Genomic DNA, 55732 nt, shown 5'->3' on the forward strand with positions numbered 1-55732 from the left:
CGGGGTCGCGGAACAGATTGCGGGCAGGGCGGGATCGGGTCAAGCTGAGCTGAGCCGCTAGGTGGAGGGGCTTGTGTCGCGCATCGACTTCGAAGAGGTCGTGACTCTCCTGGCGCTGCGCGGGCGCGCAAGCGTTGGTTGTGAGCACGGAGGGGCCTGCCGCCAATGACCCTCGCTCGCGCTGTACGTACGATGGTCGACTGGGTCGACGATCCGATCCGGCGAATGAGCGCGTCGATCCTCCGAGAGGAGGGGCGGCCCATACTGACCTTTACCCAGATCGAGAAGCTGTACCAACGTCCGGACTTCCCTGACCGGTCAGAGGAGGCGCGGAAGGGGACTTGACGGCCTTGACCCGCCCCGCCCGATGTTCCACTTCCGTTCTCCATGGGACGCCGGCCTGCTCGCCTCAAGGAAGTCCCCCCGGACAGGAGGTCGCGGCGGGGCAGGGGAGCTTCCGCATTGAGGGCCGGCCGATCGCCTGACGCAATATCGTAGCACTGCGGGGGTGAGAGTCTCGTGCTCAAGCGGCATTATGAAAGATGATGCCGAGCGTGTGGCGACGGCCGGAGCGCACTGTGCTCACCCCGTGCCTCAGGTTCACCCGGTAGTTGCCGCGCCCGCCGCTTACCGGGCGCGTGTTTACCGCAAACACCACTCCGTCGCCTTGGCGCAGTGGCACGACGGCGCCTCGCGTCTGCATGCGTGGCCGCTGCTCGGTCAGCATGAACTCGCCCCCCTCGAAGTTCACGCCAGGCTCGGACAGCAAGATGGCCACCTGGAGCGGGAAGACATGCTCTCCGTAGAGATCCTGGTGCAGGCAGTTGTAATCCTCGGCGCCGTATTGCAGCAGGAGAGGGGTCGGCCGGGTCTGGCCGGCTTGGTGGCAGCGGTCGATGAAGGTGGCGTGATCCGGGGGGAATCGGATTTTCATGCCCAAGCGCTCATGCCACTCGTTGGCGACTGATCCCAGCCGGGCATAGAGGTCAGTTCGGAGCGCATGAACCATGTCTGGCAGCGGGTACGAGAAGTAGCGGTACTCGCCGCGACCAAACCCATGCCGGGCCATGTTGATGTGGCTGCGAAAGCCTTCGTCGCTCCCATAGAGCTCGGCAACGGCACGACACTCTTCGCTGGTGAGCAGCGTCGGCAGGATCGCCCAGCCCTTCGCATAGAGGTGGGCGGTAACCGTCGTCCAGTCGATCGTATCCAGCCGCCGAGCGGGCAAGGACATGCGCATAGGAGGCCCTCCATGATGATCTCGCAGGACCTGCACGGCCCCACCGACGAAACACCATTCCGAGCGTCGGAGAGCACTCCGCCCTTTGCTCTCGAGTTGAAGAGCCTGATGAAGCGATCATCTCGCGACGTCGCAGCTCCGGCCCTATGTACCTCTGCGGCAAGCTAAGCGCTTGTCATGGTCGTGCCGCACCTAGCGCTTGATGCGATGGCGCCAGATGCCGAGCACGACGTTGGCGGTCCCGATGGCCAGCAGGACCCACATGGTGCCCGTCGCGCCCGCTGAGACGCCTTCGAGCTTGGACGGGTCGAGGCGGCCAGCAAGGACTTCAGCACTCAGCCGGGCCTCATCCTGGAGCGGGGCCATCGCATGCAGGCCGCCCGCGAAGAGCGGAATGCCAGAAGCCGCCTTGATCAGGGCCCAGCCGGCGCTGCGGTATGCAGGAACGATGGCCATGGACACGAGGCTTGGAACGAGCGTCAGCAAGAATGAGGGGAAAAAGATCCAGTTCGCGATGAGGCCCATCGCGCCACAGATGAGCCCGTAACTTGCCACCGAACTCGGTGGAGGCACGACGCTTTCCAACACGAGAAGGCACGCGAGCGAGCCGATGAAGCCGATCGCGCCCATCGTGTGGAGGAATTTGAGTAGCCGCTGCAAATCGTCCCGGAGAGGTGTGGTGTTCGATCATCTGAGGCTAGAGCAGGCGTCAAACCTTGGGTATCACGAATTCGAACGCCAGCGCGTCGGCGATCCAAGATTCCTGCTAGAGACAAGGACCGTACCTTGGCAGGTGCGGGTCAAGGCGCAGCCTTGGCCCGTTGCGGAGCTTGGCAAGGTCCGCATTACGGCAGCGGCGGCCGCCGCACCTCTGAGCCTTGATGTGAGGTGCTCTGGCGGTCGCCTTTGTCGGATCTGTTTGCCCCGGGGCTGGTCGAGCCTCAGAACGTCGGGAACAGCGCCTGGATCTGGAAACGCAGGGTCCAGTCGGGACCGCTCTCAGGTTTGACGACATTGTAGAAGGCTTGCACCTGCGCGTTGATCGGAAGCTTGCCGACCTTGAACAGGCGCCCGATGCCGCCGCCGACCGGCACCGTCCAGCGGTCGGACGACTTGGCGAGCCAGTTGGCGGTGATCACCGGGACGGAAGTGAGGTACCAGCCGTCGGCCATGTTGTAGTTGAGGAAGGGCTGGATAAGCATCTGGTTGACGCGCTGGTTCTGCGTGCCTGCCCAGATGTTGTTGACCAGCACGCCGTAGACCCAGTGGTCCTGAATTGTGAGAACGACGGCCGAGGGGCCGGCGCCCCACTTGTTCACGCCAAGCGTATTCCCGGTCGCCGTTGGCAACCAGAAGACTGGCCCGACGCCCCAGATGAGCTTGCCCGGCTTGGCGGGCGAGAGGAAGAACGAAGGCTGGATGTTGCCGAGACCCAACTCGGCGCCGTCCGTCAGCGACAAGCGCGGCTGGTAGATCACCGGGGTGACCCAGCGGGTAATGAGATTCCAGTCCTCGGTCAGCTTGAACGGGATGACGGGCTGCACGTTCAGGACGTTCTGCGGCCGGTGAAGCGGGCCATAGTCGAAGTTGGTATTGTTCTGCAGAGGAATGCTGATGAGGTTGGCTACAGGGTTTTGCGCCGCCTCACGCAGCTTGTCGGCCGATTCAGCCGACCCGGCTGCCGGTTGAGCCTCTCTGGGCGACGTGGCAGGAACCGGTGCAGTTGCTGTGGTTGCGACCGGCACTACTGGCTTTGCCTTCTTCGGCGGAGCATTTGCGACCGCGACTGTTGCAGACGCAACGAGCATCAAACTTGCTGCCAAACCGCATCTCATCAAGGTAAGCTCCGCCTAGCTCCTCTTGGACAGATCGACGATAGAGTGCGAGCAGAAGCTCTAGCTTGGCTTTTCGTGACAGCAGTCCAAGCCTTTCACTAAAGTCTCTGTGCTGTTGCACGCGAGAGACGCTTGCGACCGGAATGACCACCTGCAGTGCGTCCTCCTCGCGATGAGGTCCAGCGTGCTGACAGGACGTGACCAGGGCGAAGAGCGACCAGTGCACCGCGGATGGCTCGCTTCGCCGCGACGTCCGCTTGCGGTACGTTCGCGAACTACCGCTGTTGGCGCGAGGCTGACCTGCCCCCGGATGCGAAGAGTTGACCGATTGACGACTTTGGCGATGGGCGCCCTACGGCTCTTGGGGAGTTAGTGCTCCACACAACGCTGCTCATGCTCGGCCACTGCAGGGGGCCGCCGATAATCGCCGCCTGCGACGGAGCGCAGGCGGCGTATGGGGTCATGGCGTCGGCTTCACGACCTTGTCGTAAAAGCCGACGATGTGCTCGGCGATGAAGGGCAGGTTGTCCTCGGTCGCGAAGTGCCCGGCGTTCAGCCGGTGGATCTCGGCCTTTGGCAAGTCCCTGCGATAGGCTTCGCCACCTTCCGGCGAGAAGAAGGGGTCGTTCTCGCCCCAGAAGATCAGCGTCTTTGGCTGCTTCTCCCGCAGGAAAGCCTGCCATTGAGGGTAAAGCGCCACGTTCGTGCGGTAGTCGTAGAACAGGTCGAGGTTGAGCCTCAGCCCATTCGGCTTGCGCATGAAGCCGTCGTCCGACTCCCACGCATCGGGACTGACGAGTTCGGGATGGCCCGCGCCGGCCAGATAGACCCCCTTGATGCCGTCATGGCTATTGAAGGCAGCGAGCGGCGCCTCGGTCTGGGGCGAACGGTTCACCCACAGCGCCTTCCGGAAGGCATCCCACGCCGGCGTGAAGCCCACCTCGTATGCGTTCGTGTTCTGGATGATGATCCAGTCCAACGCCTGCGGGTTGCGGCCCATGATCCGAAAACCGACGGGTCCACCATAGTCCTGCATGAAGAGGCCGTAATGGTCGAAGCCTTTCGCCGCGAGCAGCTTCTCCATTGTCACCGAGATGCCCTCGAAGGTGTAGGCGTAGGTGGCGGGATCCGGGCGGTCGCTGTTGCCGAAGCCCTGGTAGTCCGGCGCGATGATGTGGAAGCGCGGCGCAAGAGCCACGATCAGGTCGCGATACTGGTGCGACGAGGACGGCCAGCCGTGCAGGAGCACAAGGTTCGGGTTCTTCGGGTCGCCCGCTTCGCGATAGGCGATGGTCAGGCCATCGACCTTCACCGTTCCATAGGTGACCTGCGTCGCGGAGACCGTCGTCGTCGTGACGGTAGCAGCGCTCTGCGCCCGAACGGGGGCCAGGCCGGTGAAAGGGCTCGCCGCGAGGGCAAAGCCCAGGGCCGAGGCGAGAAGACGGATCTTGAAACTCATGATCTTTCTCCTGGAAGGAGGGCGCGCGTCGCCGTTCGGTGACGCGCTGCCCCCGGGTTTGTGCCGATGGTGATGGGAAAGGTCAGGCGGCCCTGCGGGCCTCGATGCGGGGGAAGTCGATATCGGTCTTGAAGACCTCGTTGACGTAGTTGGTCCACGTGTTCAGCGCGACGTGCTGGACGATCTCGATGATCTCGGCATCGCTGTAGCCGGCCTGGCGTACGGCAGACACGTCGGCCTCGCCGACATGGCCGCGGGTCCGCACGACCTTGGCCGCGAAGCGGACCGCGGCGTCGGCCTTGGGATCATTGGAGGCGCCGCTCCGGTTGGCGGTGATCTCGGCGTCGTCGAGCTTTGCCAAGGTCCGGCCGAGATAGGTATGAGCCGAAAGGCAATAGTCGCAGCCGTTCACCTCGGCGACGGCGAGCGCGATACGCTCGCGGGTCGGTGCGGAGAGGGCTCCCTTCCCGAGCGCCGCGGACAGGCCAAGATAACCCTCCAGGGCCTGCGGGCTGGTGGAGACGAGGCGGAACAGGTTGGGCACGGTGCCAAGTTGCTTGTTCACGGCCGCGAGCAGGGGCTGCGACGTGGCAGGCGCATCGGCGATGCTTGACGGGGTGGGAATGCGGGACATGGCGATCTCCTGAATGGGGTGCGACGGGCCGTGTTGGCCGTGCCCCAGATCTAGAGAGTTGCGTTCGCCGGTAGCAGCCGGTGATTTCTGGAGGCTGCCTTCCACAGGATGGAAGTTCCAACCTCCATGAAACGGCCCATGGGTTTCAGATGTCCGCCAGCGGGGCGAGCCGCGCCTTGAGGCGCGGGCGTGCAAAATCGAGGAATGCCCGCAGCTTCAACGGGATCATCGCCTGGCCGGGATGCACGAGGTGGATCGGCAAGGGCTCGGGCACGAAGGCACGCAGGATCGGCACGAGCTTGCCCGCGAGCACGGCGCCCGCCGCTTGGTAGGAGGTGAGGCGCGCGATGCCGATGCCGGCCAGGGCAGCCTCGATCAGCGACTCCGCCGTGTTGACGGCAAAACGCGGCTTGAAGCTGACGGACCGATCGGCCCCGCCTCCGAAGCTCCAGGTGCGCACCATCTGCAGACCCTCGAAGGCGATGCAGTCATGGCGGGCCAGGTCCCCGAGCGTGACGGGCGTGCCCGTGCGCGCAAGATAGTCGGGACTGGCGCAGGTCAGCCACCTGATCTCGCCCACCTTGGCCGCCACGAGCGCCGTGTCCGAGAGATGCCCGATGCGGACCGCCGCGTCGACATGATTGTCCAGTAGATCAATGACATGGTCGGCCAGCACGAGCCGGACGTTGACCTCGGGATAGGCGGCCAGGAAATCGAGCACGATCGGCGTGACGTGAAGCTTGCCGAACATGATCGAGGCGGTCACGAGCAGATCGCCTCGCGGCGCCCGGTACTCGCCGGCGGCCGCGCGCTCGGCCTCCTCGAGCCTCTCCAGCACCGCGCGGCCTTCCGAGACGAAGGCGGTGCCGGCCTCGGTCAGGACGAGCTTCCGGCTGGTGCGCACGACCAACTGGGTGCCGAGGTGTTGTTCGAGTTCCGACACTTTGCGGCTGACCGTCGGCAGCGGCATGCCTAGCGAGCGAGACGCGGCCGAGAGACTCCCACCATCCACGGCGGCGAGCAGGGTCCGGATGGCGTCGAAGCGGTCCACGGCAAACCTTCCAAAATCTGGAATAGGGCCTTCAAAGAAAACCGGATACCGGCAAAATCCGGAAGGCCCTACTCCTTGCGCACCGGGCCAGGCCGGCCCGCTGCTCCACAAGGATCAACCCGATGTCCACCCTCAGCAAGACCGTCCTGATCACAGGTGCTTCCAGCGGCTTCGGCCGAGTCACCGCCTTCACCCTGGCCCGCAGCGGGCACCGCGTGTTCGCCTCGATGCGCGACATTGCCGGGCGGAACCGGTCCCAGGCCGAGGCGCTGGCGGCGGCCGGCCTCGATGTCGTGGAACTCGACGTCACCGACGAGGCCTCCGTCGACGCTGCCGTGGCCACTGTGCGTGCGAGGGCCGGCGGGATCGACGTGCTCGTCAACAATGCCGGCATGGCATCCGCCGGCGTCACCGAGGCGTTCACGCCCGACCAGGCCAAGCTGCTGTTCGACACCAACGTCCTCGGCGTCATCCGTGCCACGCGAGCCGTTCTGCCGTCGATGCGGGCCGCGCGCGACGGCCTCATCATCAATGTCGGGTCGGTGCTCGGGCGCGTCACGTTCCCTTTCTTCGGGCTCTATGGCGCCTCCAAGTTCGCCGTCGAGGCCCTCACCGACAGCGTCCGCTACGAGGTCTCGCAGCTGGGCGTCGACGTGGTCCTCGTTCAGCCGAGTGCCTATCCCACCAACATGTATGCCAACATCCAACACCCGGCCGATCAGTCCCGGGGTGAGGCTTACGGCACCGTTGGCGATATTCCCGCCCAGATGTTCGCGACCTTCGGAGCGATGTTCTCGGCCGAGGGCGCACCCGACGCGCACGATGTCGCCGTCGCGATTGACGGGCTCGTTGCGGCACCCAAGGGCACCCGTCCCGCCCGCACCGTCGTCGGTCAGCCCTTCGGCGCCGCCGCGCTGAACGATGCGACGGCCCCCGTCCAGCAGGGGGTCGTGGAAGCACTCGGTCTGGGCGCGCTGGCTTCTCTGGCCGCCTGAACACATCGCACTGGGAGAACCACCATGACCACCCCCATCACAACGGCCCGTGCCTTCTACGCCGCCGTGGCCCGGGGCGACGTCCCCGGCCTGCTCGCCACGCTCCATGCCGAGTTGACATGGACGGAGGCCGAAGGCTTCCCCTACTACAGCGGCACCTGGACCAGCCCCCAGGATGTCGTCGACAAGCTCCTCGTCCCGCTGATGCGGGACTGGGACGGCTTTAGCGCCACGCCAGGCGAGTTCATCGCGGAGGGCGACCGTGTCATCGTGTTCGGCACCTATGCTGGTACCGCGAAAGCAACGGGCCGGTCGATGCGCGCACCGTTCGTCCACACCTGGCATGTCCGTGACGGCCAACTGGATCGATTCGACATGGTCACTGACACCTGGCTGGTGCGACAAGCCCTCGCGAAATCATGATCCAGGCGAGCGCGTCCAGGAACTCGCTCGTGCGTCTCAACGGTGAGATCAACCGCCGCGCCGACGTCGTCGGATCTTCTCCAACGACCGGTCCATCATGCCGAAGGTCGGCGCGCTGATGCCGTAGCAGTGCGGTGTTGCCCTTCACGCGCCGCTGCTTGGCCGGAGTGGCTTGCCGACCTCCGTGATGATCGCAATTGCAGGCGGCCAGTACTGGCCGCCTGATCGCCCTCGCACACCGCCGAGGATCGATGCTTCTGCACCATCAGCCCGCGCCCGTTGGGTGCGCCCCTATCGCTGGGCGCCCGTCGGCGCAATTGCGGCCGGCGCCGCGATAGGCTTCGTCACCGCGGCAGCCGCAACCGCCTACTATTCGTCGCCCCCGCCTCAGCCAGGTCTGTGCTGGTATTACACCGATCCAAGCCGGCGCAGCGGGTTCTGGGACACCTGTCCCTGACGGATGGGCAAGTGAACTTAAAAGGTACACGCCTGGATGCGCTGAATGTCAGCTATTGGCTCACGGTGGAATGGGCGCTTGTGGCGCAAGGCAGAATACCTGCACGACACACGGATTAGGTTTGCATCGCTTTCTCGCATTCAGCAGATTGGCCGACGTCTCGAGGGAGGTAGAAATGGAATTCGGCAGGACGGATGCACTGCTGGGAACGCGGTACGCGATTGCCTCCGTCGATCGCGGCAGTCTGGTCGATGACCTAACCGTCCTCGATACATACCCGTCTGAGCGGGAGGCCTTCCACGCGGCCGAAGACCTATGCTCGAAGATGGCAGGAAGCGAGACGGGACTTCAGCCAGGTGAAGGCTATTGGATCTTCGAGCTGCGTCCCATGCGCTTCGTCGGACGGGCGCCCTAGGGTGCGAGTTCTCTCAGCGATTCAGGCCGTGTCAGGACGATCCGCGGCAGCTTGCGGATTTCGCGGTAGAGAGCGCTGAGCGGCACCTCGCCGTAATCGTCGCCTCGCGTGCGCCCGGCCCGGTGGCCAGTGATAGCCTCGTGGTACTCCCTGCCTATGCCGACCTCGCGGGCGACCGACTTGAAGCGATGGCGGAAGCTGTGCAGCGGTGCCGCCTTCTTGTCGCCGACGCCCAGCTTGCGGATCCATTTCCCGAGATAACCGACAACGGCGAAGCGGTGCAGCGTTCCATCCTCGTCAGCGAATAGGTAGCCCTCCGGACGCGTGCGCACGAAGTCGAGGAAACCGTCTTCCACCAGCTGCGGATGCAGGGGCACTTTGCGCCCGACATAGCCCTTCACGGGGCCTGCCTCCGGGTCGATCACCATGAACGGAATGCCATCAATCTCCTGGACATCCTGCCTTCTCAACTGGACGACCTCGCCGGCCCGAGCTCCCGTGAAGGCGCAGAGCCACGGCACCCAGCGTCTCAGGGCTCGCGTGTAGGGCAACTGCCGGTCGAAGCTCTGAAGCGTCGCAGCCAGGATCGTTCGCGCCTCCGCAGTTGAAAAACCACGGCGCTGGAACGGGCGCGGGTCGTAGCGGAAGATGACGTTCGTAAAGGGGTTCTCGGACACCACGTTTGCATGCACGGCGTACTGGAAGAGCGCGCGGAGGGCCGCCACCCGGCCATAGTGCGCCGTTCGGGCCGTCATGCCAGAGAGGATCAGCTGATCGCGCCAGCGGAAGGCATCGTCGCGTGTAACGAGGCGCGGGCCGCGCTGCCCTACGAAGTCGCAGAAGCCATTGATGTGACTGATCCAGTACTTGCGGTGAGCGGCGCTCGCCGGGGGATCCGAGGGCATCCATACCTTGACGAGATCGTCGACCGTTTTGATTTCGCTAGCCATGGAAGGGCGTACATTTTCAGGGCGTCGGATCTTAGGTGTGAACCGACCAGGCGTAGGTGGGGGCTTGGGTTCGGCAGCGGGCGGGCGCAGCGCCAAAACCTTCAGTCGCCCCTTTGTTCGCAACGCCTTCAGTTCTCGTTCTCGATCCTGGATCGTCGCGATCACGTTTGCGCAGGATTGTACGAAGTCGACCTGCGCTCGGTCTTTGCGATCCACACCCTCCTGCAGCATGCGCCTGATCGCCTTCCATTCAGCCAGATGCGTGTCTATGAGGGCGAGGTCCGAGCGGTCATCCTTACGGAACTCCTGCGCCGACACTTTCGCCTCGGCTGCCATCTTGCGCTGGGGCGGGCGGACCCAAAGCTTCCAGGAGCCCTTCCGTTTCCACCGCTGCAGGGTGGCGTACTGGACGCCGTACTTCTTCGCGATCGCCGCGATCGGCATTCCCTGTTCGAACTCGAGGCGAAACTTCGAGAGTTCATTTTTCGTGAGCCGTCGCATGGCCGATCTCCTCCTGGATGGCAAATGCTAGTGCTTGAGCGTTACCGCGGTCAGCGAAGATCAACCTCCGGTCACAGACGGCTGTCCTGGCTCACTCAGCGAAGGTGCCGGCCAGGGAGTCGTTGGCGGGGCCTATGGGGGCGCGCTCGGCTAGCAATAGGTAGTGGTGCAGCTTGAGATGGCGGCCTCGTCGAGGGTGTCCAGGTACTCCCTGACCGATCGCCTCGTCTCGGCCAGGGCGGGCCAGTCGACGGTCTCGGATGCATCGGCGGAGCGCTGCGTGTTCGCGTCCGCCCTGATCAGGCTGCCGTCGACGGCAAAGCCCTCGCCACCAACCAGGCCCTAGTCCATGCAACGCTGCACGGTGTTCTCAAACAACGCGCGCAGCATGTCGCTGTCGCGAAAGCGGCCGTGCCGGTTCTTCGAAAAATGTCGAATGGTCCGGCACGGCGCCTTCCAGACCCAAGCGGCAGAACCAGCGATTAGCCAGGTTGAGGTGGACTTCCTCGCAGAGCCGGCGCTCGGAGCGGATGCCGAAGCAGTAACCCACCAGCAGCATCCGAATCATCAGTTCCGGGTCGATCGAGGGCCGACCCAGCTTGCTGTAGAACGGGCGCAGCTGCGCGCGACTGCCGGAGAGATCGACAAACCGGTCAATGCCGCGGATGAGGTGATCAGCCGGGATATGTCGCTCCAGGCTCAACTCGTAGAACAGCGTTTCAAGAGCCAACGTCCCTTCGCCCATCATCACGTCGTCTCCAAGCCCGAGGACGAATGCATGAGGACTTCACACCCGCAGCAACGCCGACCTTTTCAACGACATCGGCGCACAGGCAACTCATGGCCGGTGCGATTGCTTTTCAAATTGAAGAGAACGGCTCCGAATGGGTTTCATTCTGCGACGCCCCGGAAGGTTCTGGTATCCATCACGGCCGAGCTGGCCCAGCAGTCAAAGAAGGAGCAGAAGCACCTCATCGAGCCGCTATACTGACAGGACAATCACCTTCGCCCCTTCCGGAGCCCGGCCGTACAGGTAGATTACGTCTTGGTTGACCAACCTGACGCAGCCTGAGGAAACACTCGTTCCGATCGTCTCGGGCTCTGTGGTCCCGTGCAGCCGGTACCCCGTGTCCCCTGCCTCGCCGTAAAGGTACATCGCTCGTGCGCCCAGCGGGCTTTTCGGACCTCCAGGGACTCCGTCGCCGCGCGATGTCTTTACGAGTTGAGCCTTCACGTCAGGATCGCGCTCGACCATTTCCTTTGGCGGCACCCAGTCGGGCCATGCACGCCGCATGTTGATCTGTGCTGTGCCCGACCAGCCGAACCCCTCGCGCCCAACACCAACACCAAATCTCGTCGCCTTTCTGTCGGGCTCCACGAGGTAGAGGAAATGCTCCGACGGGCTCACCACAATCGTCCCCGCAGGCTCGGGCCCCTTGTAAGCGACCACCTGGCGGAGGTAGGCGGGATCGACCGTCTTGTAATCGAAGGCTGTCACCGGGAACTGCTCGCCGGAGTACTTGCCGTACACCTCGGCATAATTCGGACGGCTGACGGTCGCCCCGCTCCGGCTCGCGGGTGTATCGAACAGCCCGCCCTCGAAGATCGAGCCGCACCCGCTCACGACGGAAGCGATACCGATGCTGCCGGTGCGCAGGAACAGACGGCGTGAATAATCTGCCATGTGCGGTATCCGAAACGGTGGAGTGCCCCTCGTCTCGGTTCTCGACCGGAATGGTTAACCGACCCTGAGCGCGTTGCGCTTGCACTAACCATTTGCGTGATGTCTGCGGGTCGTCAGGCGCTTCCGGATCGAGAGTGGAGGTTCACGAGACGGTCTGCCGCCACACATCCGCATGATCTTTCGCGAAAGTCCTGAAGTCGACCGGGGGGCGACCGAGCACGTCCTCGACCGTCGTGGTCGTGTTCGCGGTCCGGCCTGCCCGGACCGCTGCGAAGAGCCCGCTCATCAGCTCGACCAGCGCCGGCGGGGCGCCGGCCATGGCGTTGCGCAGCGCTGCATCATCGACCGGCACGTACTGGACCGGGCGCCCAGCGGCTTCCCCGATCAGGGCTGCGACGCTCGCCCGATCCAGCGGCTCCGGCCCTGTGAGGGCGTAAGCATTGCCGACGTGCCCGGGTTCGATCAACACCTCTGCGACGACCGCCGCAATGTCACGCGTGTCGATGAAGGCGGACTTGCCATCCGCGGCGGGCTCATAGATTGCGCCCTGGTCGCGGATCCCTGCCGCCGAAAGCGTCGCATAGTTTTGCATGAAGAAGGTTGGCCTAACAACGGTCCAGGCCAGCCCCGACCGTGTAAGTTCCGCCTCGACCACGCTGTGGGGATTGGTAGGGTCGGCCTCAACGCCCAGCGCCGACAGTTTGACCACGTGCTTCACGCCGGCGTCCTTGGCCGCTGCGATCAGGTCGATTTCGGCCCCTGGCAGGAGGTCGTAAGGGGCGGACGTGAACACGGCATCGACCCCTTCGAGTGCTGCGGCAAAACCGGCCTTGTCTGCGTAGTCGAACGGAACGACTGTTGCGCCGGGAAACTGGTCTTGCGCCTTTTTCGGCGAGCGAGCGCCGACGCGAACTTCCTGGCCCAGGGCCAGAAGTGCTGCCACAACCTGGCTTCCGACTTTGCCGTTCGCATTGGTGACGAGGATGGTCATGGCGAGCTCCTGATCGAGTGGGTATCAGCTGCTGTGCACACGATCTAGACCGAGCAACACTTTCATGCGACTGAAAACCCGTCATGCAGCGCTTGAGTGACAATCAACTGCGGCGGCTCGACCTGACGCTGCTTCTGGTGTTCGACGAAGCGGTGCGGTCCCGCAAGTTCGGACATGCGGCGGCCCGCCTCGGGCTGACCCAGTCTGCCATCAGTCACGCAATGACACGCTTGCGCGACATCTTCCGGGATCCGCTTTTTATTCGACAGGGCAATTCCGTCGTCCCTACGCCCCGGGCACTGGCCCTCGCTGTTCCCGTGGCACGGGTGCTGGCTGAGCTACGGGCCGTCCTTGATGACACTTTCATCTTCGATCCGGCACGCCTGGAGCGAAGCTTCAAGGTCTCGGCCCTCGACTACGTCATTGCCACCTTCTTGCCAGGCGCCCTCTCGCTCCTTTCATTGCACGCGCCCTCGGCTCGTATGTCGCTGGTGTCGATGGGGCGCGCGGACTCGATCTCGGCGCTGGCTGATGGCCGGCTCGATCTTGCAGTTGGCGTATATCCACACGTCCCTGAAGGCTATCGCAGCACTGTTCTGCGTCAGGAGACCTTTGTCGTGGTCTGCCGACATGGACACCCTGTATCTGAGCGTTCCCTCGACCTTGAGACGTTTCTGCAGCTCGATCACTTGCTGGTATCCGCAGCGGGTGATTTCGAGGGCGCGGTTGACGTCGCGCTGCGAAAGCGTGGCCGCAAGCGGACGGTGGTTGCGGCGATTCCCCAGTTTCTCGCTGCTTTGGCAACGGTGGCGGAATCCGATGCTGTGCTCACCGTCCCCGAAGGTGTGGCCCGAACCTACGCCAAGCGCTTTGACCTCTCCGTGACGATGCCGCCGCTGGATCTCGCTCCGTTCGAGGTTTTAGCCCTAGCAGGACCGATATCCAGCACGGACCTCGCAGTGGACTGGCTTGCTCAGATATTTTTGCAAATATCTGACGGTAGACGGCTTGATCCTATCGAGAGCGGAGACGGCAACGTTGCCCTTACTACCAGGCTAACCGCACCCTGATTCACCTTCGAGGTCGGTACCTCGGGCAATATATGCTCCAGCCAAGATCAGGCAACATCCTGCTACAGCAATTGTGAACCCACCTGTTTTAGTGATTCCAGTCGTTCCCATAATCAAACCGAGAAAAAACATCACTAAACCTCCGAGAACAAGCCTCCGACCAATTGCAGCGCGCCGCTTCTCGGCATCGCCCGGCCATATATCAGGAGCCGGTTCTTCATCGAACTCCCGACGATAAAGATCGAGTGTTCGAGAATAAGCGGATTGCACCGCGCCGATTGATAACCCAGTCATGTGCTCTAACTGCTGACCAAGCAGTATTTCTTTGCAAAAGTGCTCCCAAGCATCATTGTCAGACTCGATATGCAAATGCCAAGCCTGATCGACCCGCTTGGATGGCGCCAAAAGGCCCCCGTCAACAGCCTTGAGGTACAAGAAGCGACGATATTCAAACTCAAGACGTCGGGCAGACTCGTACGTCAAATTTTGACCGCTTCGGAGCCGCTCCAGAAAGCTGACACTCTCATATCTCCCCCGCCACGTTCTCCGAGTCATCGTAGGTAATTCAGCGCTGCAAATCGCAATCCAGAGTTCTGGTCGCGAGAGACGTGTGGCAACGGGGTGCTCCGCCATTTCGAACCCGCCCAACAATCCCGGCTAGCTCTCTGCAATTGATTGCGAATTGCAGCGGCTTGCCAAGCCTAGCGCCCTTGCACACAATGCAGCAACTAAGAGGCTGTGCCCAGATAAATGGGATGGCTCACGACGTCGCCTCGTGCCCATTTTTGAGCTACTTTCCTACACTGCACAATCTATTTACAGGAGTGCGGAACCGAGCGTAAATATTAGCAACGTAGGTCGTTTAAAATCAAATTACGCCATTCCAATTCGTACCAGACGGGCCGTGGGTGAGGGCGCGGTCCGCTAGCACACTAGCGAGCATACCTGCGACACATCCCCTTAGAGCCCCGATTCTGCTCGAACAAGCTGGCCCGAACGATCCAGAGATTAATCCAAGAGGTAGACCGCGACATGGCCAAGGCGACTGCCGAGACAGACGCGTACATCACCTCGCGCCAACAGCAGCAGAATTTGTAGAGGTTGTTCGCGCACTGAAGAGAATCCTGCGGCTCGACCGATTTCGGCTCCGCGGTCCACACGGAGACGGAGAGGAGTTCCACCTGGCAGCGCGGCACATAACTTCAGGAAGCTGGCCAAGCTGCTGCCGCAGTACGCAAAGGAATGCCGGCCTGAGGCGGAAGGCACGCCTCGCCTTGCGGAGACCGGAACCTCTTTCCTGGCCACGAGACATTTTACCAAATCAATTGGCGCGAGGCGGACTTGATCGAACGAGTGCTCTTGACCAGAGGCGGGCAGTCGAAAGTTCGCCTTTGGCGAACCAAAAAATGTATCCGCGAACGTCGTTACGTTCTGCTCGGCGCGGATCGCGTCGACGCTAAAGTCGATGGCGGCGACGACGTTAGGCGACAAACTGGCGGGCAAGTTGTGAAGTGACTTTGCCGGACCTCTAAAGCCGCGGATCGATCGGTTCGCTTTCCAGTGCGAGAATGGCAAAGACGCATTCGTGCACGCGGCGCAGCGGTTCGCCGGCCACGAACCGTCGCAGGGCCTCGTGTCCAAGGGCGAATTCGCGCAGGGCGAGGTTGCGCTTGCCGTTCAGGCTTCGCTCTCTAAGGCGGGCAAGGTGTTCTGGCGCATCGTATTCCGGGCCGTAGATAATGCGCAGGTATTCGCGCCCGCGCACCTTCAGCGCTGGTTGCAGCAGGCCCTTGGGCCCTCTGGCGATGAAGTCACGCGGCTTGACCACCATTCCCTCGCCGCCCGTAGTTGTGAGTGTCTCCCACCACTTTGCGGCGTCTGTGCAGGCGCCAGCGTCTGAGAGATTAAGAAGTCGCCAGCGGGTCAGAGCGACCAAGGATTGTCCCATTGCGGCCAGACGGTCCACGAGGCCCATGTGCCAGGCGTGGTCCTGGTCGAACCAAACGCGGCCCTCGCTGGCCAGCAGATGGAACGGCGCGACGCGCAGATCGTCGACGCCGGACACTGGCCAGACATAGGGCTCCCAAGCGCGCGCATAGAGGGCGGAGCGATACTGGCGATCGACGAAATGCGCGACCAGGGCCTCAGCCGGAACACCGCGCGCGTTGGTGCGGATCAGGGCCGCTGACGCGGCTCCGAGGCCGGCGCGTGCCGAGGCCGCGACCGGCGCGTACTGGGCGTCGATCAGGGCACCTGCCTTGGCGGACCAGGGCATGATCTCTGCGTCCAGCAACAGCCAGTCGCTGGCGAGTTCATCCCATAGGCCGGCTGCGTCCACTGTTGTCCGCAAGCGACCCAGCAGCGCCTCGGTCATCGCCGGGTCGTCGAAGAAGCTCCGACCCGTGCGCGTCCAGATCGCGCCAGTCTCGCCGCCCGCCGCATCGAAGCGAACACGAGCGGCGTCCGCGTTGCGGCAAAGGGCGATGATCGCCCGCGAGCCCATATGCTTTTCCTCGCACACCACCTCGGCCACACCCTGCTTGCGATAGTGGGCGAAGGCCTCCTCCGGCCGCTCCAGCCAGCCATCGGCCGAGGAGGTCTCGGTCGGTGACATGGTCGGCGGCAGATAGGCTAGCCATTGGGGCGCAAGCGCAAAGCGGCTCATTACCTCCAGGGCGGCGGCGGCGTTTTCCTCGGCCACGACCACCCGCCCGCGCAGGGAGGTGTCGATCCAGCGCCGGCCGCTGACATCCTCCATGTTGAGCAGGTCATCGGCTTCGGCTTGAGCCGAGCGCCCGTCGGTGGCAGGGGCGAGCGGCCGCATCGGCTCGCACCAGACGTGGTGCGCCGGGACCTCCACCAGTTCGCGCTCTGGCCAACGAAGAGCGGTCAACTTGCCGCCGAACACACAGCCCGTGTCAATGCAAAGGGTGTTGTTGACCCACTGCGCCTCGGGAACCGGGGTATGCCCATAGACCACGGTCGTCTCGCCGCGATAGCTGGCGGCCCAGTCCGCGCGGACCGGTAGGCCGAACTCGTCGATCTCGCCTGTGGTTTCGCCGTAGAGGGCGAACTCCCGCACGGCGCCGGAGCCGCGCCCGATCATCTCGGCCTTCAGGCCAGCGTGGGCGACAGCGAGTCGGCCGCCGTCGAGCCAAAGGTGACTGCGCAGATCGTCGACAAAGGACTGGACGGCTTCCTTGAAACCGCGATCGGCCACTTCGTACTGGTCGATGGTCTGCTGCAAGCCGTGCGCGATTGTCACCTTGCGTCCTGCCAGCCAGCGGCCGAACTTGCGCTCATGGTTGCCCTGGATGCAGTAGCCGGTCCCTGCTGCACACATGCTCATGGCGATACGTAGACAATCGGGAACGTTGGGTCCGCGATCGACCAAATCTCCCAAGAAGACCGCCTTGCGCCCAGCCGGCGGCGTGACCACAACGGATCGCTCACCAAGGGCTTCGCCCCAGGCAACCACATACCCGAGCAAGGTCAGCAGTTCCTCCAGTTCAGTGGCGCATCCGTGCACGTCGCCGATGATGTCGAACGGCCCGCAATCGGCACGCTTGTCGGTCCATAGCGGCTTGCGCTCCACGATGGCGGCGTCGACCTCAGCCTCGTTGCTCAGCGTCCACACTTGGCGGAAACCTTCCCGCTGCAGGCCTCGAAGGCCGCGGCGGATCTCGGAAGACATCCGCTGAACCACATTGACGCCGAACGGCCGGCCCGCGCGGCCCTTGTTGCGCTCGACGCAGACGCTGATGCCCATGTCGATCACGATCGCCACCGGCAGGGCGTGCCAGCGGCGGGCGATCTCGATCCAGCCCTTGCGATCGGCCGAGCGCACATTGGTGGCGTCGATCACAGTCAGCCGGCGATGCTTGAGTCGCTTCTCGGCGATGGCGCGCACGAGTTCGAAAGCGTCGGCGCTGACCGACTGGTCGGTCTCATCGTCGCTTACCAAGCCGCGGGCGCGGTCGGAGGAAATGACCTCCGTCGGAGCGAAGTGGCGAGCTGCGAAGGTCGACTTGCCGGAGCCGGAGGCGCCAATCAGGACAACGAGGGCGAAGTCGGGGATGTCGACGTTCATGCCGCGCTCCCCTTGGTGAAGATACCCATTTGCGTCGGCGCGCCATGCGTATCGTCGATGGAGCCGATACTACCGAACGTCACTTCGTAGCCATGGGCTTCGGCCACGCCGCTTGCCCAGCCTTCGAACTGCGCTCGCGTCCATTCGAACCGGTGATCTGGGTGACGGAAGGCGCCGGCCGCGAGATTGGAGAACAGGGCGTTGTACTCGGAGTTTGGCGTGGTTACGACGACGGTCGCCGGGCGCGCGGCGCTGAAGACAATCTTCTCAAGGGTCGGCAGGCGTTCGGCGTCCAGGTGCTCGATCACCTCGACCAGGGCGACGGCGTCGACATTCTCCCACCGCTTGTCGCGGTAGGTGATCCCGCCGTGCAGCAGGGTGACGCGGCCATCTGGCGGCGCGCCGGCGACGTCGAGCTTTAGCCGCTTGGACGCCCACTCTAGGTCGCGCGCGGCCGCATCGACGCCGACCAGGCGTTCGACCCAGCGCTCACGCACTAGGCGTTGCAGCAGTTTGCCTTCGCCACAACCGAGGTCGGCGATAGCGCGCGCACCGCTAGCGCGTAGGGTCTCGACAACTGCGTCCAGGCGCCGATCATTCAGGCTCATGGGCGCTTCGATCGCGGCTTCCGGTGTCACGCGCTTCTCGGATTCTGTGGGTTCGTCGCCCGTGTCCGGCGCCAGCCGTTCCAGCGCGTTGCGCGCCAGGGCCCGGCGGTGGCTCAGGTAGCGACGGACGATCAGGTCGCGGGCCGGATGGTTGTCCAGCCAGCCTTCACCGCGCTTGAGTAGCTTTTCGACCTCGTCGTAACCGACCCAGTAGTGCTTGTCGTCGTCCATAACTGGGATCAGCACATAGAGATGATTGAGCAGGGACTGCAGGCGCGCTTTGCCGGCGAGCTTCAGCTTCACATACGTCGGCGTCTTGCCGGTCAGGGCGCCCCCATCCGCCACGGCCTCGGTCTCGACGGACCAGCCCAGGGGCTCGAACAACTCATGGACCAGACGCACGCCACCGCGCGCGGGCAGGGGGGTGACGATCACCTCAAGCGGGATTTCGGTCACGGCGAGGTCGGGGCGCTCGCGCGAAGAGCCGGTCATTGCCGTGCGCAATGCGCGGCCCATAGCGACCGACAGAAAGGACGAGGCCGCATAGGGGCGGTCGTTGACATAGGCGTCGAGCAGACCTTCCGAACGCCCTCTGCCGCGCACCAAACCGATTGGGTCGATGTCCAGCACCAGCGCCGCCTCGCACCGCGCGCCTTCAGCCTGCGGATAGAAGACGATGGCCTTGCCGAACGGCAACTCGGTCTCGTGCACGCGCTCGGGATGCTTGTGCAGTAGGAAGCCGAGGTCGGTGGCCGGGCGATGGGTGGTCGCGATGGACAGGAACATGATGCTGCTAAAGCTACCTTTAATAGGGATAGATGGGCGGCCCGCCCGCCTCGCCGGGCGGCTTGTTTTGATCGAGCCGCCCCCATTTGTCTGGACGAAGACCCGCCAGCTTATAAGGGACAAGCCTGGCCTCGGCAGCGGCGTCGACCGGACCGAGCTCGTCCACGACCGGCCGACGAGCAGCGTTAGACAGCATAATTGCAGCCCGCCAAGCGCAAAAGTTCAAACTTGACCGTAACATCAAGGCCGCTATTTCATTCAGTGACAGGCGGCGCTCCGAAGCGATTTGGTTCGGGCTCGCCCCGGCGACAGTGCCAGACGAGCAGCAGGAACTGCCCGACCAGCGGGACGAGCCAGAGCAACTGCCACCAGCCGGACCTGCCGATGTCGTGTAACCGCCGGGCTCCAATAGCGAGCCAGGGAATGACGAGCGCCCACCAGGTCAGCGATGCCAATAGCCCCACCCCGAGGTTATAAGCCGTGATCTGGCCGGTGTCCGGCGTCCAGCCCCAATCAGACACGGATACGGGATTGAAGTGCTGGCTTCCGGTGAGCCTGAAAAGTACGAAGTCGGCGAGGCTGGCGGCCAGCGGCGCCAGGGTGCAGAATAAAAAGAACCACCAGAATTCGGACCGGCCCGCCCGACTCCTGAAATCGAAATAGCGGGCCAAGCCCGCCTTCACGGCGTCTTTCGCCGACATGACCAGTCTCCTTCCGGACGTCTGAGCGCGGCATGGAATTTCAAGCCGACACGAACCGGTTCATCCGGCCCGCAACTCGTAGAGCACCCGGCTTGCCACCCCATCGCGAACGGTCGGTGCGGGAGAAAAGTCTGCAATTTTAACGACTCTCGACCTGCTCTCGACAGGCCCGGCGGCCAAGTCGCGTCAAATCCTGCTGATCACGGAAAGCGCCTTCGGCAGAAACCCGCACATCTGCGCTTGGCCGGCAATCCAGAGCATGCCCATCGACCCGACCAGCAACTAGCCTGGGCGGGCGGATTTAAGCTCTTGCCAAACGGCGGATCGGCAGAGTGACTCCTGCGAGGAGCCCCTTCGCCTCGGCTGCCAACTTGCGGTGGGGAGGGCGGACCCATGGTTTCCAGGAACCTTTCCGCTTCCACCGATGCAGGATTGCGTACTCGACGCCGTACTTCTTCGCGATAGCTGCGGTCGGCATCCCCTGTTCGAAGTCGAGGCGAAACTTCGAGAGTTCCTCTTTCGTGAGCCGTCGCATGGCTGATCTCCTCCTGAACGGCCGAAGCTAGTGCTGGAGCTTTGCCCCAGTCAGCGAAGATCAACTTCCGGTTACACACGGCAGTCCAGGCTCGCTCAGCGAAGGCGCCGGCAAGGGGGTGTTTGCCGGGCGCCAAAATGGGCGCGCTCGGCAAGCGAAACGCAGTGCTGCAGGTTGAGATTGGATGCGGCGCTCCCAGTAGGAGTTCGCCATGTCGGTCCGAATTGACAGGACAACGTCCCATCGGCCCTCGAACGCGGGTCGCCTTGTCGGGGCGAAGCCGCCGCTCAAACCTCAGCACATCTGGGCCTTGCGGACACGGCTCCAAATGGAAGGGCGCTTTCGTGACCTCGCCCTGTTCAACGTCGCCATCTACAGCAAGCTGCGGGGCTGCGATCTCGTTCGACTGCGCGTTGCCGACGTGGCCGCAGGCGGGTCGGTGAGAGGCAGATCGACGGTCGTCCAGCAGAAGGCAGGCCGCCCCGTTCCTTTCGAGTTGACGAGCTCAGCGCGGTCAGCGATTGCGACTTGGCTTACCATTCGCCAGACCGGATCGGGGGAGTGGCTGTGGCCGAGCAGAAGCAGGGCAGGAGAGCACGTCACCACACGGCAGTACGCTCGCCTGGTCGATCGCTGGATGACTTTGATCGGGCTGGATCCCGCAGCTTACGGCACCCACAGCCTCAGGCGAACGAAGTTGTCCCTGATCTACAAGCGCACCGGTAATCTGCGCGCCTGCCAGCTCCTGCTCGGACATACGAAACTTGAGAGCACCGTCCGTTATCTCGGGATCGAGATCGATGATGCGCTTCAGATGTCGGAGCAGGAAGACATCTGACGGCGATAGCCGGCGGGCGTAAGCGCCCGCCGCTGCATCTGACCCAAAGCAGACCAATGCAATGTCTGCTCTAGGGCATCGCGACGTGGCAGATGTTGCCCTACGGACCTTCTGCGTCCACCCGCAGCGCTTTGCGAGAACAAATCTACCCAGCGCCAATTTGGTCGTCGACCCACGCCCCGACATTCTCAATGGCCCGGTTAGCTTCGGGGAAGGCTCCGGCCCAGATCGGAAAGACATGTTGCATGCCGGCCGTGACCCTGACGGTCGCGCTTCGTCCAGCTACGGCCATCGCGCGGGCAAGCCGGAGACTGTCGTCGAGGAGCACCTCATCACTGCCGACGAGGCACAGCAGAGGCGGCATGTCTGCGAACGAGCCAAAAACCGGTGACGCGAGCGGCTGTGCCGGACCCGCGCCATTGAGGTACCAACCGGCCATCTGAAGTAGGCCCTCACGGCTGCACTCAATGTCGCGGCCGGCGTTGTCCGTCATGCTGGCTCCCGAGCAGGTCAGGTCGGCCCAGGGCGAAACGGCCACGATGCCCGCCGGCGGCGGATGGGAACGATCCCGCAGAGCTAGACCAAGAGCGACGGCGAGACCACCGCCCGCAGAGTCTCCCGCAATGATTGTCCGGCTGGGATCAGCGCCGTTGGCAAGAAGGCCGAGATACGCGGCAAAACCATCGTTGAGGGCGGCAGGATACGGATGCTCAGGCGCAAGCCGGTAGTCGGCGACAAGGACCGCCGCGTTGCAGGCCAGCGCAAGGTGACCCGCTGTTTTGCGGCGAGAGGCCGGGGATCCGAGGACGTAGCCACCCCCGAACAGGTAGAGCATCGTCTTGTCCGGCTCCGTGCCAGCTGGAACGGCGAAAAAGCTCTTGCTGTCGGCAACTGGGTCGTACCTTACACCGGCCGGTTCGGCTGTGGCGTCTTCGGCATGTTCACCGGCCATCCTGCGTGCGGGCAAGGGAAGGTCGATCTGCTTTGGCGCGGCCTGGACGGCGGCCCAGAAACGAAGAGCGGCATCGCTGCAGTGACCGCTCTCGGAGTTCAGCGGCTTTGCCATGCTGCGTCCCATCCTGCGTCAGTTGATCCGCTTCGCCTCGGGGAAGGACCAACTGCCGTCCAGGACCTCCGGTCCTGGCCTATAGAGGCGCACGGTGTAGTTCCACCCCCTGGTGATCGGAAGGCAGTTGGGGATCGATGGGGTGCATCCGCCGAAGCGAATGGTGATGGACCCGTCGGCATCCCGCTTGGCGGTCAGGTTGTTGACCGAGTAGGCGTTGAGGGGGTTCTTCGCAAAGAAGCCCTTCTCGTCATAGACGCTGATCGACCAGAACCCGTCCACCGGAACGTCCTGCACGCGCAGTTCAAAGATAGTCTCGCCATCGTTCTGCGCCGGGTACACGCCGCGGTAGACGGCGGCGCCGGGCGGGTTGCCGCCCCAGCCAACGGCGGTGCCGATCAGGTGGTTGACCGGATCCACCTCGCCCTTGCGGCCGAACATCGGTCCTGAACTCTCGCCCCGGTATGGCGCAAGCCCAGTGATGGCGCCGCGGACTTTGTCGAGCGATTCGCGATCCCAGCGGGGGATCTCGAACCGTCCTGCGCTGGCTTGCTCGACCTTGATCTCGTCCTGCAGCGCGTTCGCCAATCTCAGGTCCTCGGGACTGCCGGGGTCGGCGAGCGTCCGAACGATCAGGTAGACGTAACGCGTGCCGACGGACTCCGGCGTGAAGGTGAAGCGGCCCGGCCCGTAGACGACCTCCGTCGCGTAGTGGTCCTGAGAGAGCGCCAGCATCGACATGAAGCGCTTGCCGGGGTCGGGCAGCGTCACGGTGAGCGGCCCCGCCGCGAGGTCAAACACGCCAGAGGAGTAGAGCGTGTCGCGGTTCATGCGCACGACGTCCTGCGTTTCGATCGGCGCCATGGCCCGGCGATGATCGAAGCGGCCGAAGGCCCTTGCGGCAGTCTCTGCGAAGTAGCGGTCCGTCTCGGCGCGGACGAAAGTGTCGAGCGTCACCGTTCGCGGCGAAGGCGGTGGGCCGTCGGCTGCCCTGGCGGTCAGATCGAGGCCGGCCCGATAGGGATCTGGCCCAACGGTCACGCCCCTATTCGTGAAATTGATGATCCGGTCGACGGCAGGGTCATGGCGAGGCCAGTTAGGTCGGTCGCCACCATTGAGCTCCCCGGTCTTGGCAAAGGACGTCCAGTAGGCGCTCGCCAGCTCCGCCATGCGACGGTCGGCGTCGGTCACCTTGTCCGGCCCGACGATGCCGGCCGGAATGTTCATCGTGTAGGGGATCTCGAAGCCGTGCAGCGTGCCTTTGAGCGCCTTGCGCTGGCTCTCGGCTACGTAGGAGAAGCGATAGAGCCACGCCGGCTGGCCCGACCTTGCGACGAGGTCGGCGAGGTGCCGGGCCGGCTCAATGAGCGTGCGGTCGGCGAAGACCCGCTGCTTCAGCTCATCGAGGCTCAGCGCGCCATCGGGATCGTAGACAGCACGCGCCTCGTCCGCGAGTTCGCCGAACGTGTCGAACACCTCGCCCTTGCTCGACGCAACGCCGAGGCCGAGATCGCGGTCGTTCGCGCCCACGATGACCGGGACCGGCACCTGCCGGCCAGCCCTCAGCGTCGTCTCGGGCGCGTCGGTCAGGAGCTTGCCGTCCAGGATAGGCCCGGCAACGCCCTTCAGGTGGCCGCCCGCCGCCAGTGCCTGAAGCTCCGATTTGGCCGAGGTGTCCTTGACGAGGCTCTCCGCCGGTAGCGCGCGCAGCGCCGCGAGCCCAGCCGGCCCGTCATTAGAAATTCCGCGCGAACGCGCGTAATCGATGGCGATGGCGTGCGCCTGCTCCAGTGGCGTCACGGGTAGACTCCGCTCCCGAGCGGATGGAATGCCAGGAGACTGCAGGATGGCCTTGGCGAAGAGCCCGCGCGAGAGCGGCGAGACCAGGTGGGTCAGCACCGATCCGCCTCCGGCGCTCTCGCCGAAGAGCGTGACGTTGCCGGGATCGCCGCCAAATGGCGCGATGTTCCGCTGCACCCACTTCAGCGCGGCGACCTGATCAAGATAGCCAAAGTTTCCCGTCGGCTCGTCAGGGGCTTCCGCAGACATGGCGGGGTGGGCGAAGAAGCCGAGCCGGCCCATGCGGTAGTTCATGCTGACCACAACGACGCCCTGCCGTGCGAGCCCGTCGCCCGGATAGAGCGCGGTCCTGCCATGCACGAGAGCGCCGCCGTAGATCCACACCATGACCGGCAAGGGCTTGTCCGAAGCACCAGCTGGCCGCCAAACGTTCAGCGTCAGGCAGTCTTCGGACTGCAGGACGTCGTCGGCCTGCGTGCAGGCGGGCCCGAACGCGCTCGCGTCACGGATTCCCGCCCAGGGCACAGGCGGCTGCGGCGCCCGCCAACGCAATGATCCGACGGGCGGTGCAGCGAACGGAATGCCCCTGAAGCTCTCGACTTCCCCTTCCACCGATCCACGGACCTGCCCGGTATCGAGGATGACGATCGGGTTGGGTTCGGCTGCCCAGACGGCGGGGAGGAAGCCCGCCATAAGGACGATGAAGACGAGGACGATGCGCCGCATGATCGGCTCCGCCACAGTCAACGCGCGCCAATTGTGCATACTGGTGAGCGCAACCCAAGCCCTTTTGAACGCGCCGATCCAGCTGAGCGCGAGGAGACCTCCCTCGCTTCGGACTGGGTGGCCGAATTGGCTCGCGATCGATTACTGGGCTGAAGGCCAAGAGAGCGCCTACCCGCGTCCAGTTTCAAAAGCGGATGGTAAGGCCGACAACGGGTCCATGTACCAGCATGTCGAATTTGTAGCGCGTCAGGTCCTCGCCCTGCGAGTAATTGGCGTAGAGCGCCCGGTAGCCGAGAACGCCCGAATAGGTGATCCCGTTTCTCGTCGTGAAGTCATAGCTGTAGGCAGCGAGTGCCTGCCAGGTCAGCTTGCTTCCACCCGCGCCGATATCGCCGCGCAAGAGAATGTTCTGGCCCGGAGCCAGCGCGATCCGGGCCCTTCCGCCGGCGAAGCCGTCCACCCAGTCTACCGTTCCCGAACGCGCGAAGTCGCGGGTCTGGCTGATGGAGAGCAGGTCGGCGACCTCGAGGCGCCCGGTGGCCGTGAGATCGATGCTCGCCGTCTGGTGCCAGTAGCGGGCTCCGGCGAGGAGATCGAACGCCACCGGCCCCATCTGCCCGATCTCGTAGGCGGCGCCGCCTTCCACCACGGCCATCCTGTAGTCGAGCTGGGCGGCAGCGCTCAGCGAGGCCGTGACGAGGCCGGGCACTAGCTCGCGGCTGAGGCCTCGCTCCCTGTCCAACGTGATCTTCGACCAGAACACGTTGGCCAGAAGCCCCCACCGCCCGTTGCGGGCTTCCATGTCGGCCATCAGGGCAACCAGCGTGCCGCCCGTTCCGATGGTCTGATCGACCACGTCCACGAAGCTGGCGTTGACACTCGCGGTTCGTCCGCGAAGGGTCTGCTTGCCATTGAAGCCAGTAAGCCAGGCGTACGGCGTGATCCGGAACGTCCAGCCCGCTGCCAGCTCGGGCTGCGCGAGAGCAGCCGGGGCGGGAGGCTGCAGGTCGGCAGCGATGGCCGCTGAAGTTACCGCAATCGACGTCCCAATTGCCGAAACCAAAACCTTCAAACGCCTCATGACTTTCCCCGCATCTTTTGCCTTCGTTGTCCCGAATTGCGTCGGTACGCCCAGCACAACCGCTGATACTCCCTCTGGCTTGGCAGACGGCCTTGTCGTGCGCCCCGAGAAAGGACCGGGCCTAGGGGGTTGTGCGTTGGAGAGGCTCCGCCAACCAGCATGGCTACCGCTCGCGGAGTCATGCTGGCCCTTCCTGGAGGCGCCCTTGGTGGGCGAAACCCCAAATATCGACCGGATTGGTCAGGAAGGGGCGATGTTCACCGACTACTACGCGGAACAGAGCTGTACCGCAGGTCGCAACGCGTTTTTCACGGGCATGCACCCGCTTCGCACGGGAATGATCCCGCCGCAGCTTCCTGGAAGCCCTTCGTATCTGCGACCCGGCACGCCCGCGGTGGCGAAGTTCCTCCTCGATCTCGGCTACAACACAGGGGAGTTCGGCAAGAACCACTTGGGTGACCACCCTGATGCCCTGCCGACAGCGCACGGCTTCCAGGAGTTCTGGGGCTACCTCTACCACCTGGATGCCATGCAGGGAGTAAGCTTCCCGGACATCAATCGTTCTCCGACAGACCAAGCCATTATCCCGCCATGCAAGACGGTACCGATTCCCGGCGTGCCTGAGACGCCGTCTGTAGATCCTGCCACGACCATCTGTATGACGCCCCCCCGCCCGATGCTGTCGTGCCGGTCGTCCGATGGCTCTTCCAAGAATCAGACCTGTCGTGACGAGGGCCCGCTCACTCTCGATCGTTCTCGCACGGTGGACGAGGAGATCTCCTCGAAGGTCGTCGACTTCCTCGACCGGAACGATCCCAAGAAGACCAGCAAGCCGTTCTTCGTCTGGTACAACCCAGCTCGCATGCATATCACCACGATGTTCTCGCCTAAATATGAGGCGATGCTTGGCGAGCGCGGGGGCAAGGATTGGGGCATAAACGAAGTCGGCATGAAGCAGATGGACGACAATATCGGCGTCGTCCTGCAGAAGCTGGAGGACATGGGCCAGCTTGACAATACCATTGTTGTCTTCACGACCGACAACGGAGCCGAGGTCATCACCTTCCCCGATGGCGGCGTGACGCCATTCAAGGGCGGCAAGCTTACCACTTGGGAAGGTGGAATGCGCGCGCCCCTGGTTGTCCGCTGGCCAGGCCACATCAAGCCGGGCACCGTCAAGAACCAGATCATGTCGGCGCTGGACTGGCTCCCCACGCTCGTGGACATCGCAGGCGGCCCGAAGAACGACGACCTGAAAAAGCAGATCGAAACGGGCTCCTATCCTGGCATTGTAAAGACCACGCTCGACGGGGTAGACCAGCGCGCGTTCCTCGAAGGACAGTCGAACTCCGCCCGCGACACCTTCTTCTACTATGCAGGCCCTACGCCATCGGCGGTCCGCTACAAGAACTGGAAGCTCTACTTCTCGATGGCCGGTGCGGATGCCATGGGCGGGCTCCTCGGCCCCCAGACATGGCATTGGACGCAGATCACAAACCTGAAGCGGGATCCCTTCGAGATCACAGTCGCGGACAATAAGTCACTGCTGGCCATGGGTGGTGCGCTTGCGGCGCCAAGCACGGCCTACCTTTACGACTGGAACATCCTGCCGATTGGCCAGGCTCTTTGGCTCAAGGAACTCGAGACGTACCAAGCTTTCCCGCCAATGCAGGATCCCGCGAGCTACAACCTGAGCCAAGTCTACCAGGAGCTCAAGAAGTCTCGTGGAATGAGCCACGCCGGCGAGTAGCACCCTCGAGAAAGGCGGGCGGCCGACGTCGCCCGCCATCACACATGCCATTCGGGTCTCCTTGCGCGGCCCTGAGCAACGCTGCATCCCCTGAATCGTGGAGCCTTCCCATGGGCGTGCTGAAAGGCCTTTGCATCGGTCTGTTGTCTTCGATCGGAACTCTCGCTGTGCACCCCGGACAGGCACACGCGCAATCGCCGAAGCCGAACATCCTTGTCATCATGGGCGACGACATCGGGTACTGGAACATCAGTGCCTATAACCGGGGCATGATGGGGTACCGGACGCCCAACATCGACCGGATCGCCAACGAAGGCGCGGTCTTTACGGACTATTACGCCCAGCAATCATGTACCGCGGGCCGCGCCGCCTTCATCACGGGGCAGAGCCCACTTAGGACTGGCCTGCTCAAGGTCGGACTTCCCGGCGCGAAGGAGGGGCTTTCCGCCAAGGACCCCACTTTGGCCGAGTTACTGAAGCCGCAGGGCTATAACAGCGGGCAGTTCGGGAAAAACCACCTCGGTGACCGCAATGAGTTTCTGCCCACCGTCCATGGCTTCGACGAGTTCTTCGGCAACCTGTATCACCTGAACGCGGAGGACGAGCCAGAGCACCCGGACTACCCGAAAGGTGCTGCCTTCAAAGCGCAGTTCGGTCCACGCGGTGTTCTGAAGTGTTTCGCTACCGCAACGGCGACCTCCGGCGACGACCCTCGGTTTGGCCCGTGGGGAAAGCAGAAATGCGAAGACACCGGTCCGCTGACCAAGAAGCGGATGGAGACGATCGACGACGAGCTCGTTAGCGCCTCGATCGACTTCATGGATCGGTCCGTGAACGACCAGAAGCCGTTCTTCCTCTGGTTCAACCCCACTCGCATGCACATCTGGACGCGCCTGAAGGCTTCTTCTGAGGGCAAGACCGGCCTGGGGATCTACCCGGATGGCATGGTCGAGCATGATGGCCAGGTCGGACAGCTGCTTGCGGAACTCGACCGGCTGAAGATCGCCGACAACACCATTGTCGTCTACACGACCGATAACGGGGCCGAGACCTTCTCTTGGCCGGACGGTGGAACGACCCCGTTCCGGGGTGAGAAGAATACCAACTGGGAGGGCGGCTACCGGGCACCAGCCTTGATCCGCTGGCCCGGCACGGTTCCCGCGCGGGCCGAGATCAACGAGATCTTCTCGGCCGAGGACTGGGTGTCAACTCTCGTTGCGGCCGCCGGCGAGCCCTCGGTCAAACAAAAACTGCTCGAGGGCTACGACGCCGCCGGCGCGAGCTTCAGGGTCCACCTCGACAGTTATGACCAACGTGAACTCCTGTCCGGAAAGGGGCCGAGCAAGCGCAGGGAGTTCTTCTACTGGACGGACGACGGCGACCTTGCCGGCCTCCGCTATGACCAGTGGAAAGCGGTGTTCCTGACCCAGGACGCGCACGGACTCGAGGTGTGGTCCCGGCCCATGATCCAGCTGAGGCTTCCGCTCCTCTTTAATATCCGGTCAGATCCGTTCGAGCGAGCGGAGATCGAATCCGGCGACTACACACGCTGGTTCATCGAGCACGCCTTCTTGCTCGTTCCTGCCCAAGCCATCGTGGGCGAGATGATCGCAAGCTTCCAACAGTTTCCACCGCGGCAACGACCCGGGACGTTCTCGGTCGAGCAGGCAATGGAGCGGCTGCGGCTTCCTCCGTCCAGTAACTGAGGCAGGCCGCTCACGGGGAGGCTACAATGACCGATCGTCCACCAAGGGCACGATTGACTCGCCGAAGTGTTCTTGCCAGCCTCGCAGCCCTGTCGAGCGCGGCTGCCGCACTCCGTACCGGCTCGCTTCGCGCCCAGGACGCAGGAACCGCCCAGCCCCTCGCATCGTGGAACGAGGGGCCGACGAAGCAGGCCATCACGAACTTCGTCGAGACGGCGATTTCGGAGTCTTCGGGAGCCTTTATTCCTCCGGCAAGCCGCATCGCCGTTTTCGACAATGACGGCACGCTGTGGTGCGAGCATCCAATGTATGTCCAGCTCGCATTTGCCCTCGACCGGGTCGCCGAATTGGCGCCCGCACACCCGGAATGGCAGAGCAATCCACTGTTCAAGGCCGTTCTGGACAAAGATGAGAACGCGCTGGCCAAGTTTGGCGAGCGAGGGCTGGTCGAGATTGTTCTGGTCACGCACGCCGGGATGACGACCAGCGAGTTTGAGCAGATCGTATCAAAATGGCTGGCAACCGCACGCCATCCTCGCTTCAGACGTCCGTACACCGAGCTTGTCTATCAGCCGATGCTGGAGCTGATGGCGTATCTCAGGAGCAAAAGCTTCGACATCCATATTGTCTCTGGTGGCGGCATCGAGTTCATGCGGCCGTGGGCGGAGCCGATCTACGGAGTCACTCCCGAACGGGTCGTCGGCTCGTCGATCAAGACCAAGTTCCAGCTCCGGGACGGGACTCCGGAGCTCTTCCGACTTGCGGACGTGAACTTCGTCGATGACGGGCCAGGCAAGCCGGTCGGCATTAACGCGCATATCGGCCGTCGCCCTGTATTTGCCGCCGGTAACTCCGATGGTGATCTCGAAATGCTGCAGTGGACCACGCTGGCGGGCACGCCGGCCTTCGGCTTGCTGGTCCACCACACCGATGCGGAGCGCGAATACGCGTACGACCGCAACACCGATTTCGGGCGACTGGTTAGAGCGCTCGATGCAGCCCAGGTGAACAAGTGGACCATCGTGGACATGAAGCAGGATTGGAAATCCATATTCCCGCCGGAGAAGTAACGATGGGCCACGTCACGCCGCTTTCCCGCGAACATCTGTCAAAGCACGAAATGGTCCATGTTCCCGGTGGAACCTTCCGGATGGGATCGGACCATCATTATCCTGAAGAAGCTCCTTCACACCGCGTGAAGGTGAATTCATTCTGGATCGACGCTACGCCGGTCACGAACAGGCAGTTCCGCAGCTTCGTTGAAGAAACAGGCTATAAAACTCTCGCGGAAACAGCGCCTCGTCCCGAAGATTACCCGAGGGCGCTGCCGCACATGCTGCGCGCCGGCTCTTTGGTGTTCAACCAGCCCACATCGCCGGTCAGCCTGCGCGACATGTCGCAATGGTGGAAATTCCAGCGTGGGGCCTGCTGGCGCAAGCCCTATGGACCGGACTCCTCACTGCGAGGCCTGGATGATCATCCGGTCGTTCATGTCGCGCATCAAGATGTCGAAGGCTACGCCGCGTGGGCTGGAAGGTCAGTGCCTACGGAAGCCGAATGGGAATACGCGGCACGCGGCGGCCGAGAGGGCTGTGAGTTCGCGTGGGGCGACGAGTTCACCCCGGATGGCCAGCACATGGCCAATACCTGGCAGGGCAATTTTCCGATCGAGAACACCAAAGATGATGGATTTGCCAGGACCTCCCCGGTCCAGGCTTTCCCACCGAACGGGTTCGGCATCTATGACATGATCGGCAATGTTTGGGAGTGGACCTCCGATTTTTGGAGGTTCCGCCATCCTGCCGACGCTCCCAAGGCGTGCTGTATTCCGGTTGATCCCCGGGTAGCGGACGAAGCGAATAGCTACGATCCGCGCGAGCCCGACCTCGCGATCCCACGCCTCGTTCTCAAGGGTGGCTCGCATCTTTGCGCCCCCAATTACTGCCGGCGCTACAGGCCGGCCGCACGCCACGCCCAACCCGTCGAGACGTCGACCAGCCACATCGGATTTCGGTGCGTCGTCAGGGATGGGCCGCCATCTCACGAGGGCCCGCCGAGCGCCAGCTGAGGAGGAGGAGCAAGATCACGATGCACCAGATACTTCGCATTGTGGCTACGGTGTTCAGCATTGCTGCTTCATCGGTGGCGGGCGCGCAGGGTCAGAGCCCGGCCTCCAACCCGCCCGCCATTCAGCGGGAAGCCCTGTCCATCCTGAAAGCGATGTCGGACAAGCTCGCTGGCGCGCAGAAGCTGTCGTTCACTGCGGTCGGCATGTTCGACCTCCCCGCTGGAAATGGTCAACCGCTCTTCTATGCCACTTCGACCTCTGTTGTCTTGGAACGCCCCGGCAAGCTGAAGGTCATTGCAAGCGGTGACGGTCGTTCGAGCGAGTTCTACGCCGACGGGCAAACCATGACCGTCTTCTTGCCGGACCAGAATGTAGTAGCGGAGTCAAAGGCCCCCGCAGACATTGATTCTCTTATCGACCAAGCCGACCAAACTGCCGGGATAAATTTTCCGTTCGTGGACTTCATCGTGTCTGACCCATACGCGGAGATGACGCGGGACGTGGACGCAGCCTTTGTCATTGGACGGTCGACTGCCATAGGCGGCACGACGACGGACATCGTGGCAGTGAGCAATCGGGACGTACAGGCTCAGCTCTGGATCGGCGCTGATGACAAACTGCCTCGGCTCATCTGGGCAACGTCGACCGACACGCCTGAAAAGCCCAGACACTCCATCCAATTCTCCGACTGGAAGATGGATGGCGCGGTGACTGATGCCTCCTTCGGGTCGGCGCGACTCTCCGGTGCGCGGAGGATCGAACTTGCGCGGCCGGAAACGCTCTCCAGCGGCCCGAACTGATAGGTGATCCCATGAGCGCGCTCGCTCCTCGATTCCATCGCCTCATCTGCACGGCCGGTGCTGTCGGTCTGCTTGCGTCCACCCTGGGAGACCCCGGACCCGCATCGGCCTTTTTTCGAGGCGGCGGGTTTGGCGGTTTCCACGGAGGCGGGTTTGGGGGCGGTGGCTTCCGGGGAGGTTTCGGTGGTGGCGCCTGGCACGGCAGTGCCTGGCATGCGGGCGGCTGGGGAGGCACCTGGCACGGTGACGGCTGGCATGCGGGCGGCTACTACGCCGGCGGGTTTCACGGGCCAGTGGTGGTCAATCACTACTATGGCGGCGGCTGCTACGCTTGTGGCGCCTGGGGTGGCGCGGCGGCGGCTGGTGCCGTCGGCTTAGCTGCAGGTGCAGCGATCAGCCGGGCGGCCGACCCCGGTTACTACTATCCCGGCATGCTGGTTGTTTCTCCGCCCGCCACGGGATGCGAGTACCGCTATGTCGCCGGTGTGAACTACGACATCTGTGGTGCGACGTGGTTCAGGCCGTACTACGGAAACAACGGTCTCTACTACAGAGTTGTTTCGCCGCTTTAGTTGTAAGTTTTCACGCATGCTCGTGAAAGGAAATCCCGTGCGCGTTGCTCCTTTCCTAGCCCTGCTCTTGGTCGCTGTGGCGGAGGGGTGCCAGTCGCAATCCGACATGCGGAGCGACCGCCACACCATGCTGGTGCAGTCCGGGTTTGTTCCCCGCCCAGCAGATACGCCGGCGCGCTCGGCAATTTTGGCGAAGCTGCCAGCCAACACTTTCGTTCAGCAATCGGTCCACGGCCAAACGAAGTACCTGCTGGCCGATCCAAGCCACTGCAACTGTCTCTATGTCGGATCACCAACAGCCTACGGTAACTACCGCGGAATGTTGAATGTTACCCAGCAAATGGAAGAACCGATACTCAACCCGGGTCTTAGCCCGAGCAATATCGACAACGTTTCCGGATGGGATCCCATGTGATCCGCGGTCGGCATGGGCTTGATACGCAAAGGGCCGCGAAAGGCATCACCCGTTTGGGAGAGAAAGCTTACAGGAGGACAACATGACGAACAAAACAATAGGTCTCATCGTTGGTCTTGCCGGGACGGTGCTTTCGTCGGCCGCACTCGCCGATACCTGTACGTTTAAGCAGACCAGCGGAGACATAACGGACAGGGCAAAGCCTTGTTTCTACGTCCCTCAAACCGTGGCTTTGCCGCATTGCAAACCAAACGCGTCCGGCGGCATCACGGACGAGGCCAAACCCTGTGTCTACGTTCCTCAAACCGCTGCCATTCCCACCTGCCCGCCTGACGTGAACTCGATGAGAAACACGGACGAGCCAAAGCCGTGCAATTACGTGCCGAAGTGATAGTTGCGCCCCCTCAACCTGAGGGGGCGCGTACAGTAGAGCCACAGAGAGGATCTAGTGATGCTGTTTGCTCGCTTTATTGTCGCGTCGATTGTTCTTTGTACTACAAGTAGCGCGGTCTTAGCCCAGAATTCCGGCCAGATCGGAACGCTGTCTTGCGACGTGTCTCGTGGCATCGGGCTGTTCGTGGTCGAGAAGCAGTCTCTCAGCTGCGTGTTCAAGCAGTTGGGAGGGGCGCCCCCGCAGGGCTACACAGGGTCGATCGACCAGTTCGGAGTGGCAATAGGGGAGGTCGGTGCAGGCCATCTGGTTTGGGGAGTGGTCTCTGTCACGAAAGGACTTCCGGTCGGCGCTCTGGCGGGAACCTACGCTGGCGTCGGTGCGAATGCCTCACTCGTCGTTGGTGGTGGCGCCAATGTTTTGGTCGGCGGAACCGGTCGAGCCTTCACCCTGCAGCCCATATCCGTCGAGGGTGAAGTCGGCGTGAATATTGCCGGGGGAGTGACAGCATTGACCCTGAAATCGTCAAACTAGGAACGGGAGCTCAGTGATGAGATTTCTGACAGGATTGTCTCTGGGGGTGCTGGGCGTCGTTTTGGGCGGCCTCGGCCCTGTCGCCGCCGCCGACCTCCCGTCTCGGGCGTTGGCGCCAGTCCCTCCGATTGTCGTTCCCGCTTTCACTTGGACCGGTTTCTACGTGGGAGTCCAGGCGGGCTGGGCTCAGACCCAGAACAAGCTGACTGCTGGAGCGGCAACATCCGGGGCCGGCTCAACTATTGCGCTTCCAACGCTGACCAAGGATGGGTTCGCGGGAGGGCTTCTCGCCGGCTACAACTATCAGATCGGTTCCGTCGTGGTTGGTGCCGAGGTCGATGGTGAGTTCCTTGTGACCGGGAAGGGCCGCTACACGGCGGAAACGGGCGACTTCATCACCGCGCATACCAACTGGGTCGGCTCTGCGAGAGGACGGGTGGGGTACGCTTTCGACCGCGTCCTAATCTACGCGACCGGTGGCCTGGCCCTAGCCGCTCCCAAATCCACGGTTACCGGCACGGAATATTCCTACGGGGCCGGCGACAGCACTCGTGTGGGTGGACCTTGGGCGCAGGAGCAGAGTTTGCGATCACCAACAACTGGATTGCGGGCCTTGAATACCGCTACGCACAATACCAAAGCAGCACGTACAGCTACCCGGTTGGCGTCAGCAGCATCGGGATCGTCGGCTTCAAGGAGCAGTTGAGCACGAACCAAGTGACGGCGCGGTTGCTTTACAAGTTCTGATAACCACCTCCGTCGAGAGCTAAGCGGCGATATGTCCATTGGTCGTGCCGCCCTCCACCCGGCGGCTCTCTGCCTGCTCTTCAACGTACTGGGCTGTAACCCAGGCGTGCAAGTCCGTCCTCGTTGACGCTGATCTCGCGAGCGTCCCGGGAAGGGTTGACCGCGCGATGTCTGGATTCCGGTTAAAGGCTCAGGTCTGCTTATGGCGCATTCCGGAAGCAGTAGATTTGACCCTCGACGAGACCGCCCGCTTCTTCATCGGCTAGGTCACCAAACCGGAATGCCCTTCAGCGACCACTGGTAGCAGAGCTTGTCCCACCACGAGAGCTTGCCCTTCGCCATCAGCTTCTCCTTGAGCACCATCTGGGTGTAAGCGTAGTTGGTCGCGTCCCACGCTTCGAGCATCGGCGTGTGCTGGATGGCCTTCGACACCCGGTCGCCAACGACCTTGCCGTAGCGCTTGGAGATGACCGGGATCTCGAGCGCCAGGATCTTCTCGCGGGCGACGAAGAAGGCTTCGCCCTCCCGGACACCGGCGCAGATCCTGCTCCACAAGCGCTCGTACTCCAGTGCGGCGCACGTCGCGATCGACGGGTCTTCGATGTAGCGGTTCCCGAACTGTGCCATCGCTCAGGTCTCCGGGGCGCCGGCAATCGGATTGCCGGGCTTGATCTTGTAGACCTGCGCGTAGTTCAGGCACCACTTCTCCCGGGCCTCGCGGCTGTCGCTGGCGCCGATCTGGGCCAGCCATTCGGCATACTTGCCCGGGATGATCTCGACGCACTGCGGAGGGCCGATGTCGTGCTCGGTGACCGCCTCACGCCAGCGGGCGATCAGCATGCGGTGCAACGAGTTGAACGGCAGCTTGCCCGACAGCTTCGGCTCGAAGTCGCGGTAGACGCCATCGTTCGGGTAGACCACGAACACATCCGGTGTGCGGCTCCGGAGGGCCTGATCCAGAGCCTCATCGAACGCCGTGCAGAGCCTCACCAACACGTCGCGGTGGTTCTGGTAGAGCGTCCACTTCCGGCCTCTCTCCAGCTGCTCAAAGATGTCGGCGCGGCCATTCAGCTTCAGCAGCTGGGCAAGCTCGTGCCGGTCGAGGCCGATCCTGATCCGCATGGCACGCAGATCGTTCGGGGTCACGTCACTAGGCTTTTCGTCCATGTAGTCCTCCTTTTTGTGCCCTGGCAGCCAGGGCGTTACGATCGTCGTCTCGCATCTCCCGCCGTCGCTGCCAAGCGGGGTTGAAGACGGAGTTAGGCGCGGCGAGGGGGATGAATCCGTAGCAGCGGATCTCGACCGTCACGCGGACATCGGTCGTCTATGTGCCACGACGGGTCAATTGAGGTCAGAGCAGCCGTCCGGGTCGCACCCGTCGACGCTGATCCGTGCTTCACATCGACCAAGTACATCGTGGAGCGAATCTCATTCCGCCCAAACCTGGCGTCCGGGAAACTCGGAAAAAGCGTGGAGAGGAGGGCGGCCGAAGCCGCCCGCTTAGGGGTTCTGGCTCGCATCGGCTTTGTCACCGGGGCGCGCCTCTTGCGCTCCGCTACGGCGAACCCGCAGCGGGAGAACCCGTCGCCGGACCGGAGCACGTAAGGCCCTTGCTCCGTGTTGATGCTGTCAAGCTCCATCGTAGACTCCTTCATTGTGCCAGATCATGCCCGGCAAGGGGTCGTAGTGAGAGGTCAGGGCGCGATCTGGGACTCAACGTCCACGGCCGCCCGCAGCCAATCGAACGGATCCGCAGCCCTGTAGCGGCGGCCCGTGAAAGCCTCAGCATCCCGCAGCATGGCGCGGACCGTTAGGGTTTCGATCCGGTCACGGCCGGAAAGGGCGCATGCCCGGAGTCCGTCGGCAATGGCGTTTGCAGTGAAGGCATGCGGGCCGGAGATGGGTCCGCCGGGAGTGACGGGCGGGAGCATGGCGACGATGGCGGCCCGATACTGTGCCGCACGGGAGGGCTTCCGGACGATTGCAAACATGGTCGACTCTTTGTCCGCCCGGGCATGCCGGGGAATCGGTTGCAGCGGATGGTTTAGACGCGCGCCACCCAATAGACATACTGGCCTAGCGTCCGGGTTGTGAACGGGCCGGACTCGAGGTTTGCATCCTCCGCCGCATGGCAGATGGACTCGGCCGTTTCCTCGTCTCCCGCCTCTTCCTCCGCCTGTTTCATTGCTTCGATTAGGTAGCGTTTCGCCTCGTCAAAGGTAGCGAAAGCGGCCGGTTCCGACTCCGGCATAGGTCCGGGCATGTTCCATCCGGCGGACCATTCAAGGGCCGGTTCCTCCGGTTCCGCATAGGCGGACTCGATCCGCTCGCCAGTGTGAGCGCACGTCAAGTCCGCCTCTTCCCAATTGATGGCGAGCGCAACCGGCAACCAACTGTCATGCGGCCGGATGGCGCGGTCTCGCAGGGCGTTAGCAACTCCCGCCGATTGTCGCGGGCCGCTTTGAAGCTCAAAGCCTCCCCGTCCGCCATGACGAAAAAGAGCGGATAGCCTCCCGGAAAGGCATACGGGCCGGAGCGCATGGCGCGGCGGAAATCGGAAACGGTTTCAATCGTCATTGTCATGACGGACTCCTTCGATCCGCCCGGGCATGCCGGGCATGGGTTGCAGTCTCCGCCCGTTGGACGGTCCGGCGGCCGGATCATGCCCGGCGGCCGGAGCGGCCCGCGCGCGGTCCGGGAGGGCTTGGCGGCCCTCCCGTCCGGCCCGTCATGCGTTAGGGTCCAAGTCCGCCACGTCTCCCCATGGCACGGGCCGCCGCTTCGCAAGGTCAGTGTTGAGCCATAGAACCGGATAGTGCGGCTGCGGCCCGTGATCCGAGGAGTCCAAGTCGGAGACGTAGATCACGCCGCTTGCATCGGGTGCGTTCTCTTCAATCCAACGGAACACGGGAGCAAACCGGGTGCCACCATGTCCGCGACGGGTGCGCGGGAGAATATCGCCCGTATAGTAGGACTCGGCAGACACGACTCGCGTGTCGCAATAGATCACCGTGAGACGTTCCACCGCTCCCGCGTCTAGAGCCTCCTGCGCCTCCGTGATCCCGGCCCGCACGGCCGCGTCATCCATAGACCCGGAGGAGTCGATTGCCAGAATGAGATGCGACGGCGCAACGGAGGTCATGCCGGGCAGAATGAAACCGTCCCCGATGCTGCGGCGGGACGGGCGGGACCACGTGGACTCCTTTATGTCGCAATCGTCCGCGAAGCGGCGGACAAGCGCGCGCCAGTCGTTTTTAGGCCTTCCGAGGTCCGACAGGATAGACTCGACGAAACCGGGCACCCGGCCGGAACCTGCGCGTGCCACGGCCGCCGCAGCTTTAACACGTGCGGTCCATTCCTCTTTCGCCTCTTCCTGCCCGGCCGCGTCCGGCGCCGCGTCCAGGATGGCGCCGCATCCGCCCGGATCGATCCCGGCCGCGCCATCGCCCGTGGGCGCACCCTGCCCGGGAGCCGCGCCACCCTGCCCGGTCGGTCCGGCCGGTCCGCCGCTCTGCGAACCTTGCCCGGCCTGCGGCGTGCCGCTCTGCCCGGCCTGCGGGCCGCTCTGAGGGCCGCTCTGCCCGGCCTGCGGGCCGCTCTGAGGGCCGCTCTGCCCGGCCTGCGGCGCACCCTGCGGACCGGCGCCGCTCTGAGGTGTCCCGCCGCTCTGCGGGCCGCTCTGAGGCTTGCCCGGACCCTGCCCGGCCTGCGGGGAGCCTCCGGCCTGCGGCGCACCCTGCCCGGGTTGCGCGTTGTCCTGTTGCTTCGCGCGGCCCTCTTTCGCCAGAATGGCATAGATCGACTCAGCGGACATGCGACGGAAGCGGGACTCGTTCAACGCACCCTTGGGAAGGGTGAACCCGGACGACAACAGGTCCGGATTCATGCTCAAGTCCGCCGCCACGTTCCAGAGCTTTGGATCACGGTTCCCACGGCGCCAGTGGTGACCACGGGCCGGGTGCTCTATCTCGTGCGCGAGCAAACCGATCCGCTCCGGTTCTGAGAGTGCGAGCACGAAACCCGGGTTGAAGTAGATCACCTTGGAGTCCGTTGCGGCCGTGGGAATGTCGGACCGCTCAACAAGCGGTAGCATCATGGCGAGTGCGCCATAAAACCCGTGGACCGGGTCCATTAGAAGGGCCGCGCGGGCCCGTTCCATGGCGACCATTGCGGGAGACTTGCGGGACGTTTTCATGGCGCGGACCTCAGATCAAAACGGACGCGTTGCGGGCCGCCCATTGCACATAAGCGGCCGTGTCCCGCAGGGCCGGAGTGCGACGGGTGGAGTCCGTCACGATGAAAGTTTCATAGTCACCCGGGAGGCGCCGGGCATATCGCAGGATGGCGCCGAACGTGGACGCGTCCGCTTTCCGCGACAGGTAGGACGCGACGGCATAGACGGAAGCGGACTCCGTGGGGACGGGTGCGCCGTCAGGGTCCGCCACGATAGCGGACAGGTCCGGCCGGGCCGCCCAAAGCCTTAAGAAGGCTTCAAACTCGGACGCGAAATCATCGCCGCAGGCTTGCGCCACGAGTCGGCGCCGTTGCGCCGCATCCCGGGCGGAGCGCATGACGTGGTCAAGGTCCGCGACGGAACGGGGAGTCGCGAAGCGCGGATCACCGGCCGGCTTGCGGTCCCGTGTGTGAAGGAAATTGACGGGCCGGTCCGCCATGCGCCACGAAAAGTCTATGAAAGCCGGAATCGCAGGGTGCAATCCGTTGTCGTGCGCCCATTCGATCCAAGCCGGAATGTCCACGTCCACCGTCACGTGCTTAAACCTGTCTTCCAGAGCGGACGGCATGCGCTGCGCTGCCGCGCCATCGCTCTGACGGTTCCCGGCCGCTATCAGGCGCCAGCGGGGCGGGACCACGTATTCGCCCGCGCGCCGTTCCAGGACGAGTCCGAAAAGGGCCGCTTGCACTCCGGCCGGGGCCGCGTTGATTTCGTCAAGGAACAGGATTCCTTCCGGCCCGTGCCGCTCTTCATTGGGGAGGTCCGAGAACGGGAGCCAACGCGCGACTCCGGCCGCAAGGTCCGCCGCCGGTATGCCTTGAATGTCCACCCGGTCCCGCAGGACGGCGCGAAAGTCGATAAGCGGGAGGCCACGGTCCGCCGCAATCGCGCGCGGGAGGGCGGACTTGCCAATGCCGGTATCGCCCCAAAGCATGACGGGCTTGTCCGCGTCCATCCAAAATTCCACGTCCGCGCGCGCTTCAATGATGCTGGCCATGTCACGTCTCCAGTGTGTGCCCGGGCATGCCGGGCCGGTTAGGGCCGCAGGATTGCGGTCCGCCGCGCCTCCCGCACCATGTGGCACGGGAGACGGAACGGGCCGCACCCTACGAAAGGAAGTCCGACACCTCTGCGAGGATGTCGGCCGCCGCTTTCGCCGTGTCGCGGCGGAGCACGTCAGACTCCCGCAAGTCCGCCGCGTCATGCTGGCAGAGGTCCGACTCCATGCGTTCCGCAATCCGGGCAAGGGCCGGATCATTCGTGAGGTTCAAGCCCGGGAGGATGCTGGCAAGCTCCCGGACGTTTTCGACAAGGGAGTCGCGGAACACGTTTTCCGCGCGTCCGTTCGGGCCGCCGGGCTTGAACGCATTGAGGCGTTCCACCATGCGCCCGGTCACCTCAGCGACACGGGACCATGCGTCGCGCGTTGCGTTGGCGAGTGCGTCCCGTGCGGCGGACTCGATGGCGGCCCGGATTTCGTCCGCTTGCGCGTCCGCCAAGTCCACCCGGAAGTCCGCCGCATCCGGAACCGGGAGAATGCGCACTCCGAACGCGAAAGGGTCCGCTATCTCGGAGGCTTCCGGATAGTCCGCCGGATCGAACATGCCATTGAGGCGGACTCGAGCATCGTCCACGTAGGACGGATAAGCCGCAACGAACGCCGCGACGGCAGCCTCGAATGCGTGGCGGAGGTCACGCATGGCGTTGGAGTAAGCCTCAAAACCGGCCGCCGGGAGGATGCGGGCGCCCTCGTCAAGCCACGGCAGAGTCCGGGCATAGTGAAGGCTGCGGGCCGCATTGGCTGCGGTCACGATTCCCGCCAACGCATCCTTGGCCACAAGCGCCTTATTGTAGCGGCCCGCATCCGCTGCGGCGCCGTGCGAAGTGTTAATTTCGTCCGTCACCTTTTTGTCGAGTCGACGGGCGGACCATTGGCGAATGGTCAAGCCGCAAAGCATGGCACGGGAGGCGAGAACGGACCGGGAGGGAACATGCATCGACATGGTGACAGTCTCCAGTGTGTGCCCGGGCAAGCCGGGCATGGTTTCAAGGGTTGAGTGCGAGGGCCGCGACAAGCACGGCCGTGAGGAAGAGGAGGAGGGCCGCCGCATCGAAGGCGGCCCGGAAGAGGTCACGCGCGGTCACGCCATGGACTCCCCGTTTGCGGCCCGGGCGGAGCCGACAGCTCAGGCGAGAAGCCGGGCCGCCTCCCGGGAGTCGCCATGGCGAACGGCCGTGCTGGCGAGGCGAATGCAGCGCAACGCGTGGCGGAGAAGCACGGACTCGTGCTCGCACGTGGCCAGCTGGAGTCGACGCAAGGCAAAGCCCTGGAGTCGAGCGATAGCGGACGGATTCATGGTCAAGCCCTCCCGGTTCAGCTTTCGAGCCAAGCGCGCTTAGCGGCGATGCGGGATTTGCGGGCCGCCCGGAACAGGCGGCCCCGTTCGTTCTGGAACGCGTGGCGGACTTTGCGCACTTCCTGCGATTTCGTGGCCATGGTCGGAGTCTCCATCGTGGCGCCCGGGCATGCCGGGCTGGAACGCGCCATGCGTTCCGAGGGCGGCCCGGAACCGGGCGGCCGTCGCATCGCACAAGCAGGAGAGGAGGCGGGAGGCGGAGCGGGCCGCCTCCCGGGCCGCCTCAGCTGCGGCCCGCAGCCCAAGCAATGCGGCTGAGGGCCCAACGCGCCATCCGCTCGCCTCGCTCGATCCGGACCGGATCGCCGGAGCGGCGGCCCTCACGGCGAAGCCGGTTGCAGTAGTAGAAAACAGCGCGGCGTTCTGCGGCTGAAAGCATGACGAAACCTCATTCTGAGAAGCGGCCGAAACCCGGGCCGCACGGGCTGCGGCGGGAGCCGCATCAACGGAACCTGCCGGAGCCGCAACCCGGGCCGCCACGATGGCGACAAGGGCCGGAACCTGCCGGGCCGCCGCATCCGCCCGGGCCGCCAGCTGGCGACGGGCAAACGAGAGGCACGCCATGATCCGCCCACGGGCGGACCAGCAATGGCGATTGGCAAGGGAGAGGGCCGCAGAGAAGAGCCGCACGGCGTGAGCGGTCCGGCCCGCTGCTAAAGCGGCCCTCCCCTCAACCATCCGTGCGACTATCGCTTGCACTGCTACGTTCCCTCTCTCGCTCCGAGGCTAGGCCCGTATTCCACCGGGCCGCCTCTCCTCTCCGCTTCCTGTCTCCGCCTCCCGCCCTAGACCCGTGTTCCACCGGGTCGGAGGGGAGGGGCTCGACCCTGACAGGCAGGGCCGCCACGTCGGACGACGCACGAAGAGGAGGGCGATTCATGAGAGCAAAAGCAAAGTATCTTTAGATGTAATTCAGCGTAATCGAAATAAGTATATCTGTTTTAATGCGACAGAATACAAGTAACTCCCAATGACGCAGTGGGGATGGACCCTTCGACTTAAAAAGATCTGCGGATAAGAGAGGACCGATGGGGTCGGTAAACTTCTTATGTGTCGGGAAACGCGAAATCAGCTCTAGCGTGCGTTGATGATGACTGACGCCGCTGGCAGACGTCGCGCATACATCCTCACAAGGTGCAGCGAAACCGGCGCAAAGAGCTAACGGCGGAAGAAGTTTAGGTGTCGAGAGGCGAGCCCGAGCACCTTGGCCCGGGCCGTTGCTGCGCCGGTCTAGGCGGGTGCTTTGATCGCCACAGGAGGCGGTGCCTGGGGCCTCAGGTGGGCCACGATAAGCTGGGAGGAAGGCTGCCGCAGCATGCGCCTGGCAAGCCGGATCTCCGGTCCTACAGCGTCCAGGCCTGGCACGTCGCTGTGGCGCTCTGCGAACCTATCAAGCTCGGCAGCAGCCTCCAAGAGCATGGCGCCTGCCCCGAGGGCCCGCTCCGCCGCCCTCTCGGCTGCCGTGGCCACGTCGCGATGCGCTTGGTCTATCTGGGCCGCCAGGACGGTGAGCCTGTTGGAGCGCTCGATCATTGCCATGCTCCCCGCTGTTGATCTTCGAGCCACCCAGACACGTTCTCCGTGTGCTTCTCCTGCTGATGATACAGATGGAGAGCGCGGATCTGGTCCGGTCTGAAGGGCTCGATCCAGCTTTCAGGGCGACAACCTGGGACGACTTCCATCTCGCCGCGCCCATCGTCAAAGTAGATCAGCGACTCGGCGGCCACGTCGGCCGCGACCACCACGGGCTTGCCGTTCACGTTCTGCCAGCGCCATGCAAACCAAGCCGCAATGTCTGCGGACAGGCTCCAGGACAGGCCTCGCACCGCGAGACGAGGAGATATCCCAGATGTGCCGCGATAGATCCGGACGGGTCCGCTGAGCTTCGGGCGAACCTCGCACCTGGCTAGCATCCGACGTGCTAGGCCGGTGTTGTACTTCACCGCGTCCATTACAGCCTCAGGGTCATGGCCCCACGCCGTTCCGACAATCTCCCGGTAAGCGGGGTTCGGCAGCCTGAGATTGTATGCCAAGCGCGCGATGCACCCGCGGAACCGGTTCGGTGCTGAGATGATCAGGTAACCTGCCGCCTCCTGGTCACCTGCAAATGCCGGCTCCCAATGCTCGACAGCCCAAGGCGCTTCCTCGTTCAATTTCTGTAGCACATAGTCGTGCTGAAGCATCTGACCAACGTTCATTGCGTGTCTCCGTTCTGGTCTGCCGGCGGCTGGAGCCGCTCGCCGCGTCTGGGTGTGTTGGGTGCGAGCACTTCCCGCATGGGTTGCCCGCGCGCGTACCATTGACGCTCCGAGAGCCCGAGCTTGAGCCACGGCTTGATTGCCCTCAGGCTGTTCGCGCGCCAGAGCTCCAGAGGGATTGCACCGGCGGCACGTCGACGGCGTTGCAGGCACTGGCGGTCGCGCTCGCGCTTTTGCTCTGGTGTGAGGCGGGGAGGTCTGCTCATCGGGAGGCCTCCGCCCGATCGAGGGCCTCCAGGCCCTTCGCTGTCAGCTGGTAGCTCCGGCCCTTGCCTTGACGGAAGATCAGCCCCGAAAACGAGACCACCAACTCGTTTGCTTCCAGACGGGCAAGGCTCCGCGAGACCGACGCATATGCCTTCGGAGATCGGACCAACCCGATCGCATCAATGATGGCGCCCGTCCTGGGCAGATCGCCGATGTAGATCGTACCGTATGCATCGGCGGGAGGGTCAGGCCGGACAGTCGGCAGGAGCGCCCGAAGGATCTCCAGCTGCTGCCGGTTAACAAGGTTTCCTTGGGCGAGCTTGTTAACCGGAGAGGAGAGGGTGGCCGCGCTCATGCCGCCCTCCCCAACTCGCACCCGGCGCCGAGGAGGAAGTGCAACCACTCCGTCATCGTGCCAGGTGGCGGATCGAATGCGAGCTCGGGCTCGGGGTCTCGCGAGGTAGGAGTCTCAGTCCTAGGAGACTCACCTCCGCTCGCTTGCCCTCTGAATCCCTGTTCTGCTTCCCTGTTCACCTTACCTATTCGGGTGTCAGGGCTGACACGGGTGGTGGTGTCAGGGCTGACACGGGTCCGCCTTTTCGCCTTCCGCTCTTCCCGCCTCAGATTCCGGATGGATTGGCACCCTGCGAGGATCACCGGAGCGAAGGTCAGCCGGTAGATTGAGCTCTTCCCTTTGCGCTTCGTCACGCTCAGCCAGCACCGCCGCCGGTAAGTCTCTACCGCGCGATAGACGGTACTGCGGCTGAGGTTTACCGCCTCAGCGATTGTGTCATAGCCGGGAAAGGCGTTTCCTGCTTTCGAGTTGATCCGGTTGGCGATGTACTGGCCCACCCGCCTGAAGCTTTCAGGGATCCTGTAGTCGAAATAGGTCTTTTGAACCCACTCCTCGCGGGCCTCGATGATCCTCCCTTCAAAGTCGATCTCCTCGATCCGGATGCCTTCCTTCGGTTCGTCCGGGATGGTATAGCGGGTGCTGCTCTTAGCTTTGATCTGGCCCTTGCCCGGTTCGCTCCCGGGCGGGGCCTTTTCTCTTTCGGGCTTCATGTCTGGCCTCCTCCGTTGAGGACGAGTCGCCAGACCTCGGCCCGGATTGCTGCCTCATGCTCCTTCACGTCGGCGAGGGCCTTGTCGGGGTCCACGCCACGGTTGAGCCACCCCTCATAGATCCGGCCGAGCGTTCGCTGGAGATGCCGCTCCGCCTGCTCGGCGGTGTTGCACCGGGCCATCCAGTCGGCCGTTGAGGCCGCCCGGTCGTGGTTCGCGGCCGTGGGGAACGGGATCACGTCGGCCGGGGAGAGCGGCCGCAGCTGGCCAGGCTGGCGCCGGCGGCGCTGGAGTGCGCTAGCCATCGCGCCCTCCCGCCTTCGCCACCACGTCGCCGAGGAGGCGGTCCGCGTCCGCCCTGCCGGCGAGCACGGCCTCGATCGCCTCGTCGTTGACGGGAGGTATCCCAGCTGGATCGAGAAGCGGGATCACCAGTGTCCCGTCGTCGTCTGGCCCCCAGTCGAGAGCGTCCGGCAGGTCGACGGCCGCGGTGCACTCGTGTTCGGCGATCCGTTCGCTGAGCCGTTCTATGTCCGCCAGGGCGGTGAGGGTCACCATCGTCGTGTCATCGATTTGCCGCTCGTCGCAGACCGTCGTGACGATCTGGACGAACCGCTCCTTGTCGACGGGGAACTCGCGGAGGCACCGGCTCACCACGAGGGCGGCCGCCTTGTCGGTCGGTGTCATGCTGCCCTCCTGCTGGTCACCACGCGCGCCTGCGCGGTGAGGATCGCGGCCGCCCGGGCGCCGATCTGGGCCAGCGCCTGGGCGTCGTGGCCGAGGCCGGCGGACTCTGCCTCGGCGAGGAGCGCACGCTCGGCGCGCCAGTCATCGGCGAGCGCGCGCTCCCTGATGATGCGGGCGGCCGTGCGACGGGCGACGATGTCAAGGGAGACCGTCATGCCGCCCTCCCGCGCTCGGCGTTCCTGGCGGCCCGCTCCTCGGCCCGCTGCTTCGCCTCGGCCTCCAGCCGCGCGTCGTGGGCGTCCAGCATCTCGTCAGTCCAGGCCTTTATCTTCGGGCCGATCCGAAGGGGCTCGGGGAACAGACCTTCCGAGACGTACCTATGCAAGGTTACGCGCGAAACATTGTAGCGCTTACAGACAACAGGGGTTCCGTTGTATTTCTTTTCAGCCATGTCCGGCTCCTCATGCTAAGCATCGGAGCGGATCATGTGCAGGTCGTTTAGTGATGTAAAGAAGCGGAATGGTTGCGATTGGTCATAATAGTGGACAGAACACACAAATCAGAGAGTTCTATTCTTTTCTGTACTGAATATGCGCATTTGCATTTCAGCACCGCGCGCATCTCCTTATGCGCGTCGAGGAAGAGTGATCACGTCCGCGCTCTTCACCGGGCGGCCGATGAGCTTCGACAGATGTGCGGCCCAGAGATCGAGGGCGGCCCGCTTCTCCCTTGCCCTGTCATGCATGTCGTAGACCGCGCCGTGCACGTCGCTGGCGATGTGGGCGAGCACACCCATCCGATCCTCCTTCGGCACGCCGAGCCGCGACATGCCCGTGGCGCACGTGCGGCGTAGGTCGTGCGGCGTCGGCGGGTTCGCCTTCAGGCTCTCGATCACCTGGCGATCCGGACCCTCGGCCTTCAGGCCTTCGATGAGCCGCTTCATGGCCTGCGACAGGGAGTGACGGGCGATTGTCTCGCGGGAGCCGTACTTGCTGGAGAAGAGGCCGCTGTCCAAGTCCGGCTCACCCTGCCGCCGCTTGGCCGCCGACTCGATGAGCTCCAGGGCCAATCCGGAGAGCGGCACCATGTGGGGCCGGCGAGACTTCATGAGCCATCCCGGCACCTCCCATCTCGCTTCGCTTGGGTTGTCCAGGTCCACCAGCATGCCTGTTGTGGCGCCCGTCACCATGCCAGGCCTGGCGCCGGTCACGAGCACGAAGCGGAGGGCGTCGGCCACGTCGCGCGTCACCTCCCTGGACTCGTCCAGGTGCTTCCAAAGGAATGCCACCTCGCGGTCGCTGAGATAGCGCTCCTTCGACTCCTCCTTCGCTCGCTTGCGCAGTCCGGCGATGGGATTGGTTTCGAGCTCGGCGCCTTCAACTGCCCAATTCAGGCAGGTGACCAATACGCTCTGCGTCCGGTTCGCGCTCACCGGCGCCGTCTCGGCGATCTTGTCGAGGAGGCGGATCACGTCCAGGCGGGTGATCGAGGCAGGAGCGCGAGAGCCCCAGGCGGCAATGGGACGGGCCAGGTATCCCTTGTCATTCGTCCAGCTGCTCTTGCGAGACTTCGCATAGGCCAGGTAGCGCTCGGCCAGGTCGGCGAACGTGGGGGCGTTGGCCTCCGCCTCCCGGGCGGCCTCCTCGGCGGCCTTGGCGGCCTGGCGCTCTCCCATGGGGTCGGCACCGTCCAGCACGCCGAGACGGTACCCGCTGGCCTTCTTCCGGGCGTCGGAGAGCGACAGGTCGTCAACCGTGCCGAGGCCTATGCGCTTGTATCCGAGCGCCGCCTTCGGCCTGTAGCGATAGGTCCACGTCGCCCGTCCGGACGGCATGACGCGAAGGCAGAGGCCGGGGGTGATCGTGTCCCAATACTCGGCGATGCCGGCTGCCGGCGGGTTGATGCCGCGGACGAATTGGGCGGTCAGAACGAGCTTGGGCATGCACTAGTCTCCACCTAGTCAGCGAGCAAATTGGGTTCAGATTGGGTCCAAACCGTCTTTACTCAGCTTTACGTCATAAAACGCAGTGTGGAGGAAATGTGCAGATGCGCAAGGGTTTATGAGACAACCTGATTCAAGCTGAAACAGGCTGAAACCGTGTTCTGGCAGTCTGGGGGACTAGGGGTCGTGGGTTCGAATCCCGCCACTCCGACCATTCCTTTTCCTGCCCTAAAAGCCCGGTGACGCAGAGCATCCGCGGCGTCGGCGACTTGGTTCGCCTGTCGTCGCCGAGGCGGGTCAAACCCGTGATCGCTCTTTTCGCCGCGGGTGGTGCGCTGTGATGTCTGCCTGATGGGCTTCCCGGGCCGTGCCGCCCGAGCAGCGGCGCGGCCCCGAAACGACGGCCTGTCTCAGCGCTGGGTGAAGAAGGTCATCAGCACCTTCCCCTTCTCGCCGATGATGCAGATCATGTGTCTCGGCTTGTCGGTCCGGTCCGTCTTCAGATAGGCGTCGCCGGTGACGACACCCCGGACAGGAACATCCTCGATCCGCGTATTCGCCTTGGCCACGATCAGGCTCTCCGCGTCGATGATGAGTTCCTTCACGTCAGGCGAAACTTCCTGAAGCGCGATCAGGCCCGATGCCTTGCATGCGGCGACTTCCGGCTCCGTCTGCGCGAGAACCGGCTGCGCGGCGAAGGCGAGGAACAGGACGGCGGCGGCGGGGAGATGGCGTTGCATCAGGCATCCTCGAGCGATGCCGGGCCGGCATCCGTCCCCTAACCACCTTGCCCCGCCGCCGTTCCCGCTGTTCTGCCGCCTCACGGCGAGGAACCTTGCTTCGGCTTTGCCGTTGTCGGCCGGCTTTAACGCGACAGCGGAGTTAGACATGGCGAAGTTCACCGGACTGGTCACACTGACGGGCGCAGCCCTGATCCTGGCACTTTCCCTGCCGGCAAACGCGCAGGGCATCGTCAAGGGCGCTGAAGAGGGTGCGAAGGTCGGCAATGACGCAGCCGGTCCGGTCGGCGGGGCCGTGGGCGGCGTGGCGGGTGGCGTGGCCGGCGGTGTCGTCGGTGGTGTGAAGGGCGTGCTCGGCATCCCGCAGGCGTCGGGTACGCGGAGCAAGCCGCGGCGGACCGCGATGCTGACGAGGACCACGCTGCGCTCTGAACTCGTCGGAAGGCCGCTGCCCTGGTCGAACGACGACGGATCGCAGAAGGGGACGACCGTCTTCTACACCGACGGCACGGCCGCGCTGACGGATTCAAATCTCGGCGCCGGGCCCACGGATGCCGGCCGATGGACGATCAAGAGCAACCGTCTCTGCGTAACCTGGGACAAGAACTGGCCGGGTGAGGAGCGCTGCTCGACCTGGACCCGCACCGGCAACGGCATGTTCCGCAGCTCCGACGGGATCGTCATCACTCCTCGCAGCTGAGGCCGCCGTCGCCACCGTCGGGGCCGCTGCGCACGCTGCGCTGTCCCGCGTGCATTGCGCGTCCGCCACAAGGCGGGCGTGCTAGTGGACGACATGCACGAAGGTTCACTGGCGCGGGAAAGCGTCTTTGCCGTCCGCGACTTCCGGCTGTTCTTTGCGGCCAGGTTCCTGACCGGCCTCGCCATGCAGGTGCAGAGCGTCGGCATCGGCTGGCTGGTCTACGACCGCACCGGCAGCGCGCTCGCCCTCGGGCTCGTCGGGCTCGCGACGTTCCTGCCGGCGCTCCTGCTTGTGCTGGTCACCGGCCATGTCGCCGACACGATCGACCGCCGCCGCATCCTCGTGACCTGCTGGGGCGTCATCGGCCTCGCAGCTCTCGGCCTCGTGGCCACCGCCGTTTCGACCACCGCCGGTGTGTGGCCGATCTACGCTTTGGCCGTCACCGTTGGGGCGTCGAGGGCCTTCGCCAATCCGGCGAGCCAGGCGCTGCTGCCCAACCTCGTTCCGAAGGAGCTCTTTCCATCCGCCGTGGCCTGGAATGCCTCCGCTTGGCAGTCGGCATCCATCGCCGGACCTGCCGTGGGTGGTCTGCTCTACGCCATAGGCCCAGGCGCCGTCTTCTCCGTCGCGGCCGCGTGCTTCATCGCCTCCGCCGCTCTCGTCCAGGCGTTGCGCACCAGGCCGGCGCCCCAGGTTCGCGAGAAGACGACACTCGGGACCCTTCTTGCCGGGATCGGCTACATCCGCAGCCATCCGGTGATCCTCGGGGCGATCTCGCTGGATCTTTTCGCGGTACTGCTCGGCGGCGCGACGGCCCTGCTGCCCATCTATGCCCGCGACATCCTGCTCACCGGGCCGCTCGGTCTCGGCCTGCTGCGCTGCATGCCGGCGGCCGGAGCCGTCGCGATGACCCTGGTCCTGGCACGCTTTCCCCTCAGGCGCCGGGCGGGGTCGATCATGTTCCTCGCCGTGGCGGTGTTCGGGGTGGCGACCATCGTCTTCGGCCTGTCGAACCAGATCGGCCTGTCGCTCGGGGCCTTGCTGGTACTGGGCGCGGCCGACATGGTGTCGGTCTATGTCCGCCAGACATTGGTTCAGGGCGAGACGCCGGACGCGATGCGCGGCCGTGTCGCCGCCGTGAACAGCATCTTCATCGGGGCGTCCAATGAGCTGGGGGAGTTCGAGTCCGGGGTGCTGGCGGCGATGATCGGGCCGGTCGGTGCCGTCGTGCTGGGCGGTGCCGGAACGCTGGCCGTCGCGGGTCTCTGGACACGCCTCTTCCCGGCGCTGTGGAAACGGGATCGTCTTATCGGGTGAGGGGAGAGCCGTCGTGATCAGCCCGTCCTATGTCCGCACCATGGCCGCCTACAACCAGACCATGAACGCCGGCCTCTTCGCTGCCGCGGCGCAGCTCGACGATGCCGCCCGCAGGGCGGATCGGGGTGTCTTCTGGAAATCGGTGCACGGCACGCTCGCCCACCTGCTGTGGGCGGACAGGATCCAGATGTCGCGGCTTGCGGGGTGGCCCGCGCCGGCGGAGAGCGTGCGCGAGAGCGGATCGACAGGGTTGCCTTTCGATCGGCTGGCCGGACTGCGTGCGGAAGTCGACGAGGCCTTGTGCGCCTGGGCGGCCGGCTTGGCCCCGGCCGACGTAGACGGCGAGATCGCCTGGTACTCCGGCGCGAAGCAGCAGCATGTGCGGACCAGCCGGGCACTCCTGATCGCGCACCTGTTCAACCACCAGACCCACCATCGCGGTCAGGTGCATGCGCTGCTGACAGGTGCGGGAGTTTCGACCGGGGACACCGACTTGTGGATCCTGGTGCCCGAGCCGCTGTGAAAGCAGAGCCGGCTCAGGCTGGCTTTGCCGATGCGCCCGTCCTCGCGGCGCCGGGCGCCGCAGGCCGGTTCTGGAACGCCGCCGCGGTGGCCGCCAGGAGGGCGAACACGGCGAGGAGGCCGAGGCTGTCGCGCACCGCGGCTAGCAGCACCGGCGCCGGCAGGAGGTGCGTGGCCGTGACCTCGCCCGTGGCAGAGGCGATGCGCCACGCCAGGACCGAGGACATCGCCGCGATGCCCATCGCCGTGCCGAAGGCCCGCATGAGGTTCAGGAGCCCGCCAGCCTGGCCGGCATGGTCGGGGGGCGCAGCCTTCAGAGTGGCGGCGTTGCTCGGCGCGATGAAGCAGCCGAGCCCGGCGCCGTAGAGTGCCAGGGCAGCCATCGACAGCGGCATTCCGGTAGAGCCCTGCGAGAGTCCAGCCCAGAGCGGGACGAGAGATGCGAGGCATAACGCCATGCCGGTGAGCATGACGGTACGGGGCCGCGTATCGGCCCAGCCTCCCGCAAATGGGGCGACGACCCCGAGTGCAACGGGAACGACGGCGAGGTGCAGTCCGGCCGCGAGCGGGCTGTCGCCGTAGCCCCTCACGAGGGCGAACGACATCGCGAAAAACATGCCGTAGAGCATTGCATACGACAGCAGCACGGCCGCAGTGCCCGCCGAAAACCCGCGGGAGCGGAACAGGTCGAGGTTCAGGAGCGGGCTTTCCGTCCGGCGCTCGCGAACCACAAACGCCCACGCCAGCGCCGCGGCCACGAGGGCCAGAATGACCACCGGCGCGCCTCCCCAAGACTGCACCTTGGTGATGGCGAGCAGGGATGCGGCAAGGCACGGCACGAGCAGCAACGCTCCCGGCACGTCGAAAGGCTTGCGCTGCCCCTTTTGGGGATCGGCCGGCACCAGGATCCAGCCCAGGACCGCTGCCAACGCCGCGACCGGCACGGTGACCCAGAAGATCCAGTGCCATGAGAGTCCCGCCAGGATCAGGCCGCCCAGGGCTGGGCCGGCGCAAACCCCGACGGCCTGCGCCGCGGCGAACACGCCCATGGCGCGGCCCCGGAGCGCGGGACCGGCGGCTCCCACCAGAATCACGACGCTGTTGGCGCCGAGCAAGGCGCCGCTGATGCCCTGCATGATCCGGAATCCGATCAGCCATTCGAGGCTCGGAGCGACGCCGCACAGGGCGGAGAACAAGCCGAACAGGACAAAGCCCGTCACGTACATGGCCTTGCGACCGCCCGTCTCGGCGAGCCGCGCATAGACCGGCAAGGCTGCCGCGAAAGCCAGGCTGTAGGCGATGGCGACCCAGCCCACGGCATCGAGTCGCGAGTCGAACGCCTGCTCGAGGGCCGGCAGTCCGAGTTGCACGATGCTGGCGTCGACCTGGCCGGCGAAAGCGCCCAGGCAGGTGGTCAGGATCACAGGCCATGGCGAGGCAGAACCGGCCACGGGCGCTGCCGAGGGCCGGGTGACGTCGTCGCGCATCGAGACACGTTCCGATTGCAGTCTGCTCAGCGTGACCCGCTCGGCCGGTACAGTCAAAGGTCGGACGTTATCGAAGAGGTCACCCTGTGATCGCGCAGCCGTGATCCCGCCCGGAATTCGTCCTTTCCGCCGCCGTTTTCCCAACACTGTTCCGGCTGTAGGTGGGCCGGCTGGAAGTTGCATGGACGTCAGGATGCCATCGGAACCTGCTCACGCCCTCGTCGCACTGCACCGCTTCGGACTCGGCGCCCGACCCGGTGATCCCGGACTGCTGCAGGGCGATCCGAAGGGCTACGTTCACGCCCAACTCGGCAACCGTGCCAGTGCACTTCTGACCGGTGACGGCCTGCTTCCCGGCGAGGAAGCATTCAGGAGGCACCGGGCCTACGAGCTGCGCCGCGAGGAGGCGCGCGTGGTGGTCGCGGATTCTCGGCAACCGACCAGGCCGTCGCAGGCCATCGCGATGATGGTCGCCCCGACACAGATGCCCAACGACGAGCCCTCCGTCACTGAGCAGGTTTTCAAGGCGGAGATCACGGCCCGATACGCACGCCTCGCGTCTTCCCCCGACGGGCTGATCGAGCGGCTCGTCGCCTTCTGGTCGAACCACTTCGCTGTGTCGATTTCGAAGGCGGGTTCGGTGAGAGTGCTCGCCGGAGCCTTCGAGCGCGAGGCTATCCGTCCCCACCTGCTTGGGCGGTTCGCCGACATGCTGGTCGCGGTCGAAACGCATCCGGCGATGCTGTTCAACCTCGACAACGCGCAGTCCGTCGGGCCTCGGTCCCGCAACGGGCGGAACGGCCGGAAGGGACTGAACGAGAACCTCGCCAGGGAGGTCATGGAGCTGCATACGCTCGGGGTCGATGGCGGCTACACCCAGGCCGATGTGACCAGCCTCGCCCGGATCATCACCGGCTGGACGGTGTCATCGCCGGACGAAGACAGCCTCTATGGCGGCCGCTTCACCTTTGCGCCCGCGCGTCATGAGCCCGGTGCACAGACCGTGATGGGAGCGGCCTACGAGCAGGCCGGTTACGACCAGGGCCGTGCTGCGCTCGAAGCGCTCGCCGTCCACCCGGCAACAGCGAGGCACCTGGCCCGCAAGCTGGCGTCGCACTTCATCGCGGACCAGCCGCCCCAGGCAGTGGTGGACCGGCTCACCGCCCGCTATCTCGACAGCGGCGGCGATCTTGCCGTGGTGACGGCCGCGCTGGTCGAGGCGGAAGAGGCCTGGACTGTCCCGCTGGGCAAGGTGCGCCAGCCCTGGGAGTTCGTGGTGGCGGCCCTGCGCGCGACAGGCATGCCGGCCGATTTTCGAGCGGTCAACGGCGCACTCGCCGCCCTGGGGCAGCCCATCTGGGATCCGCCGGGACCGAATGGCTGGCCGGACACGACACAGGCCTGGGTTTCCCCAAAGGGCCTGGAAGCCCGTCTCGACCTCGCTGCCGACTGGGGACGCCGCAACGCCTCGCTCGATCCGGTCGCACTCGTGCCGGCACTGTTCGGCAGCGATGCCTCTGCGGAGACCAGGCAGGCGATTGCCCGGGCCGAGAGCCGGCAGCAGGGCCTCGCGATCCTCTTCATGTCGCCCGAATTCCAGCGCCGCTGACGCGGAGGCCAGCATGACCAGTTCCATCCTTCACCCGACGCGCCGTGGCCTGCTCGGAGTGGGCGCATCCTTTGCCGCCTGGGCGTACATGCCGCGAATTGCGTCCGCAGCCGGGCGGGATCCGCGGTTCGTGGTGATCGTGCTGCGCGGGGCTCTCGATGGACTGTCCGCCGTCGCGCCTGTCGGCGATCCCGACTACGCCTCCCTGCGAGAGACGATCGCCCTGTCGGTCTCGGGCGATCACCCGGCGTTTTCGCTCGACGGGTTTTTTGCCCTGCATCCCGCGATGCCCGAGTTTGCACGCCTCTACCGGGCGGGGCACGCGCTCGTCGTTCACGCCGTTGCGACGCCCTATCGCGAGCGGTCGCATTTCGATGGCCAGGATGTGCTCGAGAGCGGGCAGCCCGGTCCCGGCGTGACGGCGTCGGGCTGGCTCAACCGGGCCTTGTCGGTCCTCCCCGAGGGCGAGCGCGTCGCGCCGGTGGGAGGCCTGGGCGTCGGCGCCGTGACACCCCTGGTGATGCGCGGACCGGCCAAGGTGCTGGGTTGGGCGCCCGATGGTTTGCGCAGGGCCGACGATGACACGGCCCGGCGTATCCTGGCGCTCTACCAGCATTCCGACCCCGGCCTGGGCGAAGCGCTCGCGGCGGGTCTGCGAACCGAAACCATGGCGGCGGGTATGGGGGCCACGAAGCCGGCGGGAATGGCGACAGCGCAGGGCATGAAGAGCGCCGCCTCCGGCGCGGCGGCACTGCTGGCCCGGGACGATGGCCCGCGGCTGGCTGCATTGGCCTTTGACGGCTGGGACACGCATGCCGACGAGGGTGGCGCCACCGGACGCCTCGCCCAGCTTCTGGGAGGCCTCGACGGCGCCATGGCGACGCTGGAACAGGGGCTCGGGCCGGCGTGGCGGGACACCGTCGTGCTCGCCGTCACTGAATTCGGCCGCACCGCCCGCGTCAACGGCACCGTCGGTACGGATCACGGAACTGCGACCGTCGCCTTCCTCGCAGGTGGCGCGGTGAAGGGCGGCAGGGTCATTGCAGACTGGCCGGGGCTGAAGGAGGCAAACCTCTTCGAGGGAAGGGACCTGATGCCCACCCGCGACCTCCGGTCCGTCGCCATGGGTGTCCTCGCGGACCATTTCGGCTTGCCGCCCGTACAACTGGGGCAGACGGTCTTTCCAGGTGCGACGGGCATCGTGCCACTCACCGGCCTCGTCGGCTGACCCGCCGTCAGGCCCGCCGGATGGAGGCCGGGCGTACGAGGCCCTGGCTCTCGGGGAGCGCGGCCGATACGTGATCCCACAGCATGCGGGGGCTGAAAGGCTTGCGAAGCAGCGAGTTGATCCTGAGCTGGTGTGCCTTGTCGACAACGGACACCGTCGGCAGCGAGGTCAGCGCCACGATCGGGACATCGGGGCAGGACGACCGCCTGGGGTCGCGAATGATGCGCACCAGCTCGTCGCAGGTCCCTTCCGGCAGGTACCAGTCGACAAGGATCAGCCCCGGCGTGGCCTTCTTCAGCGCCGCCAAAGCCTCCAGCATGTCCCCGGCATCGACGATGCTGCGCAGCCCGAGTTCAAAAAGCATGCGCCTGACCATGGTGCGCACAGGCGAGCTGTCGTC

At 64.5% G+C, this 55732-nt stretch carries 55 protein-coding genes and 3 pseudogenes (1 of these 58 cut by a window edge); 20 read left to right on the forward strand and 38 right to left on the reverse strand.

From position 1 onward, the window contains the following. Positions 1–523: 523 nt before the first annotated feature. The 6 genes from AC5JCN_RS05780 to AC5JCN_RS05805 all read right to left on the reverse strand — a co-directional run bounded on the left by AC5JCN_RS05780 (position 524) and on the right by AC5JCN_RS05805 (position 6219). Entirely contained in the window at positions 524–1240 is a 717-nt protein-coding gene (locus AC5JCN_RS05780) for a 2OG-Fe(II) oxygenase (protein WP_495754082.1), read from the reverse strand. 192 nt (positions 1241–1432) lie between these two features. Further along, positions 1433–1870 carry a hypothetical protein gene (locus AC5JCN_RS05785; RefSeq protein WP_495754083.1) on the reverse strand — a complete coding sequence of 146 codons (438 nt, stop codon included), beginning with the start codon at positions 1868–1870 and terminating at the stop codon, positions 1433–1435. Between the two features lie 311 nt (positions 1871–2181). Further along, positions 2182–2985 (reverse strand): hypothetical protein, encoded by an 804-nt coding sequence (locus AC5JCN_RS05790; RefSeq protein ID WP_495754084.1) that lies wholly within the window; start codon positions 2983–2985, stop codon positions 2182–2184. Between the two features lie 550 nt (positions 2986–3535). Beyond that, a complete protein-coding gene (locus AC5JCN_RS05795; RefSeq protein WP_495754085.1) occupies positions 3536–4534 on the reverse strand; it encodes an alpha/beta fold hydrolase in 999 nt (332 codons plus the stop codon). Positions 4535–4616: 82 nt separating this feature from the next. Further along, positions 4617–5168, reverse strand: a complete 552-nt coding sequence (locus tag AC5JCN_RS05800; protein ID WP_495754086.1) for a carboxymuconolactone decarboxylase family protein — start codon at positions 5166–5168, stop codon at positions 4617–4619. Positions 5169–5313: 145 nt separating this feature from the next. Next, on the reverse strand, positions 5314–6219 hold the full coding sequence (locus tag AC5JCN_RS05805; RefSeq protein WP_495754087.1) for a LysR family transcriptional regulator: 906 nt from the start codon (positions 6217–6219) through the stop codon (positions 5314–5316). A 122-nt stretch (positions 6220–6341) separates the two neighbouring features. On the opposite strand from AC5JCN_RS05805, the gene AC5JCN_RS05810 reads away from it, so the two are divergent. Beyond that, on the forward strand, positions 6342–7214 hold the full coding sequence (locus AC5JCN_RS05810; protein ID WP_495754088.1) for an SDR family oxidoreductase: 873 nt from the start codon (positions 6342–6344) through the stop codon (positions 7212–7214). Positions 7215–7238: 24 nt separating this feature from the next. After that, entirely contained in the window at positions 7239–7637 is a 399-nt protein-coding gene (locus AC5JCN_RS05815) for a nuclear transport factor 2 family protein (protein ID WP_495754089.1), read from the forward strand. A gap of 868 nt (positions 7638–8505) precedes the next feature. On the opposite strand, the gene AC5JCN_RS05820 is transcribed toward AC5JCN_RS05815, so the two are convergent. The 4 genes and pseudogenes from AC5JCN_RS05820 to AC5JCN_RS05835 all read right to left on the reverse strand — a co-directional run bounded on the left by AC5JCN_RS05820 (position 8506) and on the right by AC5JCN_RS05835 (position 12635). Continuing rightward, entirely contained in the window at positions 8506–9960 is a 1455-nt protein-coding gene (locus AC5JCN_RS05820; protein ID WP_495754090.1) for a site-specific integrase, read from the reverse strand. Between the two features lie 174 nt (positions 9961–10134). After that, positions 10135–10708 (reverse strand): annotated as a pseudogene (locus AC5JCN_RS05825) (transposase); the annotation flags it as partial. 234 nt (positions 10709–10942) lie between these two features. Further along, on the reverse strand, positions 10943–11644 hold the full coding sequence (locus tag AC5JCN_RS05830) for a L,D-transpeptidase (RefSeq protein WP_495754091.1): 702 nt from the start codon (positions 11642–11644) through the stop codon (positions 10943–10945). 142 nt (positions 11645–11786) lie between these two features. Next, a complete protein-coding gene (locus AC5JCN_RS05835; RefSeq protein ID WP_495754092.1) occupies positions 11787–12635 on the reverse strand; it encodes an SDR family oxidoreductase in 849 nt (282 codons plus the stop codon). 83 nt (positions 12636–12718) lie between these two features. Here AC5JCN_RS05835 and AC5JCN_RS05840 point away from each other — a divergent pair, with 83 nt between their 5' ends. Next, the gene (locus AC5JCN_RS05840; protein WP_495754093.1) at positions 12719–13705 is read left to right on the forward strand and encodes a LysR family transcriptional regulator; all 987 of its coding nucleotides are present in this window, start codon (positions 12719–12721) and stop codon (positions 13703–13705) included. On the opposite strand, the gene AC5JCN_RS05845 is transcribed toward AC5JCN_RS05840, so the two are convergent. The 4 genes from AC5JCN_RS05845 to AC5JCN_RS05860 form a co-directional block, all read right to left on the reverse strand. Continuing rightward, the gene (locus tag AC5JCN_RS05845; RefSeq protein WP_495754094.1) at positions 13691–14140 is read right to left on the reverse strand and encodes a glycine-rich domain-containing protein; all 450 of its coding nucleotides are present in this window, start codon (positions 14138–14140) and stop codon (positions 13691–13693) included. The two genes, AC5JCN_RS05840 and AC5JCN_RS05845, sit on opposite strands and share 15 nt — an antisense overlap. Before the next feature lie 1093 nt (positions 14141–15233). Continuing rightward, entirely contained in the window at positions 15234–17795 is a 2562-nt protein-coding gene (locus AC5JCN_RS05850) for a polynucleotide kinase-phosphatase (RefSeq protein ID WP_495754095.1), read from the reverse strand. Then, positions 17792–19189 (reverse strand): 3' terminal RNA ribose 2'-O-methyltransferase Hen1, encoded by a 1398-nt coding sequence (locus AC5JCN_RS05855; RefSeq protein ID WP_495754096.1) that lies wholly within the window; start codon positions 19187–19189, stop codon positions 17792–17794. The genes AC5JCN_RS05850 and AC5JCN_RS05855 overlap by 4 nt, the downstream gene beginning before the upstream one ends. A gap of 254 nt (positions 19190–19443) precedes the next feature. Further along, positions 19444–19890, reverse strand: coding sequence for a DUF805 domain-containing protein (locus AC5JCN_RS05860; RefSeq protein WP_495754097.1), 447 nt, complete (start codon positions 19888–19890; stop codon positions 19444–19446). 746 nt (positions 19891–20636) lie between these two features. Here AC5JCN_RS05860 and AC5JCN_RS05865 point away from each other — a divergent pair. Next, positions 20637–21263: a tyrosine-type recombinase/integrase gene (locus AC5JCN_RS05865; protein WP_495754098.1), complete on the forward strand. Its 627-nt coding sequence runs from the start codon at positions 20637–20639 to the stop codon at positions 21261–21263. 145 nt (positions 21264–21408) lie between these two features. Here the strand turns inward: AC5JCN_RS05865 and AC5JCN_RS05870 are convergent, their stop codons facing one another. The 4 genes and pseudogenes from AC5JCN_RS05870 to AC5JCN_RS05885 all read right to left on the reverse strand — a co-directional run bounded on the left by AC5JCN_RS05870 (position 21409) and on the right by AC5JCN_RS05885 (position 25936). After that, the gene (locus tag AC5JCN_RS05870; RefSeq protein WP_495754099.1) at positions 21409–22329 is read right to left on the reverse strand and encodes an alpha/beta hydrolase; all 921 of its coding nucleotides are present in this window, start codon (positions 22327–22329) and stop codon (positions 21409–21411) included. Positions 22330–22347: 18 nt separating this feature from the next. Then, positions 22348–23286, reverse strand: a complete 939-nt coding sequence (locus AC5JCN_RS05875; RefSeq protein ID WP_495754179.1) for a DUF1214 domain-containing protein — start codon at positions 23284–23286, stop codon at positions 22348–22350. 42 nt (positions 23287–23328) lie between these two features. Beyond that, a pseudogene (locus tag AC5JCN_RS05880) lies at positions 23329–24855 on the reverse strand (carboxylesterase/lipase family protein); the annotation flags it as partial. 184 nt (positions 24856–25039) lie between these two features. Further along, on the reverse strand, positions 25040–25936 hold the full coding sequence (locus tag AC5JCN_RS05885; RefSeq protein WP_495754100.1) for a hypothetical protein: 897 nt from the start codon (positions 25934–25936) through the stop codon (positions 25040–25042). 205 nt (positions 25937–26141) lie between these two features. Here AC5JCN_RS05885 and AC5JCN_RS05890 point away from each other — a divergent pair, with 205 nt between their 5' ends. The 11 genes and pseudogenes from AC5JCN_RS05890 to AC5JCN_RS05940 all read left to right on the forward strand — a co-directional run bounded on the left by AC5JCN_RS05890 (position 26142) and on the right by AC5JCN_RS05940 (position 34919). After that, positions 26142–27686 carry an arylsulfatase gene (locus tag AC5JCN_RS05890; RefSeq protein WP_495754101.1) on the forward strand — a complete coding sequence of 515 codons (1545 nt, stop codon included), beginning with the start codon at positions 26142–26144 and terminating at the stop codon, positions 27684–27686. A 110-nt stretch (positions 27687–27796) separates the two neighbouring features. Beyond that, positions 27797–29392 (forward strand): arylsulfatase, encoded by a 1596-nt coding sequence (locus AC5JCN_RS05895; RefSeq protein WP_495754102.1) that lies wholly within the window; start codon positions 27797–27799, stop codon positions 29390–29392. A 26-nt stretch (positions 29393–29418) separates the two neighbouring features. After that, on the forward strand, positions 29419–30462 hold the full coding sequence (locus AC5JCN_RS05900) for an HAD family hydrolase (protein WP_495754103.1): 1044 nt from the start codon (positions 29419–29421) through the stop codon (positions 30460–30462). Positions 30463–30464: 2 nt separating this feature from the next. Beyond that, entirely contained in the window at positions 30465–31460 is a 996-nt protein-coding gene (locus tag AC5JCN_RS05905) for a formylglycine-generating enzyme family protein (protein ID WP_495754104.1), read from the forward strand. Between the two features lie 20 nt (positions 31461–31480). Further along, the gene (locus tag AC5JCN_RS05910) at positions 31481–32260 is read left to right on the forward strand and encodes a DUF2092 domain-containing protein (RefSeq protein WP_495754105.1); all 780 of its coding nucleotides are present in this window, start codon (positions 31481–31483) and stop codon (positions 32258–32260) included. Positions 32261–32271: 11 nt separating this feature from the next. Next, entirely contained in the window at positions 32272–32832 is a 561-nt protein-coding gene (locus AC5JCN_RS05915) for a hypothetical protein (protein WP_495754106.1), read from the forward strand. Between the two features lie 127 nt (positions 32833–32959). Further along, positions 32960–33247: a hypothetical protein gene (locus tag AC5JCN_RS05920; RefSeq protein ID WP_495754107.1), complete on the forward strand. Its 288-nt coding sequence runs from the start codon at positions 32960–32962 to the stop codon at positions 33245–33247. Between the two features lie 82 nt (positions 33248–33329). After that, entirely contained in the window at positions 33330–33638 is a 309-nt protein-coding gene (locus AC5JCN_RS05925; protein WP_495754108.1) for a hypothetical protein, read from the forward strand. A 60-nt stretch (positions 33639–33698) separates the two neighbouring features. After that, entirely contained in the window at positions 33699–34172 is a 474-nt protein-coding gene (locus AC5JCN_RS05930) for a DUF992 domain-containing protein (protein ID WP_495754109.1), read from the forward strand. Between the two features lie 16 nt (positions 34173–34188). Next, positions 34189–34692: pseudogene (locus tag AC5JCN_RS05935) on the forward strand (outer membrane protein); the annotation flags it as partial. 44 nt (positions 34693–34736) lie between these two features. Further along, positions 34737–34919 carry an outer membrane protein gene (locus AC5JCN_RS05940; protein WP_495754110.1) on the forward strand — a complete coding sequence of 61 codons (183 nt, stop codon included), beginning with the start codon at positions 34737–34739 and terminating at the stop codon, positions 34917–34919. Positions 34920–35186: 267 nt separating this feature from the next. On the opposite strand, the gene AC5JCN_RS05945 is transcribed toward AC5JCN_RS05940, so the two are convergent. From AC5JCN_RS05945 to AC5JCN_RS06030, 18 genes are all read right to left on the reverse strand, one after another. Beyond that, a complete protein-coding gene (locus tag AC5JCN_RS05945) occupies positions 35187–35546 on the reverse strand; it encodes a hypothetical protein (protein ID WP_495754111.1) in 360 nt (119 codons plus the stop codon). A 3-nt stretch (positions 35547–35549) separates the two neighbouring features. Next, positions 35550–36086 (reverse strand): helix-turn-helix domain-containing protein, encoded by a 537-nt coding sequence (locus tag AC5JCN_RS05950; RefSeq protein ID WP_495754112.1) that lies wholly within the window; start codon positions 36084–36086, stop codon positions 35550–35552. 527 nt (positions 36087–36613) lie between these two features. Continuing rightward, positions 36614–36910 carry a hypothetical protein gene (locus AC5JCN_RS05955; protein WP_495754113.1) on the reverse strand — a complete coding sequence of 99 codons (297 nt, stop codon included), beginning with the start codon at positions 36908–36910 and terminating at the stop codon, positions 36614–36616. A gap of 355 nt (positions 36911–37265) precedes the next feature. After that, positions 37266–37502: a hypothetical protein gene (locus AC5JCN_RS05960; protein WP_495754114.1), complete on the reverse strand. Its 237-nt coding sequence runs from the start codon at positions 37500–37502 to the stop codon at positions 37266–37268. Positions 37503–37647: 145 nt separating this feature from the next. Next, the gene (locus AC5JCN_RS05965) at positions 37648–39114 is read right to left on the reverse strand and encodes a vWA domain-containing protein (protein ID WP_495754115.1); all 1467 of its coding nucleotides are present in this window, start codon (positions 39112–39114) and stop codon (positions 37648–37650) included. Between the two features lie 10 nt (positions 39115–39124). Next, the gene (locus AC5JCN_RS05970; RefSeq protein WP_495754116.1) at positions 39125–40150 is read right to left on the reverse strand and encodes an ATP-binding protein; all 1026 of its coding nucleotides are present in this window, start codon (positions 40148–40150) and stop codon (positions 39125–39127) included. Between the two features lie 109 nt (positions 40151–40259). Continuing rightward, on the reverse strand, positions 40260–41156 hold the full coding sequence (locus tag AC5JCN_RS05975; protein ID WP_495754117.1) for a hypothetical protein: 897 nt from the start codon (positions 41154–41156) through the stop codon (positions 40260–40262). A gap of 371 nt (positions 41157–41527) precedes the next feature. Then, complete coding sequence (locus AC5JCN_RS05980) at positions 41528–41650, reverse strand: hypothetical protein (protein ID WP_495754118.1); 123 nt, start codon at positions 41648–41650, stop codon at positions 41528–41530. Between the two features lie 1150 nt (positions 41651–42800). Beyond that, positions 42801–43103, reverse strand: a complete 303-nt coding sequence (locus AC5JCN_RS05985) for a hypothetical protein (RefSeq protein ID WP_495754119.1) — start codon at positions 43101–43103, stop codon at positions 42801–42803. Continuing rightward, a complete protein-coding gene (locus AC5JCN_RS05990; protein ID WP_495754120.1) occupies positions 43100–43768 on the reverse strand; it encodes a hypothetical protein in 669 nt (222 codons plus the stop codon). The genes AC5JCN_RS05985 and AC5JCN_RS05990 overlap by 4 nt, the downstream gene beginning before the upstream one ends. A gap of 262 nt (positions 43769–44030) precedes the next feature. Then, positions 44031–44390, reverse strand: a complete 360-nt coding sequence (locus AC5JCN_RS05995) for a helix-turn-helix domain-containing protein (protein ID WP_495754121.1) — start codon at positions 44388–44390, stop codon at positions 44031–44033. After that, complete coding sequence (locus tag AC5JCN_RS06000) at positions 44387–45100, reverse strand: helix-turn-helix domain-containing protein (RefSeq protein ID WP_495754122.1); 714 nt, start codon at positions 45098–45100, stop codon at positions 44387–44389. The genes AC5JCN_RS05995 and AC5JCN_RS06000 overlap by 4 nt, the downstream gene beginning before the upstream one ends. Continuing rightward, positions 45097–45405 carry a DUF6074 family protein gene (locus AC5JCN_RS06005; protein WP_495754123.1) on the reverse strand — a complete coding sequence of 103 codons (309 nt, stop codon included), beginning with the start codon at positions 45403–45405 and terminating at the stop codon, positions 45097–45099. The genes AC5JCN_RS06000 and AC5JCN_RS06005 overlap by 4 nt, the downstream gene beginning before the upstream one ends. Next, on the reverse strand, positions 45398–45787 hold the full coding sequence (locus tag AC5JCN_RS06010; protein WP_495754124.1) for a hypothetical protein: 390 nt from the start codon (positions 45785–45787) through the stop codon (positions 45398–45400). The genes AC5JCN_RS06005 and AC5JCN_RS06010 overlap by 8 nt, the downstream gene beginning before the upstream one ends. Next, positions 45784–46002, reverse strand: a complete 219-nt coding sequence (locus tag AC5JCN_RS06015) for a hypothetical protein (protein ID WP_495754125.1) — start codon at positions 46000–46002, stop codon at positions 45784–45786. Before AC5JCN_RS06015 ends, AC5JCN_RS06010 begins: the two co-directional genes overlap by 4 nt. Further along, complete coding sequence (locus tag AC5JCN_RS06020; protein ID WP_495754126.1) at positions 45999–46238, reverse strand: helix-turn-helix transcriptional regulator; 240 nt, start codon at positions 46236–46238, stop codon at positions 45999–46001. The genes AC5JCN_RS06015 and AC5JCN_RS06020 overlap by 4 nt, the downstream gene beginning before the upstream one ends. Positions 46239–46412: 174 nt before the next feature. Next, complete coding sequence (locus tag AC5JCN_RS06025) at positions 46413–47729, reverse strand: tyrosine-type recombinase/integrase (protein ID WP_495754127.1); 1317 nt, start codon at positions 47727–47729, stop codon at positions 46413–46415. A 410-nt stretch (positions 47730–48139) separates the two neighbouring features. Beyond that, positions 48140–48469 carry a hypothetical protein gene (locus tag AC5JCN_RS06030; RefSeq protein WP_495754128.1) on the reverse strand — a complete coding sequence of 110 codons (330 nt, stop codon included), beginning with the start codon at positions 48467–48469 and terminating at the stop codon, positions 48140–48142. Between the two features lie 148 nt (positions 48470–48617). On the opposite strand from AC5JCN_RS06030, the gene AC5JCN_RS06035 reads away from it, so the two are divergent. The 3 genes from AC5JCN_RS06035 to AC5JCN_RS06045 all read left to right on the forward strand — a co-directional run bounded on the left by AC5JCN_RS06035 (position 48618) and on the right by AC5JCN_RS06045 (position 51009). Continuing rightward, positions 48618–49169: a hypothetical protein gene (locus AC5JCN_RS06035; RefSeq protein ID WP_495754129.1), complete on the forward strand. Its 552-nt coding sequence runs from the start codon at positions 48618–48620 to the stop codon at positions 49167–49169. Positions 49170–49262: 93 nt separating this feature from the next. Beyond that, positions 49263–50486 carry an MFS transporter gene (locus AC5JCN_RS06040; protein WP_495754130.1) on the forward strand — a complete coding sequence of 408 codons (1224 nt, stop codon included), beginning with the start codon at positions 49263–49265 and terminating at the stop codon, positions 50484–50486. A 13-nt stretch (positions 50487–50499) separates the two neighbouring features. Then, positions 50500–51009: a DinB family protein gene (locus AC5JCN_RS06045; protein ID WP_495754131.1), complete on the forward strand. Its 510-nt coding sequence runs from the start codon at positions 50500–50502 to the stop codon at positions 51007–51009. A gap of 13 nt (positions 51010–51022) precedes the next feature. Here AC5JCN_RS06045 and AC5JCN_RS06050 read toward each other — a convergent pair whose 3' ends face one another. Then, on the reverse strand, positions 51023–52495 hold the full coding sequence (locus tag AC5JCN_RS06050; RefSeq protein ID WP_495754132.1) for an MFS transporter: 1473 nt from the start codon (positions 52493–52495) through the stop codon (positions 51023–51025). 193 nt (positions 52496–52688) lie between these two features. Between AC5JCN_RS06050 and AC5JCN_RS06055 the strand changes: the two genes are divergently transcribed. Then, on the forward strand, positions 52689–54104 hold the full coding sequence (locus tag AC5JCN_RS06055) for a DUF1800 domain-containing protein (protein WP_495754133.1): 1416 nt from the start codon (positions 52689–52691) through the stop codon (positions 54102–54104). Between the two features lie 13 nt (positions 54105–54117). Next, the gene (locus tag AC5JCN_RS06060; RefSeq protein WP_495754134.1) at positions 54118–55332 is read left to right on the forward strand and encodes a DUF1501 domain-containing protein; all 1215 of its coding nucleotides are present in this window, start codon (positions 54118–54120) and stop codon (positions 55330–55332) included. Positions 55333–55339: 7 nt separating this feature from the next. Here AC5JCN_RS06060 and AC5JCN_RS06065 read toward each other — a convergent pair whose 3' ends face one another. After that, positions 55340–55732 carry the 3' portion of a response regulator gene (locus AC5JCN_RS06065; RefSeq protein ID WP_495754135.1) on the reverse strand. It continues 57 nt past the right edge of the window, so the window shows 393 of its 450 coding nt (coding positions 58–450); the start codon falls outside the window, past its right edge; its stop codon occupies positions 55340–55342.

Source organism: Alsobacter sp. (assembly GCF_059501845.1).

Coding starts and splice junctions, on each gene's coding strand:
- AC5JCN_RS06050 (WP_495754132.1), bottom strand. CDS start 52,495: ATGCGCGACGACGTCACCCGGCCCTCGGCAGCGCCCGTGGCCGGTTCT.
- AC5JCN_RS05995 (WP_495754121.1), bottom strand. CDS start 44,390: ATGAGCGCGGCCACCCTCTCCTCTCCGGTTAACAAGCTCGCCCAAGGA.
- AC5JCN_RS05830 (WP_495754091.1), bottom strand. CDS start 11,644: ATGGCAGATTATTCACGCCGTCTGTTCCTGCGCACCGGCAGCATCGGT.
- AC5JCN_RS06030 (WP_495754128.1), bottom strand. CDS start 48,469: ATGCAACGCCATCTCCCCGCCGCCGCCGTCCTGTTCCTCGCCTTCGCC.
- AC5JCN_RS05885 (WP_495754100.1), bottom strand. CDS start 25,936: ATGAGGCGTTTGAAGGTTTTGGTTTCGGCAATTGGGACGTCGATTGCG.
- AC5JCN_RS06040 (WP_495754130.1), top strand. CDS start 49,263: ATGCACGAAGGTTCACTGGCGCGGGAAAGCGTCTTTGCCGTCCGCGAC.
- AC5JCN_RS05800 (WP_495754086.1), bottom strand. CDS start 5,168: ATGTCCCGCATTCCCACCCCGTCAAGCATCGCCGATGCGCCTGCCACG.
- AC5JCN_RS05955 (WP_495754113.1), bottom strand. CDS start 36,910: ATGTTTGCAATCGTCCGGAAGCCCTCCCGTGCGGCACAGTATCGGGCC.
- AC5JCN_RS05785 (WP_495754083.1), bottom strand. CDS start 1,870: ATGGGCGCGATCGGCTTCATCGGCTCGCTCGCGTGCCTTCTCGTGTTG.
- AC5JCN_RS05865 (WP_495754098.1), top strand. CDS start 20,637: ATGTCGGTCCGAATTGACAGGACAACGTCCCATCGGCCCTCGAACGCG.
- AC5JCN_RS05965 (WP_495754115.1), bottom strand. CDS start 39,114: ATGAAAACGTCCCGCAAGTCTCCCGCAATGGTCGCCATGGAACGGGCC.
- AC5JCN_RS05925 (WP_495754108.1), top strand. CDS start 33,330: ATGACGAACAAAACAATAGGTCTCATCGTTGGTCTTGCCGGGACGGTG.
- AC5JCN_RS05860 (WP_495754097.1), bottom strand. CDS start 19,890: ATGTCGGCGAAAGACGCCGTGAAGGCGGGCTTGGCCCGCTATTTCGAT.
- AC5JCN_RS05810 (WP_495754088.1), top strand. CDS start 6,342: ATGTCCACCCTCAGCAAGACCGTCCTGATCACAGGTGCTTCCAGCGGC.
- AC5JCN_RS05910 (WP_495754105.1), top strand. CDS start 31,481: ATGCACCAGATACTTCGCATTGTGGCTACGGTGTTCAGCATTGCTGCT.
- AC5JCN_RS05895 (WP_495754102.1), top strand. CDS start 27,797: ATGGGCGTGCTGAAAGGCCTTTGCATCGGTCTGTTGTCTTCGATCGGA.
- AC5JCN_RS05905 (WP_495754104.1), top strand. CDS start 30,465: ATGGGCCACGTCACGCCGCTTTCCCGCGAACATCTGTCAAAGCACGAA.
- AC5JCN_RS06020 (WP_495754126.1), bottom strand. CDS start 46,238: ATGGCTGAAAAGAAATACAACGGAACCCCTGTTGTCTGTAAGCGCTAC.
- AC5JCN_RS05920 (WP_495754107.1), top strand. CDS start 32,960: ATGCTGGTGCAGTCCGGGTTTGTTCCCCGCCCAGCAGATACGCCGGCG.
- AC5JCN_RS05815 (WP_495754089.1), top strand. CDS start 7,239: ATGACCACCCCCATCACAACGGCCCGTGCCTTCTACGCCGCCGTGGCC.
- AC5JCN_RS06035 (WP_495754129.1), top strand. CDS start 48,618: ATGGCGAAGTTCACCGGACTGGTCACACTGACGGGCGCAGCCCTGATC.
- AC5JCN_RS05960 (WP_495754114.1), bottom strand. CDS start 37,502: ATGACAATGACGATTGAAACCGTTTCCGATTTCCGCCGCGCCATGCGC.
- AC5JCN_RS06005 (WP_495754123.1), bottom strand. CDS start 45,405: ATGGCTAGCGCACTCCAGCGCCGCCGGCGCCAGCCTGGCCAGCTGCGG.
- AC5JCN_RS05985 (WP_495754119.1), bottom strand. CDS start 43,103: ATGATCGAGCGCTCCAACAGGCTCACCGTCCTGGCGGCCCAGATAGAC.
- AC5JCN_RS06015 (WP_495754125.1), bottom strand. CDS start 46,002: ATGACGGTCTCCCTTGACATCGTCGCCCGTCGCACGGCCGCCCGCATC.
- AC5JCN_RS05990 (WP_495754120.1), bottom strand. CDS start 43,768: ATGAACGTTGGTCAGATGCTTCAGCACGACTATGTGCTACAGAAATTG.
- AC5JCN_RS05970 (WP_495754116.1), bottom strand. CDS start 40,150: ATGGCCAGCATCATTGAAGCGCGCGCGGACGTGGAATTTTGGATGGAC.
- AC5JCN_RS05930 (WP_495754109.1), top strand. CDS start 33,699: ATGCTGTTTGCTCGCTTTATTGTCGCGTCGATTGTTCTTTGTACTACA.
- AC5JCN_RS05835 (WP_495754092.1), bottom strand. CDS start 12,635: ATGACCATCCTCGTCACCAATGCGAACGGCAAAGTCGGAAGCCAGGTT.
- AC5JCN_RS05915 (WP_495754106.1), top strand. CDS start 32,272: ATGAGCGCGCTCGCTCCTCGATTCCATCGCCTCATCTGCACGGCCGGT.
- AC5JCN_RS06060 (WP_495754134.1), top strand. CDS start 54,118: ATGACCAGTTCCATCCTTCACCCGACGCGCCGTGGCCTGCTCGGAGTG.
- AC5JCN_RS05855 (WP_495754096.1), bottom strand. CDS start 19,189: ATGTTCCTGTCCATCGCGACCACCCATCGCCCGGCCACCGACCTCGGC.
- AC5JCN_RS05780 (WP_495754082.1), bottom strand. CDS start 1,240: ATGCGCATGTCCTTGCCCGCTCGGCGGCTGGATACGATCGACTGGACG.
- AC5JCN_RS05900 (WP_495754103.1), top strand. CDS start 29,419: ATGACCGATCGTCCACCAAGGGCACGATTGACTCGCCGAAGTGTTCTT.
- AC5JCN_RS05795 (WP_495754085.1), bottom strand. CDS start 4,534: ATGAGTTTCAAGATCCGTCTTCTCGCCTCGGCCCTGGGCTTTGCCCTC.
- AC5JCN_RS06055 (WP_495754133.1), top strand. CDS start 52,689: ATGCCATCGGAACCTGCTCACGCCCTCGTCGCACTGCACCGCTTCGGA.
- AC5JCN_RS06010 (WP_495754124.1), bottom strand. CDS start 45,787: ATGACACCGACCGACAAGGCGGCCGCCCTCGTGGTGAGCCGGTGCCTC.
- AC5JCN_RS05850 (WP_495754095.1), bottom strand. CDS start 17,795: ATGAACGTCGACATCCCCGACTTCGCCCTCGTTGTCCTGATTGGCGCC.
- AC5JCN_RS05980 (WP_495754118.1), bottom strand. CDS start 41,650: ATGGCCACGAAATCGCAGGAAGTGCGCAAAGTCCGCCACGCGTTCCAG.
- AC5JCN_RS06000 (WP_495754122.1), bottom strand. CDS start 45,100: ATGAAGCCCGAAAGAGAAAAGGCCCCGCCCGGGAGCGAACCGGGCAAG.
- AC5JCN_RS05820 (WP_495754090.1), bottom strand. CDS start 9,960: ATGCGACGGCTCACGAAAAATGAACTCTCGAAGTTTCGCCTCGAGTTC.
- AC5JCN_RS05975 (WP_495754117.1), bottom strand. CDS start 41,156: ATGTCGATGCATGTTCCCTCCCGGTCCGTTCTCGCCTCCCGTGCCATG.
- AC5JCN_RS05950 (WP_495754112.1), bottom strand. CDS start 36,086: ATGGACGAAAAGCCTAGTGACGTGACCCCGAACGATCTGCGTGCCATG.
- AC5JCN_RS05870 (WP_495754099.1), bottom strand. CDS start 22,329: ATGGCAAAGCCGCTGAACTCCGAGAGCGGTCACTGCAGCGATGCCGCT.
- AC5JCN_RS05840 (WP_495754093.1), top strand. CDS start 12,719: ATGCAGCGCTTGAGTGACAATCAACTGCGGCGGCTCGACCTGACGCTG.
- AC5JCN_RS05945 (WP_495754111.1), bottom strand. CDS start 35,546: ATGGCACAGTTCGGGAACCGCTACATCGAAGACCCGTCGATCGCGACG.
- AC5JCN_RS06025 (WP_495754127.1), bottom strand. CDS start 47,729: ATGCCCAAGCTCGTTCTGACCGCCCAATTCGTCCGCGGCATCAACCCG.